The sequence below is a fragment of the Neochlamydia sp. EPS4 genome (assembly GCF_000813665.1).
In the GTDB taxonomy this organism is placed as follows: domain Bacteria; phylum Chlamydiota; class Chlamydiia; order Chlamydiales; family Parachlamydiaceae; genus Neochlamydia.
On the sequence record NZ_JSDQ01000083.1, the window covers coordinates 1 to 42358 of the forward strand.

Below are 42358 nucleotides of genomic sequence, written 5' to 3' on the forward strand. Positions count from 1 at the left end.
GCGATTATTTTCAAATTGCTTTTTGGTTATAGAAATATCTAGAGGCTTTCCTTTGCAAGCCTTACTAAGCAAAATTTCGACTTTTGATAGCTTTTCTTTAATACTTTCTTGCTTGCCTAAAGAAGCCTTATGTAGAGCATAATTATAAAGCCCTGCGGCTTGAAGGAGCGTTTGAGGTGTTCCTTTTATTAGATGGATATCGCCTAGTTTTTCTATGCATACTCTTATCTGAAGAGGATCTTCTTCTTGGATAGCAAGTTTTAAAGTATGGGTGTAGTGCTCTTCGACTCTATCTACAGATAAAAAATTATGACTACTATCAATCAAAAAAGGATTTTTATCTAAATAATTTGAAAGCTTGCCAAGATAGGATGGTAGTTTCTTAGGTTGATAGAGCTGCAAGAACTTAACATTATTAGGCATGTGTTGCTTAAACACCCGAGCACAGCTTCTTGCATCAAGGATTCTTCTTAATTCGCCTTCACTTAAATTGCTAAAGAAATGAAAAATCTGTTTGAAAATCTTTAAGGGTAGGGTAGCCAAAGGACTAGAAGGGTCAAAAGTGTTTGTCTTTGCTATAAGGAGCGAATTGTTGTTAGTGGGTAATATAGTAGAGCTGTGCGTATTCTCTAAATTCATTCGCTTGTCCTTCTTTTAGGCTGGCTTACATTTCAAGGGATAGAGAGCTGTTTATAATCCTATTACCCCCTTATTTATGCATTTTTTAAGAAGGGCGAAAAAAATTATTTTTCATTTTCTTATATAAAAGTAAAATTAAAAAGGCAATTTTTATGTTTTTAAAATGCAGATAAAGGATATCTTAAAACCCCTCTTTTAACTTATCAATTCGCCTTAACATCAGTCTAATCATCGATAGATAAATCTAATTTTCATTCGTAGTTGTTAGGTACTCATAGTCTTTAGAAGTTCTTCGATTACGCCCAATCCATGCAAAAGTCCTTTCTACAATCCACCGCTTGGGCAGCACTTTAAAGCTTAAATCAATGGTTCTTAAAAACTCCTCTATTTTATCCTCATGTACCCGAAATCGACGACGAGGCCTTTTAACAATCTCAAAATCAATGTTATACTGATCTTGGCAGGTTTGCTTTAATACAGTGCCTTGATAGCCCATATCCGCCCAAACCTTGGTGATAGTTGAAAACAGGCTTTTGCATTTGTCTAACAGCTTAATTAAGGCCGTTCGATCGTTTTCGCCAGCAGCCCCTACATAGCATGTTAATAAAAAGCCTTGCGTATCCACTACAATGTGCCTTTTACGCCCCTTAACCTTTTTAGCTCCATCATAACATGCGAGCTCCCCCTTTCTACTGTTTTAACTGACTGGCTATCGACAATGGCAGCGCTGGGATCGAGGTTTCTCCCTATTATAACTCTTAATTTTTTCCTTAAATGATAATTAATTTTCTCAACAAATGTGCGTCTTTCCACTTCTTAAAGTAAGTGTAAGCCGTTTTCCAGTGATGAAAATCTTTGGGTAGATAATGCCATTGGCAACCGGTTCTTAAGAGATAAAAAATAGCTTCCAATAATTCTCTTTTTGTATGTTTAATGGGTCTGCCTCCTTTGCTGTAATCCACTTCGAAGTAAATTTTAATGGCTTCCCATTCACGATCTGATAAATGATTAAGGTATGCATTGCTCATCTTTACCTCCCTTTTCTCTCAAATATTATCTTAAATAAGTCGTTTTGTATCAACCTATTAAATCTTTGATAAAGTAGGTGAATAAGGCAAAATAGGGGGTTTTAAGACATCCTCTTATATTGATTTAAATTTTATATTTCTTCTCATCGACATATACTTAAAAAAGAATAATTAATGGTTTGGCAAGAGTAGAAGATTTGCTTAAGTTTGCTGCCACGATCTTCTTAAAATTAGGCCAAAAGGTTTCAATAAGGTTTAGATCTGGAGAATATGGCGGCAAAAATAAAATCTCACACCCTGCCTTTTTGATAAGCTTATGAGTAGTTTGCGATTTATGGAAGGTAGCATTATCCATAATCAAAACTTGTCCCGCTTTAAGTTGGGGCATCAATATTTTTTCTAGCCAAAAGTTAAACAAAAGAAAATCACAAGTTCCTGTATAACAAAAAGGAGCTAAAATTTTAGACTTCTGTTTAGCTGCTATAAAACTTTCTCTAGCAAATGAACGACCTGCTATAGCGCCATAAATCTTTTCACCTATAGGTGATCTTGCATGTTGGCGCTGTAAGTAGGCATTTACCCCTCTTTCATCTATGTAAATCCTATTTTCTTCCGGAATGTTTTCTAGCTTTTGTCTAAATTCTTCTCGCTTATTCTCATCTCTTTCCTTGTAGAAGGGTGTCTTTTTTTTAAAGTGATTTTCAGTCTTTTACAGGCATAAAAAACTGAAGCTATTGTCACTCCGAATGCCTCAGCTATTTCCCTAAGGTATGCATCGGGAGCTTGGTTTATATACAATTTTAGCTTTTCACTATCAATTTTACTGGGGCTCTGCCGTCTTTTTTTAGGAGCTAGATAGCCTCGTTCTTTCTGCTTAATCCAGTTCGTTAACGTGCGAACTGTTACGCCAAAAACATGACTAGCTGTGTCCGCTGTGTCCATTGAGCCGCCATATAATTCAAAGCTTTTTTTCTTAAATCGTGTGAATATACCATGCCATTTAATTATAAATATATTTTTAAAAAATAAAATTTAAATGGCTATATCTTAGACTACATTCCCTTTATTTTTTCCGATCTATTGAATGGGCAGGGTTAAATATTTAGAAGTTAAATATTTTATAATAAAATAATAATTAGAACTTTAGAGCTAAACCCGGATGAAAAATCTTGGATAAAACATAATTTATTAAGGATAAACCCCCTTTTACCCTTCAGTAGCTACTGTATCCGCCTCTTGTACCCATCCCCCTCCTAAAGCTTTATAGACTTCAATAAAGGTAGTATAGGTGGCACTGCGAGCTTGAACTAAGTTAAGCTGTGCAGACAACAGATTTCTTTGGGCATCTAAAACATTTAAGTAATCCACTTGGCCATTATCATAGGCTAGTGAAGCCAGAGCAAGAGATTTTTGCAAAGCTTGCACTTGATCCTTTTGTATTTCTAATACTTCTAAGCTCTTAGAATGACTAATCAATGCATTTTCTACTTCTTTAAAAGCAGTTTGTATAGTATTATAGTAGGAAAACAGGGCTTGCTTTTCTTGCGCATGCGCCTGATCTAATTGAGCAATATAGAGCCCCCCATTAAATATCTGCTCACTAAAAGTCGTACCGACTTGCCAAGCGCAAGCAGCCCCTTTAAAAAGCGTATTTAATGCAAAGCTTTGATTTCCGTAATAACCGGTAAGAGATATACGAGGAAATAGGTTAGCTTTAGCCACTCCCACATTGGCATGGGCAGCTATTAAATTCAATTCGGCCTGCATCACATCTGGTCTTTGCTCTAACACGTCGGAAGGTAATCCAGCAGGAATGGAAGGAGGTTGCGCAAGCTCTTCAAGTATTTTACCCCGCCTAATATTACCGGGATTACGCCCTAGTAAAATACATAAAAGATTTTCTTGCTGAGCTACATTAACTTCTAGTTGTTTAACAAGGCTAGCAGCAGTATCTCTTTCAGCGCTTGCTTGGGTAATAGGTAATTCAGAGCTTTCTCCTTGCTCCCACTGAGCTGTCATCAATTCCAAAGACTCTTGAAAGGAGTTTAAAGTTTGCTGTGCCACTTGCAATTGCTCATCATATTGACGTAAAGTAATATAGCTATTGGCTAGCGCACTTACTAAAGTAAGGATAACGGTGCGGCGCGCTTGAATTTCCCCTAAATATTGAGCTAAAGCCACATCAGAAGCAGAACCTAGACGTCCCCAAATATCTAATTCATAAGCACACGATAACAAGGCAGAAAAACTATTTATTAAGCGTAAGTTTTGCGCAAGACCTAAATTAGACTGAGCAGAAAGCCCTTGCCTTAAGGCGCTACCATCCCCCGTAATTTGAGGAAAAAGCTGGGAGTTAGTGGCCCTAAATTGGCTGTAATAGGCTTCTACAGAAGCCATCGCTGCTTGCAAAGTGTAATTATTTTTTAAAGCTTCTATAATTAAGGCTTCTAATACAGGATCGCCTAGTTGCTGCCACCAATAGATATTTGCTAAGCCACACGCCTCATGAACAGGCAAGCGCCAATTTTCAGGAACATTGACAGGTGGACGTGTATAATTTGGCCTAAAAACACAAGAGGAAACCATAAATAAGCCTATACAGGCGAGAAAAAAACGCCCGCCTTTGTAAGCCTTTGTCTTTAAATTATACATTTGTCTTGTCCGATGTTTCTTTAGAAGTTTGTGTGGATGGATAGCCAGCTTTTTTTCCTCTCCAATTTGCTATTTCTTCTAATAGCTTATAGAAAAAAGGAACAAAAAAAACGGCTAAAAAGGTAGCTGTTATCATTCCCCCTAAGACGCCCGTGCCCACCGAATTACGGCTGGCTGCCCCAGCTCCTTTGGCCATAAATAAAGGAACAACGCCTAGTATAAATGTTAATGAAGTCATCATAATGGCTCTTAACCGCAGCTTTCCAGCTTCTAAAGCTGCTTCTGCTAAAGGCAGGCCTTCTTGGTGCTTGATCACTGCAAACTCTACAATAAGAATTGCATTTTTTGCAGAAAGAGCAATTAAGGTAATCAAGCCTACTTGAAAATAGACGTCATTGCTCATTCCATTCATCCACACAGCCAAAAAGGCTCCTAAGAGGCCAAAAGGCACTACCATTAAAATGGAAAAAGGCAGAGACCATTTCTCATAAAGTGCTGCCAGTATCAGAAAAACCATGAATAGACCCGCCGCCATGACTTTAAGGCCTGTGCCTACCATTTTTTTCTCTTGATAAGATTGTCCTCCCCATGAGAATGACATTTCAGGAGGCAGTATCTCTCGCGCTATCTCCTCCATAGCAGCCATAGCCTGGCCTGAGCTAAAGCCTGCCGCCGCACTTCCATTGATTCTGGCGGCATTAAAACTATTAAAGCGGCTAATCAGAGAAGGGCCTGTGCTATTACGTATATTTATCAAGGATTTTAGAGGAACCATGCTTGCATTTAAAGATCTGACATAGATTTCTCCAAGCTTATAAGGAGCGCTACGGTAAATATCTTCTGCTTGAACATAGACGTTATATACGCGGCCAAACTTGTTAAAATTGTTAACATATAAAGAGCCCATCATGGCTTGTAGGGTTTGATAAACCTCAGCAATGGAGACAGCCATGCTTTTAGATTTTTCACGATCATAGGAAAGAAAAAACTGTTTAGCCGTAGCGTCAATATTGGTAGAAACACCCCTAAGAACAGGGCTCTGGTTAGCCTTAGCAACAATTTCTTTTGCGTATTTTTCCAAAGATTCGATATTACCTGAAGACCTGGACTGTACCCAAAATTCAAAGCCGCCCACACTGCCAATGCCTTGAATAGCAGGTGGATTGAAAGGAATAACCACCGCCTCTTGCAAAGCTGCATATTTAGGAGCTAACTGCTGCAATAAGGCTGGAGCCGCTTGATTTTTGCCCGTCCGCTCACTCCAATCTTTGAATACGATAAAATAGCTAGATTGGTTATTTCTATTTAAACCATCTAATAATCCAAACCCATCTAAGGCGACAACATCGGTGACAGCAGGATGAGTCTTCGTTAGGTTATCTATCTGGCTAGTTACAGCATCGACGCGATGTAGGCTAGCCCCATCGGGCAGCATGCCGACTGCCATGATATAGCCTTGATCTTCGATTGGAATAAAACTAGAAGGTACTAGTTTATACATAAAACCTACGCTTAAGCAAACTATCACAAAAATAGATAGAGCCAATAGAGGATTCATAAGGAGTAGACGTGCAATTTTTACATATCGATTTCCCAACCTTTCAAAAGCATGATTGAATTTAATCGTAAATTTTGAATCCTCTTTTTTATGTTTCAACAATAAAGCAGCAAGCGCAGGACTTAAGGTTAACGCGACCACGCCTGAAATCACTACGGCAATGGAAATAGTAATAGCAAACTGACGATATAGCTCGCCTGTAATTCCACCTAGAAAGGCTACGGGAATAAAGACTGCACACAGTACAAAAACAATGGCTATTACAGGACCTGACACTTCGGCCATGGCTTTTTTAGCGGCTGCTGTAGCCGATAATTTTAAGGCGCGCATATTATGTTCAACATTCTCAATAACGACAATTGCATCATCGACTACAATACCGATAGCTAAAACCATAGCAAATAATGTTAAAGTATTGATGGAATATCCTAAGACAAGCATCCCCGCAAATGCACCAACGATGGATACAAGCATAGCCAGCATCGGAATCAAGGTAGCCCGCAAATTTTGCAAGAAAAGAAGCACCACTAAAACCACTAATATGGCAGCTTCTAAAATAGTGATGGCCACTTCATGAATAGAAGCTTTTACAAATTTGGTTGTATCATAAGGGATAGTATATTCGATGCCGTTGGGAAAGCGGGTAGCTAATTCTTTCATCTTCGTTTTAACTTTATCGGCAACTTCTAGAGCATTGGCTCCATATTGCTGATAAATAGCAATGGCTGTCATCGACTTATTATTAAGCTTAGCATTTACGTCATAATTAGCAGCACCCAGCTCAACTTCTGCTATATCTTTCACAAAAACCATCGAACCGTCGGCATTTGCTTTGATAATAATGTTTTCAAATTCTTCTGCCGTCGTTAATCGCCCAGTAGCTAGCATGGGTAAAGTTAGCTCAATAGGTAGAGAGGTAGGGTTTCCTCCTATCATACCAGCTGGTACCTGGCTGTTTTGCTCCCTAATAGAGTCCACCACATCGGACGTCGTAATTCCCAATTGCGCCATGCGATCGGGTTTAAGCCATATGCGCATCGCATAATCTCGAGCCCCTATAATGCTGACTTGGCTTACTCCAGGAATCAACTGTAATTCAGTTACCACATTGATGGTGGCATAATTACTCATAAAAATATCGTTATAACGGCCATCCGGAGATTGCAAAGCTACAAATAAAAGGATATTAGGTGTCTGCTTCTGCACGATTACACCCTGGCGTTGCACTTCTTCGGGTAATTGAGCCAACACCTTACTCACGTTGTTATTGACATCAATTTGTGCTTTTTTAGGATCAGAACCTACTTCGAAATACACATTTAAAAGATAATTGCCTGAAGATGAATTTTGGGAAGACATATAAATCATATTCTCCACCCCATTGATCTGCTGTTCTAAAGGAGCGGCCACGCTATCAGCAATTGTTTGGGCCCCCGCGCCTGGATAATAGGTGGAAACTTGGATAAGAGGAGGAGTAATATTGGGGTACTGCTCAATCGGTAAATTCATTAAAGCAATGAAACCGGCAAACATAATAATAATAGACAAGACGCTAGCAAAGATGGGGCGGTCGATAAAAAAGTTGGAAATTTTCATCCTTTATTCCCCTATTTGGGGCAAGATGAGCTCTTGCTTGTGATTCTTATCCACCTTAATTTCCTTGGTGACTTTGATGGGGCTGCCTTGTCCCACTTTGTTAATACCATCAACAATCACTTGGTCCCCCTCTCTCAATCCCTCTTCTATAATCCAGTAATCACCATACCAATCTCCTACGATCACATTTTGTATGGCAGCTTTCCCTTCTCTTACGATGTAAACATACATCCCTGTTTTACTTTCCAAAAGGGCTTTTTGAGGAACATAGATGGTGTTAGGTTTAATAGCCCCTTTAACATTGACGCGGACAAATTGACCCGGCTTAAGAATAAGGTTAGGATTGGGAAGCTGGGCACGCATCGACAAGGTGCCTGTTTTTTGATCATATGCGGGAGCAGAAAAGTTAACTTCACCTCGAGAAGGATAGCGACTTCCATCAGCTAATATTACCTCTACCCCATAATTTTTATCCTTTGGTAAAACTAACGTACGATTTTTAACCTCTTTATCTATTTTTAAAATCTCATTTTCAGAAATACTAAATGAAATCCAGATAGGATCCAAAGCGGTGATAGAAGTCATTAACTGATTAGAGCCAGGGGAAATAAGAGCGCCTTGACGATAGCTTGATTTTCCAGAAAGACCGTTAATAGGAGAAGTTAGGAGGGTATAGCTTAAATTAATTTCTGCCACCTTCAAAGCAGCCTCTGCTACTTGCACGCTAGCTTGGGAAGCTAATAAATTGGCTGTAGCCTCATCTAAATCTTTCTTACTGACGGCATGCTTGGCATACAAAGGTGTTAGGCGTTCTACAGTTTGTTGGGCATTCCATAAAAGCGCTTTTTCTCTAGCTAGGTTTCCTTGGGCTTGTTCAACAGCAGCTATAAAAGGAGTTTGGTCTAATTTGAAAAGCAGCTGTCCTTTTGTTACTTGAGCCCCCTCTATATAGGCAATCTCTTCCAAGTAACCCTCTACTCGCGCGCGGATTTCAACCTGATGAGAACTTTCGGCATAGCCCACCGATTCGTAAATCCAGGGAATAGTGTCTTTTTGAATAGTTAGAGCACTGACTTCTACAAAAGGAGGAGGAGGCAAGGATTTTTCGCCTCCGCATGAAGCAGCTAGCAAAAACACCAAAGCTATTAATAAGAAGGGGCGTAAAAAATTTACTTTTATCATAATCTGTCATCTTACGTGCTTAATCAAAATTTTTATCTTGTACCAGAAGATGAAAATGCAAACAATAAATTTTATCCTTACATTGACTTTTATACTTTAGCGCGTTACACTCACCCCCTTAAACATGTATTCTTTATAACCTATGGCTTTCCATGATAAATTTAAAAAAGGGAGTTAATTGGTCTCCCACTATTTTTCTTATTATCTTCCAGGTAGCATTAATTATCTGGCTTCCTTTTTATTTTTATTATAATAGGCCTACTTTATCGATGGTGGCGGCAAGTGTGGTGCTTTTATATGCTACTGGCTTAAGCATTACGGGAGGCTATCATCGTTTTTATTCTCACCGCTCTTATAAAACAAATCTTTTTCTAGAATGGCTTTTACTGTTTTTTGGCTCCATGGCAGGCCAAGGTAGTGCTCTACGCTGGTCTTATGATCATCGCCTGCATCATGCATTTGTAGATACTGACAAGGATCCTTATTCTATCCAAAAAGGTTTCTGGTACGCTCACTTCTTATGGATCATCGAGAAACCTCGACCTATCAATCCTAAAGTAGTTTCTGATTTAATCAGTAATCCTTTAGTTGTCTTCCAACACCGCTTTTATGTATTTTTATTTATTTTAACCAATTCATTAGTTTTCCTCAGTTTAGGCTGGTTTCTAAATGATTATATAGGGGCTTTAACCTTCGCCGTAGGAGTAAGATTATTCTGTCTTTATCATTCCACCTGGTTCATTAACTCTCTTGCTCATACCTGGGGAGACCAACCCTTTTCCCAAGAGCATTCGGCCGTTAACAATTATATAATTTCTTTTTTGACTTTTGGAGAGGGATATCATAACTATCACCATACCTACGCTAACGATTATCGCAATGGTATCTATTGGTATCAATTTGACCCTACTAAATGGCTGATCTGGTTACTTAGCAAATTAGGGTTAGCTTATCATTTACGTACGACAGATAAGTATACCATCAAAAAGCGAATGGTGACAGAACATGCCTACTTGCTTCAAGAAAAATTAGTTAAGTCGTGGGAAAGCAAAAGGATAGAATGGGAGCCTATCATTAATGAATTAGCTAGTAGCCTAGTCAGAAAGATGACAGATTTTTCCCAGCTTAAGAGCCGTTATAGAGAGCTAAAAACACAGTGCACCGAGGCTCCCTTATTAAAAGAGATTAAAAAGGAAATGAAAGCATTACAAAAAAGCCTTCGTCAAGACTGGAAAAAATGGTGGCAGCTTTCTAAAACAATAATGTCCCATGCCTAAAGGAAAAGAAGCTTTGAATGCGGCATGTAGGCAACGCTTTCAAAGCCTTTCAAAGGAAAGAAGCCTATAAAGGCTTTTGGTTTATAGGTAAATAGATTCAATTATAAAGTTTTCTTTTTTTATTCCTGCTTCTAACTTATCTTGGATTTTATTCTTAGTCTCTTGCCAGAGTGCATCATTTTTAGCCGACATCTCCTGCAGATAGGCTTCTGTTTCTTTGTAAAATTTATTTAACTCACAATAGAATTGCTGATGATCTTCTTGAGTTTCAGACTCGGCAATATTTGGAGCAAAGGAAGGAGCTACCTTGATCTCATGCTTTATCCATTGGATAATCACCCGCGCAAGATCAATGGCTTGATGCTGCAAAGGAATCTCCCCTTCATCATAAGGATCAATAATAACACTGTGATCTTCTTTGGTACGGACATTGCCAGGAGATAAGTCCGCAATATAATAGTCCGGGTTAGCAAATATTTGAGAGAATACATCCTTTATATCTTTAAAAGCGGTTTCTCCGGCAATATATTCATAAATGTAATATCCTCTCTCCCAAATATCCTCAATGTTATAAATATGCGCCACAGATATTCCTTTCATCTGGGGAGTCAAATTTAGCAATTTTTTATAAGCCCTTTCAGTAGTAATAATCGATTGCTTTCTCTTCATTTCACTTAAAGTATCATCTCTTAATATTTTAATCACCAGATCAACATTTTCTACTTTCCATACATGATGAAAATCTCCATGGCCTAGATAAGTTAAAATTAATCTCTCCCCTTTTTTAATCAATATTTTCCCTAATTTATCCTCTAAGTCAGGACCCTCATATAGCAAACCTTTTTTATCATCCGGCAATAGCTCCAAGCTAGGTTTTACTAATTCTTGCTTATAATAAGAAAGAGGAAGGGGAGCGCTTTGAACTAAAACATTTTGTTTTTTTTCCTCTTTGGGAGGAAGCGAAAATTGCAAGCGCTGGGGCTCCTCAGAAGCTTTACCCGCACTAGGAATAGAAAAAAGTTTTCGAGCCAAAACAGAGCTTTTTGAAAACATAGCAGATTTAGTGCCAGCAAATGGTGAGGGCGGAAGGGAAGAAGAAGTACCAAAACCGATCTTTAGCGCAGACTTATTCTGAGGTAAAGCTGGCTCGTCCAGATTTAATTTACGCTGCTTACAATTTGCGCTATCCCCATCTTTTTCATCATCATTAAGTTCTTCGATGACTCTTGGTCTTTTTGTACAATACGTGGAAGATAGCTTTTCAGGCTCATTTGAAGAAGCACCGAAGTCTAATTTTATCCCCAGCCTAGTTTTGGGTAAAGGAGTATCCTCCTGCTCAAGTTTGGGTAATTTAAAAGGAGGTAAAAATAAATCCTTTTCTTCATTTCTAGGATGTTTTCCTCTAGAAGCGCTATTTCTACTCGGCGTGGGTGGTGGTTGCTTAGGCTCACGCGGGGGCGAAAGATTTTTAAGGTAAGGATCGTTAGGGGAAATGTTCATTTTATCTCCATATTAGTAATAAATCTATATTTATGGGAAAAATTATAGTTAATCACCTTAAAAACTTCAATATAATAAAAAAATAAAAGTTAATATCATTTAAAAATATATTTTTATAAATAAAAAAATAAAAATAGGCCTGTGAAATCCTTCCAACATTTTTATATTGACGGGATAAAAGGTGATAGGATATAAGGTTCTCTTGCTTAACTAAGGTGGCATGGCCAAGTGGTAAGGCAGAAGCCTGCAAAGCTTCGATCCCCAGTTCGAATCTGGGTGCCACCTTAATTTGTTAAGCTTTCAAGCTCTCTCTTAACTTTAACTCATTTTTAAAATCCCTTTACCTTCTCTCCTCGAGGTATTTAATTTGTTATACCTAGTTGCAACGCCGATCGGTCACCTAAAAGACATTACCTTAAGAGCAATTGAAACGCTGCAAGCCTGCGATTATATCTTATGTGAAGACACACGTCATAGCCTAATTCTACTTAAACATTATGAGATTCATAAGCCTTTAATTAGCTTTCATAAATTTAATGAAGCTTATAAAGAAGAACAAGTTATACAGGATTTAAAAAACAACAAAACCATCTGCTTAATCTCAGATGCTGGTACCCCTGGTATTTCTGATCCAGGCGCTCGCTTAGTTAAAAGATGCCTACAAGAAAACTTAAAAGTTTTCTCCGTTCCCGGCGCCTGTGCAGCCATAAGCGCTATCTGCATTTCAGGATTGGAGACTAACCACTTTTTATTCTATGGCTTTCTTCCGCGTCCACAAGGCGCCTTAATAAATGCTCTTTCAGAAATTTTAAACCAACCTTTTACCTCCATTTGTTATGAATCACCTGAACGTATTCAGAAGGTATTAGAAGCAATCCATCGTCTAGATGCTCATCGAGAAGTGGTTATCGCCCGAGAGCTGACCAAAAAATTTGAAGAAGTAGTACGCGGAACAGCCCAACAATTAATCGCCCGCCATTTAGAGAAGAAATTCAAAGGTGAAATTGTGTTGCTCATTGCTAAAAATTCTGGTCCTTCTTATGAAGAATGGGCCGACCTACCGATTGAAGAGCATGTCTTTAGGCTTCAGCAAGAAAATGCTATCTCTTTACAAGAAGCCATCAAACAAGTCGCCACCCTGCGTTCTATCCCTAAACGACAAGTTTACAATAAAATTCATCATCCTAAAAAACTTTAGTTTTTATTTGATTTTTTTACCTTTATACTCTACAGTACCCACTAAAAACTGCTTTATTTAATTAAAGCAGTCCAAACATAAAGGAGAAAAAGTGGTAAAGTTTTCATTTAAAAAAATGATAGCCTCTCTGTGCTTCGTGCCCTGTCTTGTTCTAACACCTACAAGTGCCCACGCTGTGATTGCTAGCGTAAAAACCTTTGGTATGGCAGCTACAGGCATTGCTTACCCTCAAGATGCTCAAGCAGCTGTTTTTAATCCCGCCGGGATGGCTGATGTGGGAGATCGCTATGATCTAGGATTTGAAGTAGCCCGCACCTCTCGTCAAGCTACAGTTAGGGGTAATCTTTCGCCTCTTCCTAGTGTAAATGGCAAATTTGATGCCAATCATAAGGCAAAATATGCTTACAACGGCGATTTTGGTATCAACAAAATGTTGGGAAACAACATGTCGCTAGGCTTGGTTGTTTATAACCGCAATTTTAGCAAGACCAAATATAAACATGCATTACCTTTATTTGGCACTTCTAAAGTGGGCATGGAATATGCTCATGAAACCATTTCCCCTACATTCTCCATCAAATTATTAGAAAAACACAATTTTGGTGTGTCTCTTAATTATATGATTCAACGTCTATGGGTTCAGGGATTACAAAATTTTGCTAAAGAAGCATTTGGCGTAGGCATTTTCAGCAAATTTCCAAGATATGTGACGAACCATAAATATAGCTATTCGCAAGGGGTAGGCTTTACCTTCGGTTATAGATGCCAAGTGGCAGATAGATTAAGCGTCGGTGTCACCTATCAGCCAAAAACTTACATGAGCAAATTTAAAAAATACAAGGGTTTCCTAGCAGGAAAAGGAAGACTTAATATCCCTCAAAAAATTGGGGCAGGTTTTGCTTGGCGTCTACTCCCCTATGCAACCTTAGCCTTTGATGTCGAATATATCAATTGGCGAAAAGTAAAAGCCCTTCACAGGCCTTTACAGGACAACTTAACTGCTCATAAGCTTGGCGCCCATAACGGTACCGGCTTTGGTTTCCGTGATCAATGGTTTTATCGTTTAGGTATAGATTACGAACTTACCGAATGGTTGACCGTTCGTGCTGGGTATCGCCATACTCGAGCTCCTATCAAACGTTCTCAAACAGCTGTCAATGTTTTGACTGTTGACACCATAGAAGATTACCTTACACTAGGTGCAACCGCTTGTCTTAATTCGAGTAATGAAATCTCGATATTTTATGGACATGGTTTCAGCCATAAGATTAAGGGTAAAAACTCTATTCCTCCTTCATTTGGCTTAGGAGAAGCCAATATTAAACAGTCTGATGATGTATTTGGCGTCTCTTGGGGCCATACCTATTAGACAAGTTTAATATGGCTATCAATTAAACACTTAAGGGCTAAAACTTCTGTTTTAGCCCTTTTTTATTATAATGTCTTTTTTAAATTTTTCTGAGGCAAAAGCTTGCAATCATCTCTAAGGGGCTGTCCCCACACTCCCCTTTTTGATAAAATGAAAGCAAATTCAAAAAAAGGAAGGGCATCATGCGTGGAAGCTATCCTGATGATTTAAAGTGATAAAGAGTGGGAAGAAATCAAGTATATTTTCTCTGTTTCCTATAAAAAAGAAGGGGGCACTGTGACTCTTCTAAACGAGACCTATTAGATGCTATCTTTTGTATGAACCATACAGGATACCAATGGAGACATCTTCCTCATGATTTTCCTCCTTGGAAGACAATGTTTAACTATTTCTCTAGGTGAGAGCTTGCTGGGAAATTTGAAGAGATGAATGCTATCTAAGGAAGAAGAAAAGATATTAGTGACTTCTGACGAGCCGAAAGGTTCTCTACATCCTTGGAATCTTTTAAGCATATGATTTGTTCCATTAACCTATTAGCTGATGAAGACACAAGCCATTTCAGTTACAAGCGAAAACGCTGCTTTATTTTATCTGGAATATTTTCCAGCGGATTTTCTTTCACCTGAAGCTCTAGTAGAATTGGTAGCCGTCTTATCTCTCCTATCTCTGCAGGAAGAGAGGTAAGGTGATTGTTGTTCAAGTAAAGCTCTCTCAGCCGAAAAAGCTGCCTTATCTCTGCAGGAAGGGAGGTTAGTTGGTTGTTGTTTAAGTTAAGCTGTTGCAGCTCAGTCAGCTGCCAAATAGATGCAGGAAGAGAGGTTAGCTGATTGCTGTTTAAGTTAAGCTTTGCCAGCTGAGACAGTTGCCCTATCTCTGCAGGAAGGAAGGTTAGCTGGTTGCAGTTTAAGTAAAGCTGTTGCAGCTTAGAAAGCTGCCCTATCTCTGCAGGAAGGGTGGTGAGCTGGTTGTTGCTTAAGTTAAGCATTCGCAGCCGAAACAGCTGCCCTATTTCTGCAGGAAGGGAGGTTAGCTGGCTGCTGTCTAGGTAAAGGTCTTGCAGCTGCGATAGCTGCCCAATCTTTGCAGGAAGGGAGGTTAGCTGGTTGCTGTTTAAGTAAAGCTGTTGCAGCTTAGAAAGCTGCCCTATCTCTACGGGAAGGGAAGTAAGCTGGTTGCTGCTTAAGTTAAGCGTCCGCAGCTGAGACAGCTGTCCTATCTCTGCAAGAAGGGAGGTTAGCTGGTTGTTGTCTAGGTAAAGCTCTCGCAACTGCGATAGCTGCCCAATGTTTGCAGGAAGGAAGGTTAATTGGTTGCTGTTTAAGTAAATCCTTTGCAGCTTAGAAAGCTGCCCTATCTCTACGGGAAGGGAAGTAAGCTGGTTACCGCTTAAGTTAAGCGTCCGCAGCTGAGACAGCTGTCCTATCTCTGCAGGAAGGGTGGTGAGCTGGCTGCTATCTATGTAAAGCTCTTGCAACTGCGATAGCTGCCCAATGTTTGCAGGAAGGAAGGTTAATTGGTTGCTGTTTAAGTAAAGCTGTTGCAGCTTAGAAAGCTGCCCTATCTCTGCAGGAAGGGTGGTGAGCTGGCTGCTATCTATGTAAAGCTCTTGCAACTGCGATAGCTGCCCAATGTTTGCAGGAAGGAAGGTTAATTGGTTGCTGTTTAAGTAAAGCCATTGCAGCTTAGAAAGCTGCCCTATCTCTACGGGAAGGGAAGTAAGCTGGTTGTTGTTTAACCGAAGCATTCTCAGCCGAGAAAGCCGTCCTATCTCTGCAGGAAGGAAGGTTAGCTGGTTGTTGCTTAAGTTAAGAATTCGCAGCCGAAACAGCTGCCCTATCTCTGCAGGAAGGGTGGTGAGCTGGTTTTGTTTTAAGTAAAGCTGTTGCAGCTGAGACAGCTGCCCTATCTCTGCAGGAAGAGAGGTTAGCTGATTGCTGTTTAATTTAAGCTTTGCCAGCTTAGAAAGCTGCCCTATCTCTGCAGGAAGAGAGGTTAGCTGATTGCTGTTTAAGTTAAGCTTTGCCAGCTGAGATAGCTGCCCGATCTCTGGGGGTAAAGAAGTCAAGCCAATTCCTGTTAAATCTAAACTCGTAATATCTTTGCCATATCTTGTGGCCCACTCTCTAAACAGCTCTCCTTTTTTTTGCAAAGGCAGATACTTAATTTTTTCTTGATCTAAGTATTTCTCTCCCCCAGGAATTTTTTTCCACATTAACAGGCGATTAATATTCACCAGATAAGAGGAGTAATTAGCCAGAGTAAAATAACTTTTTTCCTCGGTTATCCATTTAAATTCTAATTCTAAAGGTGAAAGAAAGCTAGCTAAAGTAAAAATTTGTTTAAAGATGGCATTTACCTTTGCTGCTTCAGAAAGCTCTTCTTCTAGCTTATAAATCCTATCTAAAACAAGAGCCTGCTTGTTAACATTTCCTTGAGGAACATGCACTTTACCTATTTGCTTATAAAGAGAAGGCATGACTTCATTAGTTAGCAGGTGGCGCCATCTTCCACACACGCTAACTAAGAAAGGGCTAGCGCAAGCCTTTAAAATAGGGACTAGTATTTCATTAGGTAAATGCTCAATGGTGACAGAAGAGCTAGGGTTCATTGTATAGCCTCTTTAATTGCCATGAATATTTTTAATCGTTTTTTAGGCAATATATATAAAAAAACACAAAACATACAAGAAAATATTAGAAATAAGACCCTTAGCCTTTAAGCTTGGAAGTAGTGGAATATCAAATAGGTGTAAGCAGAAGTGTTGGCAAGAACAAGATAAGGAAGGATTGATACATACTGAAAGCGTAGCAAAATGAGGTTGCATATACTCGAAGAAGTTAATAATGTAGTTAATGGATTAAAGAAGCATCCTAATCTTTTAGAATCCATTAGAGATTTATTAGATATTACCAAAGGGGTTAAAGAGATGGAAGGAGCGGATGATGCTGAATTTACTCTTATTCCCGAGGTTTAGAGGCTTAAGGAAAAATGCCTTGAGGAATGAGAAAAGCATCAAACAAAGGGGCAGGAAGCCAAGGCTCGAAAATTACACTTATGACAATACTCAAAAAAAGCTAAGCAGGTTTACCGATTGGTTTAAGGCGAGATAGAAAGTAGCCTTAAGGCATGCCAAAAGAGGCTGAAAATAACGAGAGCGTGGCGAAAGATAGAAAATGCTCATGCGATAATGAACTTAAGAATAGGTAGATTAAATAGTCATTGGGAAGCTTACTGGAATTCCTACAAAGCTGCTGCTTGGAAAAGATTGCCAACACTTTTGCTTACACCCTCCTAGAGACTCTAATAAGCTTTTTACTTGCCACACTACTTATGATTTTGCTATGTTGATTAGACTTTTCAACTGGAGATTCTAGCTATGGCCTTCCATCCACATAAAGACCTTAAATACATTCTACACCCTTATATATTCGTGCTTAAAGAAAACCAGGGAATCCAAAATGACCTTTTCGATTATTCACTTTGGATGATGCGTATTTCTCCTGAAACTATACGTTCTCCAAAAGGCGTTGAAGGGAAAAAAGGAATAGTGGGGGACGATTTTGATGCTCTTCAAGCTCATTTAAATTTTTCTTCTCTTCTATAAGAGATTTAGAAAATTGAATTTTCAAGGATAAACTTTGACAGCTAGCACTCTTTTGATTGAAGTGCTAAAAAATTCTAAAACTCCTTGCAAACTTTTCTCGATTCCTATATCTTTTGGTTTTCAAATCAAGGTAGAAAAATGAATTTAACTTTTGCGATTCATCGCCTAGCAAGCTTACTGGTTGATAAAAATAGGCGTACAGGCAATTTTTTATTTTCAGCTTTTCTAGCTAGCAAATTTAGCAAAACCTATCTTCGCTCACCGAGTGAAATTAAAACTATACAGAGCTTTTTAAAAACTAGAAAACCCCTTAGAATAGATCTGCCTTTTGATAAATGGGTCTCTATCCTTAGAAAGCTGAAAAAGCAACCAAAATTTAGGCTAAGCTGAGATGAAGGTTACTATAATATCTACCCTACAAGGGTAGGATAAAGTATTTAGGATTGATAGATTAACAAGTGAATGGTTTCAGTTTATCTAGTCCCCTAACTGTATAATAGGCAATTAAAATAAACTTATTTTGTATTTTAAATAACTTGTACAATTCGTTGACAACAAGGAGTAAAGAACAATGTCTTCTGCACCAAAACAAATTATATTTGAAGAAGAAGCTCGCGAAAAGCTACTTGCGGGTATTAAAGAACTTTCCACAATTGTAGCATTCACACTTGGACCACGGGGTCGAAACGTTGGCTTAGAAAAATCCTGGGGAGCGCCTACCATCACTAACGATGGAAGTACGATTGTCAAAGACATTAGCTTAAAAGATCAGTATAAAAACATGGGTGTTTCCATGGCTAAAGAAGTCGTACAGAAGATGAAGGAAACCTGTGGGGATGGAACTACGCGTGCCACCTTACTTTTAGGAGCGATGGTAGAAAATGGCATTAAATTAATTGCTTCTGGAGCAAGCCCTATTAGTGTGAAACGAGGGATTGACAAAGCTGTTGAAGCAATTGTGAACGAAATAGATAAGCAAGCTATCTCTGTACAAAGTGATCGGGAGATACTTTCTATTGCCAATGTGGCAGCTTCTGGCGATGAAGAAGTGGGCAAAATGATTGCTGAAGCCATAAAAAAAGTAGGTAAGAACGGCGTAATCACCATTGAAGAAGCCAAAGGGACAGATACAACTTTAGAGATGGTAGAGGGAATGCGTTTTGACCGTGGCTACTTGAGCGCTTACTTTTGTACTAACAACGACAAAATGATTGTCGAAATGGAAAATCCTCAGATTCTTCTTATCGATCGTAAAATTAATAGCATTCATGAATTGTTGCCCATCTTGCAGTCAGTAGCTACAACAGGTAAAAATCTACTCATTGTTGCTGAGGATCTGGAAGGAGAAGCGTTATCTACGCTGGTAGTAAACAAACTAAGAGGAACTTTGAAAGTAGCTGCTGTGAAAGCTCCAGGCTTCGGGGATAGACGCAAAGCTATGCTAGAAGATATTGCTATCTTAACTGGCGCAGGAGTAGTGTCGGAAGAGACAGGAATTTCCATGAAAGAAATTCCCGATCATGTCCTAGGATCTGCCGAAAAAGTTATCATCACTAAAGAGCATACAACTATTATGAATGGTGCTGGCCAGCCCGATGCTATCCAAGCAAGAGTGAAGCAAATTGAAAACGAAATTAATAATACCACTAGTACTTATGACAAAGAAAAACTAGAAGAACGTAAAGCTAAATTAAGCGGTGGAGTAGCAGTCGTTCGTGTAGGAGCAGTGACTGAAGTCGAGCTCAAGCCAAAAAAACAACTTTTTGAAGATAGTTTGAACTCTACCAAAGCTGCTATTGAAGGTGGCATTGTGCCTGGTGGAGGGGTGGCTTTTATTCGTGCTAGCCAGATTGTCCCTACCCTTAAACTGGAAGGTGACGAAGCCCTTGGAGCTAAAATCGTGGCCACTGCCTGCGAAGCACCTCTTAAGCAAATTGTATTTAATGCTGGACATGATGGATTAGTGATGCTAGCAGAAGTACGACAAGCGGATGCCAACTTTGGCTTCAACGTAATGAGTGAAAAGATTGAAGATTTAGTAGCTAGTGGCGTAGTAGACCCGGCTAAAGTCATAAAAAATGCATTAACCTATTCGGCTTCCGTAGCAGGTATTGTGCTCATTTCTGAAGCGCTTATCGGGGACGCAGAAGAAGAGGAAGAAAAACAGAAATAATAAGAGTGGAGTGTAAGTCAGATATCATATAGAATGAACTAAAATCTTCTAGATTACTATCACTTACACTCCTCTTGTTTTTTCAATTTGAGCCTCCCCTTATCTAAAAATGAAAAAAAAATATCTTCTTGGTCCTTTTGCTTTTTATGCCCTTCCAGTTAGTATCATGCTCATCTGGTGGTCTCTAGCTTTTAAGCAACCTAATGATCAAGTGCCCGACCTCTGCCCCCTTTGTCCTTCCTCTAAGCCTCTACCCTCTATATTTAAATATCTCTCTACTCTCCAGCGTGAAACCCTACATCAAGCGTTAAATGGAGATTACTCCATGATGAGTAAACTCATCACTGACTGGGACCATGATGCTCAAATCATGGAGCAGTATGGCTATAGGACTGCCAAACGCTTATTAAGAGATGATTTTCTAAGATGCCAACTTTTGGCAAGACAAATTAACAATAGTTCTAAAGAAGAGCTCGATCTTCTTCATGATTACTACCGCCTTTCCTCTATCCAGGATGATAATGGAAATATATTTGATTTATCGACTTCTTATAAACGCTTTCTTCCACAAACTTTTGTGGCAGCAAGCTTTCTGTTAGCCCTTAGTGAGCCCGAATTGATCGTTGCTCTACCCACTGGAATGCGTAAACAAACCTCTATTTATCCTGTCCAGGCCACCCATCTTATTGCTTTAGATGCAGACCGCTACAACACCGAAAAATTGTACAATGCTCGTCCGGATATTGCTTTTGTAGCAGACTACTCAAACCCCTCCACCTTAGAAGCCCTAAACAAACAAGGGATTCCCCTCTTTACTTTAAAACATGTTAACTCGCCTGAAGAAGTTCAAAATGCCTTGCTTCGTATCGGCCACATCATCAATCGCCCCATAGAGGCTGAGCTGCTAAATTATTTTGTTGAAGCGGCTATGCTAGCTATTGATAATCGCTTTAACATGATAAGTAGCACTTTCCCTTCTACTCAACAACCCCCTAAAGTTCTTTTCCTTAAACACCATCTGACCTTTTCAACGCCTTCCTCTCATACCCTTACAGGTAAGTTGCTAAACCGTATGGGCGTTAAGCAATTATTGGGCACTGCGGGAAATCCATCCAAGCACGCTTGGACACTACCCATTCATCACGAGCATATCAGGCAGATGGATCCGGATTATATCATTATTGCTACCTCTGATAAGGATGATAATAAGCGCAGATTCCTTAAAAAACAAATTTTTCAGCTATTAAAAGAAAAGCCAAATAAACCCATTGCTTTTGTAAATGAAGCCCTTCAAGAAAATCCTTCCCAGTATATGGTTTTGGCTTATTATGATTTGTATACAGCGTTAACGCGAGTCAATTAAAATGAATAAGCATCTGTTGTACATTATCCTTTATTTTATCCTCCTTTTATCTGTCATCCTTACTTTAACGATTGGCGAGACAGAATTTATTCAAGTGTGGAAAGATGCGTTAGCACAATTAGCAGGTTCTTCATTCTATTGGAATCCTCTTTTAGACGAAAGGCTTCCAAGGCTTATTGTATTGTTGTGTACTGGAGCTTCTTTAGCTGTAGCAGGAACAGTCACTCAAGCCCTTTTCCAAAATCCTCTCGCCTCTCCTGGTGTCTTAGGAATCCCAGCGGGGGGCAGCCTACTTGTCGTGATAATTTTTATTTGTGAATTACACTACAATTATCCCTACGCCATTCCTATTGCCGCATTTATTGGCTGTTTGGGTACTCTGCTTGTAGTTTATTCTCTTTCTCGCAGAAAAGGGTATGTGGAATTAACCCATATGGTCTTAACAGGTATTGCTGTGTCTACGCTCATAGTTACTATTCAAAGCTCTATTATCTATGCTTTTCGAGATCGCTGGCATATTATACAAACTTTAACCGAATGGGAAGCAGGGTCCACCTCGGATCGTAGCTGGATGCATGTGCACCTGCAACTTCCGCTTACTCTTTTTGGTCTCTCAAGCTGCTGGCTCTATAGCAAAGAAATCAATATGATGGCCTTTGGAGAGGAAGAAGCTAAAAATCTAGGGGTAGAAGTGGATAAAATCCGTTGGCGGCTATTTTTAAGCATCTCTTTATTAATTAGCGGCGCTGTGGCCGCGGTGGGAAATATAGCATTTTTTGGTCTTCTACTCCCCCATCTTATTCGCCGCTTTGCAGGTCCTAATAACCAGCAACTGATCCCTCTGGCTATTCTTGGAGGTGCGGCCATTTTGACTGCTATGGATGTAGGATTGCGCTTTTTTTCCTTGCAAGCTTTTTCTATAGGCAATATCTCAGGTATAATGGGAGGGATATTTTTTCTTTGTATTTTAATGGGAAGCCGTTATAGGCACGCTTTGTTGGGAAAAGGAGACTATGCGTGTATGCTTCTGCTAGCTTTCATTCTGACTGCTAACTTACAGGAAATGAATGCTTGAATTAAAGAATTTAACTTATAAAGTAGGCCATAAAACCCTAATCGAGAATATTTCTTTAAATTTTATACCCGGCTTTATCTATGGTATTATTGGTCCTAATGGTGCAGGAAAAAGTACTTTGCTTAAAACTTTGACAGGCATATGGAAAGCTACGACCGGAAAAGTATACTGGAAGCACCAAGAGCTACTTTCTCAGGATAGGACAACCATTAGCCGGACTTTATCCCTCGTTCTTCAAAATCCTCAGCCCCATTTTGCTTTTAGTGTGGCTGAAATGGTGGAGATGGGCACTTATCCTCGCCACGATCTTAGGAAAAAAGAAAAAAAAGCTAAAGTTCAGTGGGCTTTAGAATTAGTCAATGGTTGGCATTTAAGAGATGAACGTATAACTGAAGTTTCGCAAGGAGAAAGGCAAAGAATTTATATTGCTCGCTCGTTAGTCACGCAATCGCCTATATTGGTACTAGATGAACCTACCTCTAATTTAGATATCAAACATCAACTAGAAATATGGAATTTACTGCGTCGATTATCTCAAGAAGGTAAATTAATTATTGTAGCTAACCATGATTTATATGCTACCGAACGTTTTTGTGATCAAGTAGCCGTTTTAAAGCAAGGATGTCTTTACTATCAAGGAGCATTTGCTGCCATGAAATCCTCCTCCTTGCTTTACGAAGTGTTTGAAATAGCCCACCTATGAGAGAATCTTTAAAGGAGTGGTTTTTTTTCTTGCATGAATACCTTAAATTTTAGCTTATGATTTGATCATGCAAGCAATCTTTTATCTTTAAGGCAATAGGCCTACCATAAAAAATTTGATAAACCTATAGGTTTTTAGCTTAGATTTTTAATTGCTTTTTTTCTTTCAAGGCAATTAATATTTTTCACTTTCTATTTATATTCTTTTATATTAAAATAATTAAATTAAACTAATATCCCTCTATTTTTTTATTTATGAACAAGACTTTGCAAGTTACCCAGTTTGATGCTGTGACTAATCGTAACATCAATGCCTGGCTTAAAGAGGCTTATGATGAACACACCAAGCTAGCCATACAGAAGTTACTTAAAGAACATCCTGAGGAAATAGCCGATGCATTTTCTACTAACCTCTCTTTTGGCACAGGTGGCCTACGTGGGATCATAGGGGTAGGAACCAATCGCATTAATCAGTATACCATTAGGGCCTGTACGCAAGGCTTGGCTAATTACTTAAATAGCCAACCTACCCCTGCTTCTCACCTTTCTGTATTGATTGGATACGATTGCCGCCATTATTCGCGCGAGTTTGCAGAAGAATGCGCTAAAGTTTTAGCAGGCAATAACATTCAAGTGTACATCTATCAAGATATTCGCCCCACTCCTTTAGTCTCCTTTGGATGTCGTTATAAAAAATGTGACGCTGCTATTATGCTAACAGCTTCGCATAATCCTGCCCAGTATAATGGTTGCAAAGTATATGGAAAGGATGGAGCGCAGGTGTCACCTCCTCATGATCAACTGATTGTTAAAGAAATCAATAAAATTACCGATCTTAAGATGATTAAGTATGAAAAAGAACTCAATCATTCCCTTATAAAATGGATAAAAGATGAGATTGATCAAGCGTATTTAAAAGCTATCATGCCTTTGCAGCTCTATCCGGAAGAAAATAAAAAGGAAGGTAGTACTTTAAAAATTGTTTACACTAGCTTGCATGGAACTGGGATTACAATTGTGCCTACGGCTATGAAAAGCTGGGGATTTTCCACTATACAATTAGTGACTAAACAAGTGACTGTTGATGGAGATTTTCCCACAGTAAAATCACCTAATCCCGAAGAAGAAGAAGCCTTAAAGCTCGGTAAAGACACTCTTAAGCATGTTAAGGGAGAAATTTTAATTGCTACTGATCCGGATGCCGATCGTGTCGGCATCGTGATTAACCATCAAGGCCAAATGTATCCTCTTGATGGTAATCAGCTGGCTTGTTTATTGCTGGATCATATTTTAGAAGCACTTTCTAAGCAAAAACGTCTTCCTAAAAATGCTGCTTTTGTGAAAACTATTGTTACCTCAGAACTTTTTCAAAAAATATGTGAGAGCTATGGCAAAACATGCTTTAATGTGCTCCCAAGCTTTAAATATATAGCAGAAAAAATCCGTGAGTGGGAAAGCTCATTGGCCTGTTATCAGTATTTGTTCGGTGTTGAAGACTCTTGTGGCTATCTCTATGCAACTTTGGCACGCGATAAAGATGCAGTCCTCACCTCTCTATTAATTTGTGAAATGACTTTACAAGCCAAACTTCAAGGCAAAACATTAATAGATAGGCTCCATGAGCTTTGGCAAAAGTATGGCACTTACGTAGAAGAAATTTTTACTTTAAAATTTGAGGGTACTAACGCTGGCAAGGAACAAATACTAAAAGGAATGAGTGCATTGCAAGAAAATCCTCCCCAAACAATTGGAGGGATTGAAGTGATTAAGATTGAAGATTACTTAACATCCCAACGATTGGATTTGAAAACAGGAAAAATTGAAGAAATTTTTCTTAATAAATCGGAATTTTTGGTATTTTATTTAGCTGATGAGTCTAAATTAGCCATTCGCCCTTCCGGAACAGAACCCAAGATTAAAGTCTACTGTGGAGTGAGAAGGAAAAATTTTATAAATGTGGAAAAGGCTGCAGCGGAAGGAAAGAAGCATGCTCAATTTCTTCTAGAAGCCTTTCAATGTCAGCTTTATAAGAGTTGTATAGGAAGAATAAATAATGATTAGCTCCTCTTTTTCTTCTAAGCGATGCAATCTTCGTGAAGATGAATAGCAAAGCTAGTAGGAAATAACAAACTTTTCAACAGAATTAAGCTCCTTATTTTAAAGATAGCTTAAGGAAAAATTTTTGTATGATGTCTATAAATGTGGAAGATCCTTTTAGTTGCTTAAGGCAAAGCTTTTTAGAAATCGATCCTGCTCGAAAAAAACTACTTTTGAATCAACTCTCTTATTCTAAGCGAGAAGATCTTCTTAAAATCATTCGTCAGGGTGCTAAGGCGCAAGTTAGTAAAGAAAGCTTTCTCTTCCTAAAAGGCCAAGTAAAAAGCATTCATCATTTAACGCCTAATTTAACAAGCAGACGCAATTATTCTATTCTTTCTCAAATGCTTGCCAAATGCAAAGCCATGGTAAAGCATCTACTAGCTTTTTTCAATATTATGACTGCTATGGCTACTCACTTAGTGGCTCAAAAGATTTTGTTTAAAAATAAAGCTTCCGTAAAACAAAAACCCTACATTACTGAGCTGGCTTTTCTAAAGCTTCTTCAGGCGATCCACAGCTCTCAGGAAGATAGCTATAAAATCAACTTCGCAAAATTACTAACCGAGCATGGATATGCGGCCGAGTTTAAAAATATTGAATTTTCTGCTAACTTTCAATTTTTTAAAAATGCTGATTTGGAAGGAATTGTTTTTACCCATTGTACCCTTCGATGGAATCATTTTGGAAAATCAAGATTAGAAAATGTGGTTTTTCAGGGATGTAATTTATCTAATATATCTTTTATGAATACCTCTCTTACAAATTGCTTCTTTAATCACTGTGAAATGCGAGAAGTGATGTTTACAGCAGCCGAGCTGGATAGCACTGCGTTTAAAAGTAGCTCGCTTATTACTTGTAGTTTTGAGGACGCCACTCTACGCCAATGTTCTTTTCATAAAGTTATTATGCCAGCCACACATTTCCTTGAAGCAGTAGTCATTGATACTGCCATCCAAAAAAGCGAATTAAAGAATACCGTATTTTTTGGCAACCTAGATAAATTTGATTTTCCTGCCAATGATTTGTCTCGTCAAAGTGCTATAATTTCTAAACCCATTACAGCTATTCTGGTCCATCCTGAGAATCGAGGGTTAAGTGTTCCCAAAGTATTCATCAAATTAGATAAGATTGCTGGCTTACTACCTCTGCGCATCACCCTTCAACCCCAAAAACTTACTAAAGAAGCTACAAATCAAGAAGCTGACATTTTAATTAATAAGGTAGGCTCCTATCGCAAAAGTAAAACTCCTATTCCTCAACGCATCCTGCATGCTGTAGCTGAAAATCCTCATCTCTACCCTAACTGTGCCTCAATTTTAAAAAAAGCTCATACATTAGCCTCCGAAGTAGATTCTTTCTTTTTGCCTGGTGGGGAAGATATCCCCCCTGCCCTTTATGGAAGAAAACAGGAAGAGCCTACAGAATGGGATAGAGATTACCGTCGTTCTTTCCTAGAATTATCTATGATGCATTACGTCCATTATCAAGGGCTTCCTTTAATGGCTAATTGCCGAGGCTTCCAGCTAGCCAATGTTTATTTTGGAGCTCAGCTTGAGCAACATGTGGAGGGACATAACAATGTCTTACAAATATTACCTGGTGCAAAAAAATCTTATCACGGGCTTTCTTATAAAGCTTTAAAAAAGCCTATGATTAGCTTAAGCTCCCACCATCAGGGGGTTTCTACGGAATTAGCAGCCACTGAATTTATTGAACCTTTAATAGAATATGAGGGCTTAGTAAAGGCTTCAGAAGCTAAATACTCGGGAGCAGCTCCCCTAATATTATTGCAATTTCATCCTGAATTTCTCAAAGCTCAAACTGCCCACACATTTTTTTTAGAGATCATTGATAAAGCCCTAAACTTCATTCTGTCTAAAAGAAACGATCTCTTTTGGAAAATATTTTTCGACAGTGCTAATACCCACCGCTACCGCAAAATTAGCTTAGCGGCTTTAAAAAATTCTGTAAAACTTCATCGATAATTTTTCTGAGAGCACGCTTAGTTTTTCTTATGAGAGCCATAGAGTTATAGACTAAAAAACTTAAATCTACTTATCAAGCCCCTCTAAAAGCTGTCTTTTTACTTAAGGAGAGGTCTTCATAAAATAGGGAGTGGCATAAGAAGCAACTCAAAAGCTTGTCATATGCTTTAAAAAAATTGCCTCCCTAACCTGAAAAGAGAAACATCTGGCTAGCCGTTGTCCCTCTATAAAAGCCTACTTTTTTTAAAATCTAGGATTCATTAGAAAGCTGCTTAAAAAGCCTATGATTTATTATTTTTATGAGCAACAGCCCGTTTTCTAGGGTGATTACGCTCTGGAGGGGGATTCCCTATCCAAATAGGCTTACGTCGAATATGATGGAGGACACGGCTTAGAGCCTTTAACTCTTTTTCTGTCACTAGGGTAACGACAACTCCAGCACGCTCTTGACGCCCCGTACGGCCAGAGCGATGAACATAGACATCCGGGCTATCAGAAAGTTGATAAATAAAAACATGGGTAATATTAGAAAAATCTAAACCTCTTGCTGCAATATCGGTAGCTACTAGATAACGAATTTTGCCATGGCGAAACTTGTTTGTAATTATAGAACGCACATCTTGCCCCAACCCCGCATGCAACAAATCGACGTCCGCCATTTTACGTTGCAACGTCCGACAAACTTTTTCGCATTGAATTCTTGAATGGCAAAAGATAATGGTTTGCTTAGGTTTTAATTCTTCTAGTAGGCTAAGTAAAGCTTGATCCCGCTGATCATAACGACAATATAAAAAGCGATGCTCTATGGACTCTGGAGAGACTTCATCAGACAACAAAGAGATTTCTTGTGGAGCTTTCATATGTTTTTTTGCCATACTACGAATCTCTTCTTGCATCGTCGCAGAAAATAATAGCGTTTGATGCTCATGGACCAGGCAATTAATAATAAAGGCCAGGTCATCATAAAAACCCATGCCAAGCATTTCATCAGCTTCATCTAGAACTAGGATATCTACTTGTGTCAAGTCGATTTGCCGGCTATAGATAAAGTCAATCAAACGCCCTGGTGTAGCTACTAACACTTGCACGCCAGATTTTAGTTTAGTTTGCTGCATGGTCGCATCTTCCCCTCCAAAAATAGCAAAAGCTTTCACTTTTTTTTCATAGCCAATTTTTTGAGTTTCAGTTGCATATTGCATGGCAAGTTCACGCGTAGGAACAATGATAAGAGCTTGTACGTGAGGAGAGTCAGGATTGACTTTATTACAAATCGGAATGGCACAGGCGGCTGTTTTACCTGAGCCTGTTTTAGACAAGGCGATAAGGTCTTTTCCTTGTAGTATCAAAGGGATAGTTTGGACTTGAATAGCAGAAGGTTGTTTGTATTGCATCCTTTCAAGAGATTTAAGAATCAAAGGATCTAAGTTCATATTTTCAAATAATGTCATTGGCACCGTTTTTTAATATTATTCGCAAGGATTTTTATTGATATAAAATTAGGGATAAAATGACGAAATAAAACAGCTAAGCGGTATTTCCAGTTAAAAACATTTACAGTTTTTAAGCTTTTAATTTGCTTCCATATCTGTTCAGCAGCAAATTGAGAAGTCATAATGCCCTTTTTATTAATTGCAGGATTTCCTCCTGCGCGGATTCTAAAATTAGTGTCGACCATGCCTGGGCAAGCTACTAGCACTCTTATCCCTTTTGGACGCAGCTCATAATCTAAAGAATAGGACAGCTTATTCACAAAGCTTTTAGAGGCCGCATATACGGAGAGATATGGAAATGTAAAGAATGCAGCCACCGAAGAAACATTCATAATTATTCCTGTTTTATTGGCTTTTTCCATAGCTTTAGCGGCCTCAAGACTTAATTCAAGTAAAGCTACACTGTTAACCTCTAATATTTGCAGCTGTTGTTCTGTAGAATAATTAATAGCTTCATTATATAAAGCAAAACCCGCATTATTGATAATCAGATCCGGGGCTTGCTGACGAATAATCTCTACGACAGCTTGCCTTCCTTCCGAGGTAGAAAGGTCGGCGGGGACAATTTCTACACTTACTTTTAGTCTTAAGACTTGCGCAGCTTTTTCTAGCTGAACAAGCTGACGACCACTTATAATTAAACGAATGCCCTCAGCAGCTAAAACTTCACAAAGAGCATAGCCAATTCCCGAGGTGGCACCGGTCACTAACGCTAAAGAAGGGGTTGGCACTTTACGCCTCACAGGAAGGGATCGTTTCACCATTAGCTGTTTCTTTTTTAAGCTCTTTGGTAGGATATTTGACACGGGAGTGACCTGAAGCCACCAGCGTTTTAATCAATGTTTCTTTCACCATCGCTAATTCTTCAAACGTCAGTAAACAATCATCAAACTGTCCATCATCGGCTTTTTCACGAATCAAGCGGTTAGACAACTCGGATAAAGTATGCTCAGTCACTTTATCTAAAGATCTTGAAGCGGCTTCTAAGGTATCCGCAATCATAATGATGACAGATTCTTTGCTACGCGGCCTGGGTCCTGAATAGCGAAAATCTTTTTCATCCACCAGATTGATATCCCCTTCCATTTTTTCTAATTGCTTACGATAAAAATAATAGACCCGTGTAGTTCCATGATGTTCTTTAATAATATCGATGAATTGTTCAGGCAGACCTGCTTTGCGCCCCATGGCTACACCTTCACTAACGTGAGCTAAAATCACCTGAGCTGATTCTAAAGGTGTTAGCAATTGGTGAATATTCATCCCTCCTTGTTGGTTTTCAGTAAAATACTGAGGAGTTGCTAACTTGCCCACATCATGATACAGCGTGGCCACCCTACAAAAAAGTCCATTAGCTCCTATGGCAGAAGCAGCTGACTCTGCTAAATTACCCACGACTACCGAATGTTGATAGGTGCCGGGGGCTTCTATAGTTAAACGGCGTAGCAGATCATTATTAGGATCCATGTACTCCATCAAAGTGACATCGGTCATGATGCGAAAAACGGATTCGAAAAGAGGTAAAAGTCCTACGACTAAGATAGCACTTAAAAGTAGAAAAAAAGCTACGCACATAATATCAGGAAAAAGAGAAAAATTCCATAAAGAATTATTATAGAAAGACATCGCTAATATTAGTCCTACTGCACTAACCCAAGCTTTGCCGCAGACTACAAATATCTCTTTACGTTTGCGCAGCGAATGAGTACTTAAGATAGCCACTAGGGCAGTGGCTAAGTTTAGAATCATAAATCCTTGCCGATCAAACGCCAGGGTCATAGTGAAAATAAAGGTTAAAAGAGCGCTTACAAAAGTGGCAACAGCTGAATTCATTAAACTACAAAGTAAAATAGCTGCGAAGGGAACGAATAGAGGATAACGAACAACTTCAATCAGATTGATTTTAGAGTTAAGTAAAAAAAACTCGGTAATCTTAGTTAATCCTAGTGTAAGGAGCACAATAGTAACAATCAAAAATAGCTTACGGTTGGAGGTCAGTATAGAGGGGCTATTAACATGAAAATAAGCTACGCAAATGCCTGTCAAAAGTAAGGTCATCACAAAGCTACCCAGCAAAGTCAAAGGATGCCATAAGTTGCGGCTTTCCCCTAAAGCTTTTTTCATGGCTTGCAACATGGCAATATGCCGAGCAGTTACTTTATCACCCTGATTTATTATCCGGCTTCCTGCACTTACATGCGTATACTTATCAGGCACTAAAGCTTGAATTTTTCTACTAATGTAGCGATAAGCGGGAAAATCCTCTTGAACTTTCCAGGTCATCGCTTGAAAATAGTCAATAATAAAATTAGCCGTTACACTTGATATAAAAGTGGGAGGAAAAGTAAATTCTTTGACATAATCCCAGACTGCTGAAGGAATGATAACATCCTCCATTTCTTCTGGGGTGTAAGCTAAATAATTTTCCGTTGATAACCCGATGTCTTGCATCTTCTGCATCGTACGGGGATCAGTAAAACGCAGTTTGAGAAGAGCTTTTTCCAGGGCATCTACCCCTTTATACATTTCTTCAAAAGTGCTTTTTTCTGAATATTTGCGCCAATCCTGATTATAGATAAGAAAATTTTCAAATTCTATTCGTCTTTGCCGTACACATTTTTCAGATAAAGCATAAATCTTGCCTACATCTTTAACCACTTCTTGTTTTAAAATGATGGTGGCTTCTTCATCATAAAAGTCAAAATCCACCTGTGTAACAGTATAGTTAGGAGCAATACTATTTAACTCAAGCACTTCTACACGAACTTCTCGAAAGTGGAGAAAAGCAAAAAAGCAAATAAAAAAAATAGTACCAATGAGTAAACGTATTCCAAAACTTTTGTCAAAAAAACCTTGCTCGCGGGAAAACTTTAACTCATTATAGTTGGCAATCTCGCTCGCTTTGTCATTCATATTATTTTATCCTAATCTTCTATAAATTCTTGTTTCCATCCTATAGTATGCTTAGTGAACCAAGAGTTACATCAAATTGCCATCATAACATATTAATTAAAATTAATCCCCATTTTTATTTGTTGCGGCACCCTCAAATCATGAGCCATGCCCTGCTGCAAAGATAAATAAGACAATTTTTTAGAGCCTAGGCGCATTAATTAGAGCTGCTAACTTTTTTTCTTTCGTGTTAGCATCTCTCTTGCAGAGCCCTATCCTAGCTAGTTTTTTTTGCTCACGGGTCAAGAATATCAGTTTTATTATTTATTTCTTGCAGCATATTGGCTGCTTTCTTCAGAATCAGTTACTCAATTCCTTTAGCTGCCCGATTTACCCATGCATAAGAGTAATAAAAAAAAAGTGTTAGTTACCGGTGGAGCTGGCTTCATTGGCTCTACTGTGAACAAGTTACTTCACGAAGCCGGCTACGATACTGTCATTTTGGATAACTTAAGCCAAGGCAAACGCAACCGCGTAAAATGGGGAACTTTTATTGAAGGCGATATGGGTGATTCCCTTCTCTTAAAAAAACTTTTTGCTCATCATCAGTTTGATGCCGTGATGCACTTTGCTGCCTTTATTAATGTAGGTGAATCTGTACATAACCCAGAGAAATATTATATTAACAACGTGTCTCATACATTAAATTTATTGGAATGTGTTAAAGAATTTAGTGTAAAAGCCTTTATATTTTCTTCCTCTGCAGCTGTTTATGGTTTACCCAAGGCTAACTTCATTTCTGAAGATCATCCCACTCATCCTATTAATCCCTACGGCGAAACCAAGCTTATCATTGAGAAAATTTTAGATGATATGGATAGAGCTTATGGAATTAAATCTGCTAAACTGCGCTACTTTAATGCGGCCGGTGGGGATCCTGAAGGAAAAATCAAAAATGATTTTTCTGCGTCCTCCAATCTTATTCCTATTGTTCTTCAAGCGATTCTAGATAATCGGCCTGTCACTGTCTTTGGAAAAGACTACCCTACTCCCGATGGAACTTGCTTAAGAGACTACATTCATATTTACGACTTAGCTACTGCTCATATAAAGGCCATGGAGAAATTATTAGCTGGGGGCCCCACGGAAATTTATAATTTAGGAAATGGAAAGGGATTTAGTGTAAAAGAAGTGCTTCAAGCTGCCGAAAAGGTTACCAAACAAAAAATTCAAGTCATTGAAGGGCCCCGACGTCCTGGGGATCCTCCTTGTCTTTTAGCCAATGCTTATAAAGCTAAACAAGAATTAAACTGGCAGATTAAATATCCTAGCCTTGAAGAGATGATTTACCACGCATGGACCTCTTTGGAAAAAAAATAAAGAAAATAATCACTTTGTCTTTAGATGAAAAGCTAGCCTTTTAATTTAAAGATAAATTTGATCTATCCATCTATTTATTTATCTATTTTTTAGGGCTGCTTCTTTCATTGGCTTTCTCCTTGCTAATTTGTATTCAACAGCTTGCTCACCCACTGGCTATTAATTTTACGATAGGCTCCTTAGGTAGTCCTTAATGCAATTCTATACTTAAATAAAACCTATCTTTAAGACAAGGGTTAGCCTCCAAATGCTAAATTTTCTTTTTGGAGGATAGAGCGATAGCTTCTTTAGCCAGTAGGTTTGATCTTCTTAAAGTTTTATCTTTTCTTTTTCTTAAAAGGATGGCTTAAAATTGGCCATTTTTCTTCATACAAGAACTACACCTTAGAAGAGCTTAATTAAGTTAACGGCCCATCCTGAGAAGGTTAGTAAGAACTTTTTTTGTTTAGCACAAATTCCTCCTTCCTTAAAATTACTCCAGGCAAGTAAGATAGATAAAAAAACATTCAAACATCTCTTATGACCTCTTATCAAGTCCTGGCTAGAAAATACCGACCTCAAACTTTTGCTGAAGTTCTAAACCAAGATGCTATTGTAACGACGCTTAAAAATGCCATTAAGAATAATCGCCTGGCGCAAGCTTACCTATTTTGTGGCTCTAGAGGAACAGGCAAGACTACATTAGCTCGCATTCTTGCCAAGGCATTAAATTGCCACCATCTTACTGAGCAGTTTGAGCCCTGCAATCAATGTAAATCTTGCCAAGAAATCACTTCTGGTCATTCGCTAGACGTTCTAGAAATTGATGGAGCTTCTAACCGGGGGATTGACGATATTCGTCAAATTAATGAAACGGTAGGATATGCTGCCTCAGCGGGCGGATATAAAATCTACATTATCGACGAAGTTCATATGCTCACCAAAGAGGCTTTTAATGCTTTGTTGAAAACCCTGGAAGAACCGCCTCCTAAAGTTAAGTTTTTATTTGCTACCACAGAGGCGCATAAAGTTCTGCCTACTATTTTAAGTCGCTGTCAACGTTTTAATCTTAAACGCATCTCTCCCTTGCTCATCCAAGCAAAGCTGCGTAAGATTGCAGAAGAGCAAAATATTCAGGTCGAAGATGAAGCCCTGCGTCTAATAGCTAACCATGCAGAGGGAGGGCTGCGCGATGCCGAATCTCTTTTTGACCAAGTTTTATCTTTTCACAATGGTTTGATTACTGCTTCCACTGTAGCTTGCATGTTAGGTATTGTGGAAAGCGACTACTTTTTCAAGTTAGATAAAGCCAGCCAAGAAAGCAATTTAGCCGTAGCTTTTGAGATCAGCGAAGAGGTATTTACCCAAGGTAAGGATATAGTTTATTTTGTAGAAAAATTAACAGAGCACTTTCGCAATATCTTGGTTGTCAAGCTCTCGGGCAAGCAAGCTCCTTTCTTGCATTTATCGGAGGAAGAACGCGATAAATATGCAGTTTCTGCTAAAGTGTATTCCCAAGAAGCTTGCTTAATGATTTTAGACTTTTTAGTGGAGGCCCATCACCAAATCCGATTCGCTCCTTCGCCTAAAACAACTTTAGAAGCTTTGCTATTGCGGATTATTCGTGCTCAATCCCGAATTCCTGTAGACATTCTTGTGCGTCGCTTAGTGGATCTAGAGCAAAGGGTAGGCAAAGAAGCATCCTCACTAGAAGGCTCGTCTAAAGCTGCAGCTGCGCCACCTAGTGCTACGCTAGCTATCCCTTCGACGCCACCTAGTTCGCCTATCAAGCCAGAACCGCCTTCTCCTGCTCTTAAGCTAGAACCCTTAGCAGATAGAGCTGTAAAAGGAGCCCCTTCATTAGCTAAAACTATTGATAAGCTTGCCTCTACTAGTGTTGATCCCACTACTCCTTGTGCTACACCAGCTATCTCTTCTGCGCCACCCGATTCACCTATCAAGCCGGAACCGCCTTCTCCTGCTCCTAAGTTAGAACCCTTAGCAGATAGAGCTGCAAAAGAAACTCCTTCATTAGCTAAAACTATTGATAAGCTTGCCTCTACTAGTGTTGATCCTACCCCTTCCCCTGCTGACTTAGGAATCGTAGAAATAGCAGAAAAGAAAGGCTTGCTTGCCAATAGTAAAGTAATAAAAGAGAAGCTAGATCCTAGCAAGATAAGTCGCTATGATACGATTATGCAATTTGCAGCCATAGAATTAGAAGGAACCATTCAAAAAAAATTAAGTTAAGGAAATATATGGGCTCAGGATTTTCAAAGCAAAAGAAACAAGCTAAAATGCTACAGGATCAATTCTCCAAATTGCAGACTCAGCTACAAGCCACTGAAGTGGTAGGAAGTGCCGGTAACGGGCTTGTATCGATTACTTTATCGGGCGAGCACGAACTAAAGCAGATTAAAATTAAGCCTGAATGTGTAGATCCTGAAGATATTGAAGGACTTGAAGACCTTATTAAAGCAGCTTATAAAGATGCTTTTTCAAAGCTTAAAGAGCAAAACCCCAAATTACCTAGCCTACCTGGTATGCCTAATTTAGGTGGATTTGGCTTCTAAAGCCATCGATGCTTATAAAATCAAAAATTTATTTTAGGAATTTTATAAATTTCTTCCTCACTTGCATGGCAGGTACGAAAGGAAAAGGGCAAGAAAAATAAAATAAAAAAATCTAGATAGGCAAGCTATAGGATAGATAGATTTCTACTGTTCTAGATAGCTTTTGCCATCTTTATAGTCTGTTATTTTTTTATCCTGTGCTTCCTAGCAACTTCTTAAGCAATCATATAGATGTAAGGCTACGCCATTAGACAAAAAGGGGAATGCTAAAGAGATGTTTTCCTTTGAAAATAGAGACATAGCGTTAAGGTATATGCATATAAACTAACGAGTGATATTTTTTTGCCGTTTTTCTTGAAAGCAGATAAATTCCCAGGCTTTTCATATCAACTCCTCTAAAGAAGCACGAGCGAAATGTGCATAAAAAGTTTCATCCAACAGGGCTTGTATTTCAGAAGTACTGGCTAAAGATAGCGCTTTTTCAGCTAACTTACAGCATGAGATAATGCTTGAGCAGCGAATTGCCTGCTTGATTAATGGTATATAGCGGGCAGCTACAGACACTTCCTGGATCCCTAATCCCATCAATAAAGGAATATATTTAGGGTTAGCAGCCATTTCACCGCAAATGCTGACAGGTACATTATGCCTATTAGCTTCAATGACTACATGCCGTATTAACCTTAAGACACACGGATGCATAGGCTGATATAAATGGCTCATGGTATTGTCACAGCGATCGACGGCTAAAGTATACTGGATAAGATCGTTAGTTCCTATAGAAAGAAAATCTGACTCCCGCGCAAGAAGGTCAGAGATAATAGCTGCTGAGGGCACTTCAATCATGCATCCTAAGTTCACTAAAGAAGTAACTTTTACTTGCCTAGCAGCCTCTTGGGTCATGCGTTTAGCTTCAATTAACTCTGGTAATGAAGAGACCATAGGAAAAAGAATATTAACCTCACCAAATGCACTGGCACGCAGGATAGCACGCAGCTGGGTCATAAAAATATCTTTCTCTCGTTCTAAACTTCCTACCGCTCTAAATCCCAAGAAAGCATTTCCTGTTTGACCTGGGGAAGCTTCTATGCCTGCCTTATCACGTCCCACATCAAAAGTTCGAATAGTGATAGGCAGACCCTGCATATTTTCTACAAGTTCTCGATAAATTTCGAATTGCTCATCCTCGGTAGGCAAGCGTTCCCGACCTACTAAAATATTTTCAGAGCGGTATAATCCCACCCCCTCGCCACCATATTCATGAATTTTCTTAACTTCGCTGCTAGTTTCTATATTAGCTAGAAGTCTCATTTTATAGCCGTCATAAGTTTCTATATCATGAGAGTCTGTCTGCCTTAACCGAAGACGTCTAGCATTTAACTCCTCACTTAGCCTTTCATATTGGGCTAATGTTTCGGAAGAAGGATTAAAAATTAGCTCCCCATTTCTTCCGTCGACAATCACTAAATAATCCGAGCAGCTCGACACTTCGTCAAATGCTATGTTGGTCATATAAGGAATTTCTTTAGCCCGTGCAAGGATGGCAGCGTGTGCGGTAGCACTTCCTCTTTCGGATACAATAGCCCTTACACACTTCTGGCTAGCTTCTGCAGTCTCCGCGGGGCTTAAATCTTTTACAAAAAGTATCGAGTCTGGTAAAAGCTCATCAAAAGCATTTCTTGTTTCCTTATGAAGATAGGCCATAATACGGCGGGAGATATCCTGTACGTCTTTAAATCTCTCTCGAAAAAACATATCCTCTAAGGTATCAAATTTTTTCTGATACTCTTGGATCAATTGATGGAGGATATATTCAGGAATTTTTCGCTTGGAATGGATTTGTTTGCTAACTTCTGTAATTAATGAAGGGTCAGACAGTAGCTGTAATTGCGCTTCTAAAATGGCAGCCCCTTCATCCATACCATCGAGTTCAAGCTGATTTTTAATTGCCTGTAAATCATTAATGACTGATTGGACAGCCGCTTGGAAGCGTTCGGTTTCAGCCTCGACTTTATAAGCCGGAATATTTTCATCGGGAAAACTTTTTTGCAAAGTTTTTAGAAAAAAAGGCTTTCCAATCGCGATTCCACTGGAAATTACATTGCCAGTTAACCGAATTTCTTCTAGATTAGAGTGTGGCAATTTTACTCCTCAAATTGATTTTCAAATGCTTGGACAAGCCTTTCTAAAGTTTCTTTAGCATCTTCACCCACCACTTCAATAGTGATTTTAGAATTTCTCCTTGCAGCCAACATAAGAATACTAAGAATGCTTTTAGCGTTGATTTCCTCTTTTTTATGTTTAAAGGTTACATCACTTTTACTGTTTTGCAACAGTTTCACAATAACTGTTGCAGGGCGGGTATGAAGGCCCATTTTATTTTTAACTTGCACTTGACTCGACAGCTTCACGGATCCTTTTCCTTGTTTGATTTTTAGAAGAAATCATATCTAGCAACTTATTATTAAACTCTTTTGCAGAATTATATCCCATTGCTTTTAGGCGATGATTAAGAGCGATGGTCTCTAATAATAATACTACATCGCGACCTGGTTTCACAGGCAGCACATGATAGGGAATATTTAATCCTAGCAGATCACAGTAATTTTCCACCAAACCTACTCGATCATAAAAATGTTGATCATCCCAAGCTTCCAGCTTAACCACAATATCTATACTTTTGTTATCTCTTACACATACGGCCCCATAAAGGTGAGCGACATTAATGATACCTATTCCTCGAATTTCCATATGATGCCGAGTCAATTCTGCTCCAAATCCTTCCACATAAGAGTCTTCTCTTTTTTTAACCTTGACTACATCGTCCGATATAAGGCGATGGCCCCTTTCAATAAGGCCTAAAGCCGCTTCACTCTTCCCTACCGAGGAATCTCCTTTAATCAAAACCCCTACCCCAAAAACTTCTACCAATGTGCCATGGCAGGTCATACTAGGAGAAAATTCTTCACTTAATAAGAGAGTAAGCTTACTCAGCAAGCTCATCGTACTCATGCTAGATCTAAAAAGAGAAATCCCTTTATTTTGACATAATGTGACTAATTCTTTTAAGGGCAATAGCCTTCTAGCCACAATGACAGCAGGAGTAGCAGTGGTAAGAATCTCTTTTAAGCGATTGACACGTATTTCAGGATCTAAGTCTCTCAAATATTCCATTTCGACTCGCCCAAATACAAGAATACGCTTATAAGCATGATTTTTCATAAAACCACATAAACTAAGTCCCGGGCGATGAGACTCAGGTACCTTGATAGAACGCTTGAGCCCTTTATGGCCTGCTACGAGAACCAAGCCTAAATCATGGCCATGTTTTTGGAAAAGTTCCTCTACCTTATAAATCATATTTGCTAGCTTACTCTTCCATGATAAAATGTTAAATCCTCTACAAAAGGTGTAATAGCCAACTTAAAGGAGGAAAAATCTTTAAAATTTGATAGCTTTTTTATCTTTTTCCATTGAATAGAAGGATAAAGATTTCCCATCACTAACCTACTGTTAGCCACCTGGTAGCTAATCCACAAAAAATCGAAAAAGCAGTATTTCAACAGAATCATAAATGATAATAAAGTTATCCGGTTAATACTAAATTTTTTCTTTCAGCCACAAAAGTTTATCCTCATCTCCTACACAAGCAGGCGAAAAGCTATGTAACGCTCTGGCATTTATCCTTCCCATCCATTCTCAAACTGTTTTTGCATGATAAAGATTTTAATGGTAGCCACCCTTCAACAAAATCCCCACAATTTTTTAAAAGCCACTAGCAAATTAAATGCTCTAAAAAATTCACAACCACTCAAGATAACCGGTAAGCAAATAACAGGATAATTTATAGCAGAACTTTGAAAATTTAAGTAGGCTAGCTCCTAATATTTTCCAGAAAAAACTTAAATTTTTTTCTAAAAAGAACGCTTGAGGAAAACTTTCTCGGACACTAGGAACAGATAGCTGAGAATGGTAATCTTTAACAGACAAATTCATCGACTTATTCCTTAAAATTGAGAGGTATTAAGGGCTAAAGGCTACATTTAAATGACTTTCTAAATTTTTATCCTTTTTAATAGGCTGGTAGCATGAGGCTCTAATGATTAGAGAAGTGCTAGCAAATTTTTTGTTTTTTTCCTTAAAAACTTTTCAATCATACTTTTACCAAATTTTTGAATTTCTTTGAATTTAATTAAGAAGGGTTTGCATTAATTATGTTAAAAAATTAAGATGAAAAGCAAATGAGTCAATTTTTTGAGCTTATTTTTATTTCCTGATTTTCAAGTACTTAGAGAACAAAGGATGGCCGAGCGTGGAGGTAAACAGAGTAAGGCTAGAAAGATTAAATGTCGAATTTAAAGATTTGCAATCGGGAGATATGTCCCAGCATAATTTTGCTGAGCTTATTCTTATTGAGCATATCCCTGGAGGCACAGCCCCCTTATGTTATATTCTTAAAAATGATAAAATTTTCAGTGAAGCTCTACCAGAAAATTTTCAATACCTACTTTCTACCTTAGATAGGACAGCTTTTTACCCCATCGGCGAAGTGCTAGCCATTAATAAGCTTCATAAATATATCTTATTAAAAGATAATAATTCAATTTCTTATAATTATTTAATTATCACTTTTAGCAACCACTACGCTTTAATTAACTATGCCTTTTTAGCGGGCATCCATACCTTGATGGATGCTCTTCGAGTACGCAAAAAAATCCCTGCGGCTTTCCCTGACCCAATTAAAGCTAGCCAACCTAAAGAACGCACTAAATTAAAAGGAACTAAAACGCTATCTAAGAATTTAAGCTTTCTTCAATCTCTTCAAAGCCTTCAGTCTCGCAAAATAAATAAGTTGAAAGATCGAGGTTTAACTTGCTCCCTTAACAACCCAAACAAGAGATTATACGAAGTTCAAATTTAATATCCTTAGTCCCTTATATTTATTTTGTAAAAGTTATCCCGCTCTTTTCTATGGCCTTTCATTTTTATTAGGAGTCTATGGCGGCTTAGGGATTTCATCTTCTAGCCTCTTTATAAATAGCCTGCTTCTAACCATCCTTTTGCTCTCTTTTGCCTTTCAGCAGGAATACAAAGCTGCAGTTTTTAACTTCCTTCTTTTTTTAAGTGCTGCTTTCTATTCTTCCCTAGCCTTCCAACCTCCTCAGCTACCTGAACAAGGAGTTACAGGTACTGCGCTTATTCATATCTCTTCTTTATCCCGAAAGAATACCTTCATAGGTAAAAGCTGGAACTATCAAGGTAAGCTGCTCTATTTTACCGGGCATGAATCTTTAAATATCTATCCTAACATTTCTGTAATCATTTCTTTATTAGATCATGCAGCGCTTAATCGCCCTTCAGCTAATAAAACCTACCTTTTACAAGGTAGGCTTAAACAGTCTAAAAATGGTAAATTTATTTTCAAGCCAGATAAATACCAGCCCTGGCACCCTTTAGCAAATAGTTGGGGTCTAGCAGAATGGCGCTTTAATGCCAAACAAGCCGTTAATCAATATATTTCTCAAAAAATTTCTAAAAACCCAAATAGCCCTAGTAGCAGCTTTCTTTCAGGCATCACAACGGGCGAATTTGAAAATCGCCTCATGGCTTTTGAATTTTCGCGTTTCGGCTTGCAACATATCATGGCTATTTCGGGCTTTCATTTTGCCATCGTAGCAGGCATGCTGGGTTTTATTTTATCTTGGATAGTAGGACAAAAAACGAGTGTAAGTCTTCTTATGCTTTTTATGACTCTCTACTTTGCTTTTCTAGGGCCTTCTCCCTCTATAATTCGAGCATGGGTCAGCTGCATGCTAGGCTTTGGTGCTACCCTACTAGAGAAACCTCCTTCTGGCCTCAATTCTTTGGGAATAGGATTGTTAATCGTTCTTATTTTTGATCCGGAATTAGCGCTTCATATAGGCTTCCAATTTAGCTTTGCCGTGACAGCAGCCATCCTAGTCTCTTATTTCTCCTTCGACTATTTACTCCAAAAGATTTTTGCTAAGAAAACCTTTAATCAATTAATGGCCATGAATCTTTCCAATCAGCACGGCTTTATCGTTCTCACTCTCTTCCGCCAAGCATTAGCACTATCCATAGCAGTTACTTTAGCAGCCCTTCCTCTAACCCTCTATTATTTTCAAAAGTTCCCCTTATGGAGTATAATTTATAATTTCTTTTTTCCTTGGATGGTAAGTCTTGCCCTCATGTTATTATTAGCTGGCTTAATGGTAGGAATTTTAAGCTCTAGCCTAGCCCAGATCATCCATAATTTTAATGAATCCTTTACCAACTTTGTCTTAGATTACGCCTATGGTATGCCCAAAAGCCTGGATTATAATATAAATCTGTTGATGAACCAGGAAATAACTATTTTATGGCTAGGAATATATTTTCTAGCAGGAATTTATGGACGACATTACTTGAGCCAGCAACAAAAGATTACTAGCCAGGAATTTATTTTTTGAAAGCATCTTTTCACTCTGTTGTTACTAGCTGAACGCCATTTTTTTTACTCACCACTATCTTAACCAGTGCAGGTTGCAGCATTAACTAGTGTTCGGAAGCTTAATGTAAAAAAATTAATTCTTTTTCATAATCCATTTCAAAAGGTTTTATTTAAGCTCCTTTAGATTGGCATTTATAGCTGTTGTCATTGGGTGATGGATACCATATAATCCGATATTAATTCTAAGCGCTTCTTTAGTATATTTGATTGCCGATCCTATATCTTTTTTTTGTTGATAGATTGCTCCTAAAGTATTGTAATTTATTGTAACGGCGTAATGATTTTCACCAAAAAGCTTAAGATTAACAGCGAGGGCTTTCTCGGCATACTTAATTGACTGTTTTAGATCTCTATGACTTAGATAAATTGTTCCCAAGTTGTTATACGCTTTCGAGCAACTCTTTATGTAATCATATACTTAATAAAAAGCTTGTTTTTACGGCTAGAGTCAGCTTGGAAAAGATTAATTTCTTTTTCGGTTATACAGACGTAGTTTCTTTAAAAGGTATTATAATCCTTCGCCACATCGGGA

At 38.6% G+C, this 42358-nt stretch carries 31 protein-coding genes, 1 tRNA gene and 2 pseudogenes; 18 read left to right on the plus strand and 16 right to left on the minus strand.

The window, feature by feature from the left end; translation table 11 throughout:
- From DB42_RS08165 to DB42_RS08200, 6 genes and pseudogenes are all read right to left on the minus strand, one after another.
- A partial coding sequence (locus tag DB42_RS08165) for a hypothetical protein (protein WP_044882550.1) occupies positions 1 to 639 on the minus strand: 639 nt, incomplete at its 3' end.
- A gap of 1185 nt (positions 640 to 1824) precedes the next feature.
- Positions 1825 to 2349, minus strand: a pseudogene (locus DB42_RS11900) (transposase); the annotation flags it as partial.
- Entirely contained in the window at positions 2292 to 2609 is a 318-nt protein-coding gene (locus DB42_RS11905) for an IS630 transposase-related protein (protein ID WP_052436088.1), read from the minus strand. The pseudogene DB42_RS11900 and the gene DB42_RS11905, both read right to left, overlap by 58 nt.
- Positions 2610 to 2873: 264 nt before the next feature.
- Positions 2874 to 4253 (minus strand): efflux transporter outer membrane subunit, encoded by a 1380-nt coding sequence (locus DB42_RS08190; RefSeq protein WP_044882576.1) that lies wholly within the window; start codon positions 4251 to 4253, stop codon positions 2874 to 2876.
- A gap of 58 nt (positions 4254 to 4311) precedes the next feature.
- Positions 4312 to 7473: an efflux RND transporter permease subunit gene (locus DB42_RS08195; RefSeq protein ID WP_044882551.1), complete on the minus strand. Its 3162-nt coding sequence runs from the start codon at positions 7471 to 7473 to the stop codon at positions 4312 to 4314.
- 3 nt (positions 7474 to 7476) lie between these two features.
- The gene (locus DB42_RS08200; RefSeq protein ID WP_052436090.1) at positions 7477 to 8655 is read right to left on the minus strand and encodes an efflux RND transporter periplasmic adaptor subunit; all 1179 of its coding nucleotides are present in this window, start codon (positions 8653 to 8655) and stop codon (positions 7477 to 7479) included.
- 152 nt (positions 8656 to 8807) lie between these two features.
- Here DB42_RS08200 and DB42_RS08205 point away from each other — a divergent pair, with 152 nt between their 5' ends.
- Positions 8808 to 9932 (plus strand): fatty acid desaturase, encoded by a 1125-nt coding sequence (locus DB42_RS08205; RefSeq protein ID WP_044882552.1) that lies wholly within the window; start codon positions 8808 to 8810, stop codon positions 9930 to 9932.
- Positions 9933 to 10013: 81 nt separating this feature from the next.
- On the opposite strand, the gene DB42_RS08210 is transcribed toward DB42_RS08205, so the two are convergent.
- On the minus strand, positions 10014 to 11432 hold the full coding sequence (locus DB42_RS08210; protein WP_044882553.1) for a hypothetical protein: 1419 nt from the start codon (positions 11430 to 11432) through the stop codon (positions 10014 to 10016).
- A gap of 214 nt (positions 11433 to 11646) precedes the next feature.
- On the opposite strand from DB42_RS08210, the gene DB42_RS08215 reads away from it, so the two are divergent.
- The 4 genes and pseudogenes from DB42_RS08215 to DB42_RS11910 form a co-directional block, all read left to right on the plus strand.
- Positions 11647 to 11717, plus strand: a tRNA-Cys gene (locus DB42_RS08215).
- Positions 11718 to 11799: 82 nt separating this feature from the next.
- The gene (gene rsmI, locus DB42_RS08220; RefSeq protein ID WP_044882554.1) at positions 11800 to 12630 is read left to right on the plus strand and encodes a 16S rRNA (cytidine(1402)-2'-O)-methyltransferase; all 831 of its coding nucleotides are present in this window, start codon (positions 11800 to 11802) and stop codon (positions 12628 to 12630) included.
- 91 nt (positions 12631 to 12721) lie between these two features.
- Positions 12722 to 13999 (plus strand): OmpP1/FadL family transporter, encoded by a 1278-nt coding sequence (locus DB42_RS08225; RefSeq protein ID WP_052436091.1) that lies wholly within the window; start codon positions 12722 to 12724, stop codon positions 13997 to 13999.
- A 281-nt stretch (positions 14000 to 14280) separates the two neighbouring features.
- Positions 14281 to 14400: pseudogene (locus tag DB42_RS11910) on the plus strand (transposase); the annotation flags it as partial.
- A 161-nt stretch (positions 14401 to 14561) separates the two neighbouring features.
- Here the strand turns inward: DB42_RS11910 and DB42_RS08230 are convergent.
- Positions 14562 to 16607, minus strand: a complete 2046-nt coding sequence (locus DB42_RS08230; RefSeq protein ID WP_080502805.1) for a leucine-rich repeat domain-containing protein — start codon at positions 16605 to 16607, stop codon at positions 14562 to 14564.
- A 204-nt stretch (positions 16608 to 16811) separates the two neighbouring features.
- Between DB42_RS08230 and DB42_RS11340 the strand changes: the two genes are divergently transcribed.
- The 8 genes from DB42_RS11340 (at position 16812) to DB42_RS08270 (ending at position 27001) form a co-directional block, all read left to right on the plus strand.
- Positions 16812 to 16973 carry a hypothetical protein gene (locus DB42_RS11340; protein ID WP_155117483.1) on the plus strand — a complete coding sequence of 54 codons (162 nt, stop codon included), beginning with the start codon at positions 16812 to 16814 and terminating at the stop codon, positions 16971 to 16973.
- Positions 16974 to 17375: 402 nt separating this feature from the next.
- On the plus strand, positions 17376 to 17603 hold the full coding sequence (locus tag DB42_RS08235; protein WP_044882555.1) for a hypothetical protein: 228 nt from the start codon (positions 17376 to 17378) through the stop codon (positions 17601 to 17603).
- Positions 17604 to 18174: 571 nt separating this feature from the next.
- Entirely contained in the window at positions 18175 to 19776 is a 1602-nt protein-coding gene (gene groL / locus DB42_RS08245) for a chaperonin GroEL (protein WP_044882557.1), read from the plus strand.
- Between the two features lie 166 nt (positions 19777 to 19942).
- The gene (locus tag DB42_RS08250; protein ID WP_162180774.1) at positions 19943 to 21139 is read left to right on the plus strand and encodes an ABC transporter substrate-binding protein; all 1197 of its coding nucleotides are present in this window, start codon (positions 19943 to 19945) and stop codon (positions 21137 to 21139) included.
- A gap of 1 nt (position 21140) precedes the next feature.
- Positions 21141 to 22214, plus strand: coding sequence for an iron ABC transporter permease (locus DB42_RS08255; protein ID WP_052436092.1), 1074 nt, complete (start codon positions 21141 to 21143; stop codon positions 22212 to 22214).
- Entirely contained in the window at positions 22207 to 22917 is a 711-nt protein-coding gene (locus tag DB42_RS08260; RefSeq protein ID WP_044882559.1) for an ABC transporter ATP-binding protein, read from the plus strand. The genes DB42_RS08255 and DB42_RS08260 overlap by 8 nt, the downstream gene beginning before the upstream one ends.
- Positions 22918 to 23171: 254 nt before the next feature.
- On the plus strand, positions 23172 to 24977 hold the full coding sequence (locus DB42_RS08265; protein WP_044882560.1) for a phospho-sugar mutase: 1806 nt from the start codon (positions 23172 to 23174) through the stop codon (positions 24975 to 24977).
- Between the two features lie 125 nt (positions 24978 to 25102).
- Complete coding sequence (locus DB42_RS08270) at positions 25103 to 27001, plus strand: gamma-glutamyl-gamma-aminobutyrate hydrolase family protein (protein ID WP_044882561.1); 1899 nt, start codon at positions 25103 to 25105, stop codon at positions 26999 to 27001.
- A 281-nt stretch (positions 27002 to 27282) separates the two neighbouring features.
- Here DB42_RS08270 and DB42_RS08275 read toward each other — a convergent pair whose 3' ends face one another.
- Genes DB42_RS08275 through DB42_RS08285 form a run of 3 tightly spaced genes read right to left on the minus strand, consistent with a single transcriptional unit; the run spans position 27283 to position 31404 of the window.
- Positions 27283 to 28449, minus strand: a complete 1167-nt coding sequence (locus DB42_RS08275) for a DEAD/DEAH box helicase (protein ID WP_044882562.1) — start codon at positions 28447 to 28449, stop codon at positions 27283 to 27285.
- Complete coding sequence (locus DB42_RS08280; RefSeq protein ID WP_044882563.1) at positions 28446 to 29255, minus strand: SDR family oxidoreductase; 810 nt, start codon at positions 29253 to 29255, stop codon at positions 28446 to 28448. Before DB42_RS08280 ends, DB42_RS08275 begins: the two co-directional genes overlap by 4 nt.
- Positions 29224 to 31404, minus strand: coding sequence for an HD family phosphohydrolase (locus DB42_RS08285; RefSeq protein ID WP_044882564.1), 2181 nt, complete (start codon positions 31402 to 31404; stop codon positions 29224 to 29226). The genes DB42_RS08280 and DB42_RS08285 overlap by 32 nt, the downstream gene beginning before the upstream one ends.
- Positions 31405 to 31779: 375 nt before the next feature.
- On the opposite strand from DB42_RS08285, the gene galE reads away from it, so the two are divergent.
- The 3 genes from galE to DB42_RS08300 all read left to right on the plus strand — a co-directional run bounded on the left by galE (position 31780) and on the right by DB42_RS08300 (position 35315).
- On the plus strand, positions 31780 to 32763 hold the full coding sequence (gene galE, locus DB42_RS08290) for a UDP-glucose 4-epimerase GalE (RefSeq protein ID WP_044882565.1): 984 nt from the start codon (positions 31780 to 31782) through the stop codon (positions 32761 to 32763).
- Between the two features lie 519 nt (positions 32764 to 33282).
- Positions 33283 to 34992 carry a DNA polymerase III subunit gamma/tau gene (gene dnaX, locus DB42_RS08295; protein WP_044882566.1) on the plus strand — a complete coding sequence of 570 codons (1710 nt, stop codon included), beginning with the start codon at positions 33283 to 33285 and terminating at the stop codon, positions 34990 to 34992.
- An 8-nt stretch (positions 34993 to 35000) separates the two neighbouring features.
- Positions 35001 to 35315, plus strand: a complete 315-nt coding sequence (locus tag DB42_RS08300) for a YbaB/EbfC family nucleoid-associated protein (protein ID WP_044882567.1) — start codon at positions 35001 to 35003, stop codon at positions 35313 to 35315.
- A 381-nt stretch (positions 35316 to 35696) separates the two neighbouring features.
- On the opposite strand, the gene ptsP is transcribed toward DB42_RS08300, so the two are convergent.
- The 4 genes from ptsP to DB42_RS08320 form a co-directional block, all read right to left on the minus strand.
- Positions 35697 to 37457, minus strand: a complete 1761-nt coding sequence (gene ptsP, locus DB42_RS08305) for a phosphoenolpyruvate--protein phosphotransferase (protein ID WP_044882568.1) — start codon at positions 37455 to 37457, stop codon at positions 35697 to 35699.
- 2 nt (positions 37458 to 37459) lie between these two features.
- Positions 37460 to 37726: an HPr family phosphocarrier protein gene (locus tag DB42_RS08310; protein WP_039384027.1), complete on the minus strand. Its 267-nt coding sequence runs from the start codon at positions 37724 to 37726 to the stop codon at positions 37460 to 37462.
- Entirely contained in the window at positions 37698 to 38675 is a 978-nt protein-coding gene (gene hprK / locus DB42_RS08315) for an HPr(Ser) kinase/phosphatase (RefSeq protein WP_044882569.1), read from the minus strand. The genes DB42_RS08310 and hprK overlap by 29 nt, the downstream gene beginning before the upstream one ends.
- 441 nt (positions 38676 to 39116) lie before the next feature.
- On the minus strand, positions 39117 to 39311 hold the full coding sequence (locus DB42_RS08320) for a hypothetical protein (protein ID WP_044882570.1): 195 nt from the start codon (positions 39309 to 39311) through the stop codon (positions 39117 to 39119).
- 316 nt (positions 39312 to 39627) lie between these two features.
- Between DB42_RS08320 and DB42_RS08325 the strand changes: the two genes are divergently transcribed.
- Complete coding sequence (locus tag DB42_RS08325; RefSeq protein ID WP_044882571.1) at positions 39628 to 40236, plus strand: hypothetical protein; 609 nt, start codon at positions 39628 to 39630, stop codon at positions 40234 to 40236.
- A 139-nt stretch (positions 40237 to 40375) separates the two neighbouring features.
- Positions 40376 to 41785, plus strand: a complete 1410-nt coding sequence (locus DB42_RS08330) for a ComEC/Rec2 family competence protein (RefSeq protein WP_044882572.1) — start codon at positions 40376 to 40378, stop codon at positions 41783 to 41785.
- A gap of 147 nt (positions 41786 to 41932) precedes the next feature.
- Here DB42_RS08330 and DB42_RS08335 read toward each other — a convergent pair whose 3' ends face one another.
- Positions 41933 to 42232: a tetratricopeptide repeat protein gene (locus tag DB42_RS08335; RefSeq protein ID WP_080502806.1), complete on the minus strand. Its 300-nt coding sequence runs from the start codon at positions 42230 to 42232 to the stop codon at positions 41933 to 41935.
- Positions 42233 to 42358 lie beyond the last annotated feature (126 nt).

Excerpts from the sequence above, each read along its gene's own strand:
- DB42_RS08285 (WP_044882564.1), bottom strand. The coding sequence starts at position 31,404 with ATGAATGACAAAGCGAGCGAGATTGCCAACTATAATGAGTTAAAGTTT.
- groL (WP_044882557.1), top strand. The coding sequence starts at position 18,175 with ATGTCTTCTGCACCAAAACAAATTATATTTGAAGAAGAAGCTCGCGAA.
- DB42_RS08235 (WP_044882555.1), top strand. The coding sequence starts at position 17,376 with ATGGCCTTCCATCCACATAAAGACCTTAAATACATTCTACACCCTTAT.
- DB42_RS08275 (WP_044882562.1), bottom strand. The coding sequence starts at position 28,449 with ATGACATTATTTGAAAATATGAACTTAGATCCTTTGATTCTTAAATCT.
- DB42_RS08205 (WP_044882552.1), top strand. The coding sequence starts at position 8,808 with ATGATAAATTTAAAAAAGGGAGTTAATTGGTCTCCCACTATTTTTCTT.
- galE (WP_044882565.1), top strand. The coding sequence starts at position 31,780 with ATGCATAAGAGTAATAAAAAAAAAGTGTTAGTTACCGGTGGAGCTGGC.
- DB42_RS08270 (WP_044882561.1), top strand. The coding sequence starts at position 25,103 with ATGATGTCTATAAATGTGGAAGATCCTTTTAGTTGCTTAAGGCAAAGC.
- DB42_RS08265 (WP_044882560.1), top strand. The coding sequence starts at position 23,172 with ATGAACAAGACTTTGCAAGTTACCCAGTTTGATGCTGTGACTAATCGT.
- DB42_RS08255 (WP_052436092.1), top strand. The coding sequence starts at position 21,141 with ATGAATAAGCATCTGTTGTACATTATCCTTTATTTTATCCTCCTTTTA.
- DB42_RS08200 (WP_052436090.1), bottom strand. The coding sequence starts at position 8,655 with ATGATAAAAGTAAATTTTTTACGCCCCTTCTTATTAATAGCTTTGGTG.
- DB42_RS08280 (WP_044882563.1), bottom strand. The coding sequence starts at position 29,255 with ATGGTGAAACGATCCCTTCCTGTGAGGCGTAAAGTGCCAACCCCTTCT.
- dnaX (WP_044882566.1), top strand. The coding sequence starts at position 33,283 with ATGACCTCTTATCAAGTCCTGGCTAGAAAATACCGACCTCAAACTTTT.
- DB42_RS08250 (WP_162180774.1), top strand. The coding sequence starts at position 19,943 with ATGCTCATCTGGTGGTCTCTAGCTTTTAAGCAACCTAATGATCAAGTG.
- DB42_RS11905 (WP_052436088.1), bottom strand. The coding sequence starts at position 2,609 with ATGGACACAGCGGACACAGCTAGTCATGTTTTTGGCGTAACAGTTCGC.
- DB42_RS08230 (WP_080502805.1), bottom strand. The coding sequence starts at position 16,607 with ATGAACCCTAGCTCTTCTGTCACCATTGAGCATTTACCTAATGAAATA.
- DB42_RS08195 (WP_044882551.1), bottom strand. The coding sequence starts at position 7,473 with ATGAAAATTTCCAACTTTTTTATCGACCGCCCCATCTTTGCTAGCGTC.
- DB42_RS11340 (WP_155117483.1), top strand. The coding sequence starts at position 16,812 with ATGAGGTTGCATATACTCGAAGAAGTTAATAATGTAGTTAATGGATTA.
- hprK (WP_044882569.1), bottom strand. The coding sequence starts at position 38,675 with ATGATTTATAAGGTAGAGGAACTTTTCCAAAAACATGGCCATGATTTA.
- DB42_RS08260 (WP_044882559.1), top strand. The coding sequence starts at position 22,207 with ATGCTTGAATTAAAGAATTTAACTTATAAAGTAGGCCATAAAACCCTA.
- DB42_RS08190 (WP_044882576.1), bottom strand. The coding sequence starts at position 4,253 with ATGGTTTCCTCTTGTGTTTTTAGGCCAAATTATACACGTCCACCTGTC.
- DB42_RS08210 (WP_044882553.1), bottom strand. The coding sequence starts at position 11,432 with ATGAACATTTCCCCTAACGATCCTTACCTTAAAAATCTTTCGCCCCCG.
- DB42_RS08300 (WP_044882567.1), top strand. The coding sequence starts at position 35,001 with ATGGGCTCAGGATTTTCAAAGCAAAAGAAACAAGCTAAAATGCTACAG.
- DB42_RS08320 (WP_044882570.1), bottom strand. The coding sequence starts at position 39,311 with ATGAATTTGTCTGTTAAAGATTACCATTCTCAGCTATCTGTTCCTAGT.